At 74.1% G+C, this 57671-nt stretch carries 51 protein-coding genes and 1 riboswitch (2 of these 52 only partly in view); of the genes, 34 read left to right on the top strand and 17 right to left on the bottom strand.

The features are described from left to right. The 4 genes from QBL21_RS24570 to QBL21_RS24555 form a co-directional block, all read right to left on the bottom strand. Positions 1-34, bottom strand: partial view of a hypothetical protein gene (locus QBL21_RS24570; protein ID WP_407564387.1) — the beginning only. 983 nt of this gene lie to the left of the window's left edge; 34 of the gene's 1017 nt are visible here — the first part of the coding sequence; it begins with the start codon at positions 32-34; its stop codon lies beyond the left edge, outside the window. Continuing rightward, positions 27-680: an RNA polymerase sigma factor gene (locus QBL21_RS24565; protein ID WP_407564386.1), complete on the bottom strand. Its 654-nt coding sequence runs from the start codon at positions 678-680 to the stop codon at positions 27-29. Before QBL21_RS24565 ends, QBL21_RS24570 begins: the two co-directional genes overlap by 8 nt. A 112-nt stretch (positions 681-792) precedes the next feature. Next, positions 793-1506 carry a hypothetical protein gene (locus QBL21_RS24560; RefSeq protein WP_407564385.1) on the bottom strand — a complete coding sequence of 238 codons (714 nt, stop codon included), beginning with the start codon at positions 1504-1506 and terminating at the stop codon, positions 793-795. Next, positions 1493-2305 carry an alpha/beta hydrolase gene (locus QBL21_RS24555; protein ID WP_407564384.1) on the bottom strand — a complete coding sequence of 271 codons (813 nt, stop codon included), beginning with the start codon at positions 2303-2305 and terminating at the stop codon, positions 1493-1495. Before QBL21_RS24555 ends, QBL21_RS24560 begins: the two co-directional genes overlap by 14 nt. Before the next feature lie 211 nt (positions 2306-2516). On the opposite strand from QBL21_RS24555, the gene QBL21_RS24550 reads away from it, so the two are divergent. The 4 genes from QBL21_RS24550 (at position 2517) to QBL21_RS24535 (ending at position 7194) form a co-directional block, all read left to right on the top strand. Further along, positions 2517-3299, top strand: coding sequence for a lysophospholipid acyltransferase family protein (locus QBL21_RS24550; RefSeq protein WP_407564383.1), 783 nt, complete (start codon positions 2517-2519; stop codon positions 3297-3299). Between the two features lie 47 nt (positions 3300-3346). Continuing rightward, positions 3347-4540: a MacS family sensor histidine kinase gene (macS, locus tag QBL21_RS24545; protein WP_407564382.1), complete on the top strand. Its 1194-nt coding sequence runs from the start codon at positions 3347-3349 to the stop codon at positions 4538-4540. Positions 4541-5365: 825 nt separating this feature from the next. Continuing rightward, complete coding sequence (locus QBL21_RS24540; protein WP_407566548.1) at positions 5366-6019, top strand: response regulator; 654 nt, start codon at positions 5366-5368, stop codon at positions 6017-6019. Positions 6020-6165: 146 nt separating this feature from the next. Further along, a complete protein-coding gene (locus QBL21_RS24535; RefSeq protein WP_407564381.1) occupies positions 6166-7194 on the top strand; it encodes a 6-phosphofructokinase in 1029 nt (342 codons plus the stop codon). Positions 7195-7248: 54 nt separating this feature from the next. Here the strand turns inward: QBL21_RS24535 and QBL21_RS24530 are convergent, their stop codons facing one another. Continuing rightward, the gene (locus tag QBL21_RS24530) at positions 7249-9156 is read right to left on the bottom strand and encodes an anthranilate synthase family protein (protein ID WP_407566547.1); all 1908 of its coding nucleotides are present in this window, start codon (positions 9154-9156) and stop codon (positions 7249-7251) included. A gap of 450 nt (positions 9157-9606) precedes the next feature. On the opposite strand from QBL21_RS24530, the gene QBL21_RS24525 reads away from it, so the two are divergent. Together QBL21_RS24525 and QBL21_RS24520 are read left to right on the top strand one after the other, a co-directional pair. Further along, complete coding sequence (locus QBL21_RS24525) at positions 9607-10968, top strand: class II 3-deoxy-7-phosphoheptulonate synthase (protein WP_407564380.1); 1362 nt, start codon at positions 9607-9609, stop codon at positions 10966-10968. A 128-nt stretch (positions 10969-11096) separates the two neighbouring features. Then, the gene (locus QBL21_RS24520) at positions 11097-11411 is read left to right on the top strand and encodes a bacterioferritin-associated ferredoxin (RefSeq protein ID WP_407564379.1); all 315 of its coding nucleotides are present in this window, start codon (positions 11097-11099) and stop codon (positions 11409-11411) included. A gap of 1 nt (position 11412) precedes the next feature. On the opposite strand, the gene bfr is transcribed toward QBL21_RS24520, so the two are convergent. Continuing rightward, a complete protein-coding gene (gene bfr / locus QBL21_RS24515) occupies positions 11413-11895 on the bottom strand; it encodes a bacterioferritin (RefSeq protein ID WP_407564378.1) in 483 nt (160 codons plus the stop codon). 160 nt (positions 11896-12055) lie between these two features. On the opposite strand from bfr, the gene QBL21_RS24510 reads away from it, so the two are divergent. Then, positions 12056-12670 carry a sulfite oxidase-like oxidoreductase gene (locus QBL21_RS24510; RefSeq protein WP_407564377.1) on the top strand — a complete coding sequence of 205 codons (615 nt, stop codon included), beginning with the start codon at positions 12056-12058 and terminating at the stop codon, positions 12668-12670. Positions 12671-12694: 24 nt separating this feature from the next. On the opposite strand, the gene QBL21_RS24505 is transcribed toward QBL21_RS24510, so the two are convergent. From QBL21_RS24505 to thiO, 5 genes are all read right to left on the bottom strand, one after another. Further along, positions 12695-13630 carry a deoxyribonuclease IV gene (locus QBL21_RS24505; protein ID WP_407564376.1) on the bottom strand — a complete coding sequence of 312 codons (936 nt, stop codon included), beginning with the start codon at positions 13628-13630 and terminating at the stop codon, positions 12695-12697. A 1-nt stretch (position 13631) separates the two neighbouring features. Beyond that, positions 13632-15548, bottom strand: a complete 1917-nt coding sequence (pknB, locus tag QBL21_RS24500; RefSeq protein WP_407566546.1) for a Stk1 family PASTA domain-containing Ser/Thr kinase — start codon at positions 15546-15548, stop codon at positions 13632-13634. 168 nt (positions 15549-15716) lie between these two features. Next, the gene (locus tag QBL21_RS24495) at positions 15717-16583 is read right to left on the bottom strand and encodes a thiazole synthase (RefSeq protein WP_407564375.1); all 867 of its coding nucleotides are present in this window, start codon (positions 16581-16583) and stop codon (positions 15717-15719) included. Positions 16584-16589: 6 nt separating this feature from the next. Further along, a complete protein-coding gene (gene thiS / locus QBL21_RS24490) occupies positions 16590-16907 on the bottom strand; it encodes a sulfur carrier protein ThiS (protein ID WP_407564374.1) in 318 nt (105 codons plus the stop codon). After that, the gene (gene thiO / locus QBL21_RS24485) at positions 16904-18229 is read right to left on the bottom strand and encodes a glycine oxidase ThiO (protein WP_407564373.1); all 1326 of its coding nucleotides are present in this window, start codon (positions 18227-18229) and stop codon (positions 16904-16906) included. The genes thiS and thiO overlap by 4 nt, the downstream gene beginning before the upstream one ends. Beyond that, positions 18228-18338: riboswitch (TPP riboswitch) on the bottom strand. (Overlaps the previous gene by 2 nt.) An 88-nt stretch (positions 18339-18426) precedes the next feature. Here thiO and QBL21_RS24480 point away from each other — a divergent pair. The 5 genes from QBL21_RS24480 (at position 18427) to QBL21_RS24460 (ending at position 23184) form a co-directional block, all read left to right on the top strand. Beyond that, positions 18427-19737, top strand: coding sequence for an NAD(P)/FAD-dependent oxidoreductase (locus tag QBL21_RS24480; RefSeq protein ID WP_407564372.1), 1311 nt, complete (start codon positions 18427-18429; stop codon positions 19735-19737). A gap of 121 nt (positions 19738-19858) precedes the next feature. Next, positions 19859-20224 (top strand): Rv2175c family DNA-binding protein, encoded by a 366-nt coding sequence (locus QBL21_RS24475; RefSeq protein WP_407564371.1) that lies wholly within the window; start codon positions 19859-19861, stop codon positions 20222-20224. A 63-nt stretch (positions 20225-20287) separates the two neighbouring features. Then, on the top strand, positions 20288-20980 hold the full coding sequence (thiE, locus tag QBL21_RS24470; RefSeq protein ID WP_407564370.1) for a thiamine phosphate synthase: 693 nt from the start codon (positions 20288-20290) through the stop codon (positions 20978-20980). A 91-nt stretch (positions 20981-21071) separates the two neighbouring features. After that, positions 21072-21989 (top strand): methylenetetrahydrofolate reductase [NAD(P)H], encoded by a 918-nt coding sequence (gene metF, locus QBL21_RS24465; protein WP_407564369.1) that lies wholly within the window; start codon positions 21072-21074, stop codon positions 21987-21989. A 40-nt stretch (positions 21990-22029) separates the two neighbouring features. Further along, entirely contained in the window at positions 22030-23184 is a 1155-nt protein-coding gene (locus QBL21_RS24460; protein WP_407564368.1) for a hypothetical protein, read from the top strand. 51 nt (positions 23185-23235) lie between these two features. On the opposite strand, the gene QBL21_RS24455 is transcribed toward QBL21_RS24460, so the two are convergent. Next, positions 23236-24807 (bottom strand): phytoene desaturase family protein, encoded by a 1572-nt coding sequence (locus QBL21_RS24455; protein WP_407564367.1) that lies wholly within the window; start codon positions 24805-24807, stop codon positions 23236-23238. A 503-nt stretch (positions 24808-25310) separates the two neighbouring features. Here QBL21_RS24455 and QBL21_RS24450 point away from each other — a divergent pair. The 3 genes from QBL21_RS24450 to QBL21_RS24440 all read left to right on the top strand — a co-directional run bounded on the left by QBL21_RS24450 (position 25311) and on the right by QBL21_RS24440 (position 27349). Continuing rightward, positions 25311-25787 (top strand): SAV_6107 family HEPN domain-containing protein, encoded by a 477-nt coding sequence (locus QBL21_RS24450; protein ID WP_407564366.1) that lies wholly within the window; start codon positions 25311-25313, stop codon positions 25785-25787. A gap of 89 nt (positions 25788-25876) precedes the next feature. Further along, positions 25877-26707, top strand: coding sequence for a methyltransferase (locus QBL21_RS24445; protein ID WP_407564365.1), 831 nt, complete (start codon positions 25877-25879; stop codon positions 26705-26707). A 228-nt stretch (positions 26708-26935) separates the two neighbouring features. Beyond that, positions 26936-27349, top strand: coding sequence for a DUF3040 domain-containing protein (locus QBL21_RS24440; RefSeq protein ID WP_047015285.1), 414 nt, complete (start codon positions 26936-26938; stop codon positions 27347-27349). A 286-nt stretch (positions 27350-27635) separates the two neighbouring features. Here QBL21_RS24440 and QBL21_RS24435 read toward each other — a convergent pair whose 3' ends face one another. The 4 genes from QBL21_RS24435 to QBL21_RS24420 form a co-directional block, all read right to left on the bottom strand. Further along, positions 27636-30029, bottom strand: coding sequence for a DUF3488 and DUF4129 domain-containing transglutaminase family protein (locus QBL21_RS24435; RefSeq protein WP_407564364.1), 2394 nt, complete (start codon positions 30027-30029; stop codon positions 27636-27638). 1 nt (position 30030) lies between these two features. Further along, entirely contained in the window at positions 30031-31422 is a 1392-nt protein-coding gene (locus QBL21_RS24430) for a DUF58 domain-containing protein (protein ID WP_407564363.1), read from the bottom strand. Continuing rightward, complete coding sequence (locus tag QBL21_RS24425) at positions 31422-32459, bottom strand: AAA family ATPase (RefSeq protein WP_407564362.1); 1038 nt, start codon at positions 32457-32459, stop codon at positions 31422-31424. Before QBL21_RS24425 ends, QBL21_RS24430 begins: the two co-directional genes overlap by 1 nt. A 157-nt stretch (positions 32460-32616) precedes the next feature. Then, the gene (locus QBL21_RS24420) at positions 32617-33174 is read right to left on the bottom strand and encodes a beta-class carbonic anhydrase (protein ID WP_407564361.1); all 558 of its coding nucleotides are present in this window, start codon (positions 33172-33174) and stop codon (positions 32617-32619) included. A gap of 344 nt (positions 33175-33518) precedes the next feature. Here QBL21_RS24420 and rsmH point away from each other — a divergent pair, with 344 nt between their 5' ends. The 16 genes from rsmH to QBL21_RS24340 all read left to right on the top strand — a co-directional run bounded on the left by rsmH (position 33519) and on the right by QBL21_RS24340 (position 51813). Beyond that, on the top strand, positions 33519-34445 hold the full coding sequence (rsmH, locus tag QBL21_RS24415) for a 16S rRNA (cytosine(1402)-N(4))-methyltransferase RsmH (protein WP_407566545.1): 927 nt from the start codon (positions 33519-33521) through the stop codon (positions 34443-34445). 22 nt (positions 34446-34467) lie between these two features. Next, complete coding sequence (locus QBL21_RS24410; RefSeq protein ID WP_407564360.1) at positions 34468-35100, top strand: FtsB family cell division protein; 633 nt, start codon at positions 34468-34470, stop codon at positions 35098-35100. Then, entirely contained in the window at positions 35097-37130 is a 2034-nt protein-coding gene (locus QBL21_RS24405) for a peptidoglycan D,D-transpeptidase FtsI family protein (RefSeq protein ID WP_407564359.1), read from the top strand. The genes QBL21_RS24410 and QBL21_RS24405 overlap by 4 nt, the downstream gene beginning before the upstream one ends. 24 nt (positions 37131-37154) lie before the next feature. Beyond that, positions 37155-38912 (top strand): UDP-N-acetylmuramoyl-L-alanyl-D-glutamate--2,6-diaminopimelate ligase, encoded by a 1758-nt coding sequence (locus tag QBL21_RS24400; protein ID WP_407564358.1) that lies wholly within the window; start codon positions 37155-37157, stop codon positions 38910-38912. Then, positions 38909-40336: a UDP-N-acetylmuramoyl-tripeptide--D-alanyl-D-alanine ligase gene (murF, locus tag QBL21_RS24395; protein WP_407564357.1), complete on the top strand. Its 1428-nt coding sequence runs from the start codon at positions 38909-38911 to the stop codon at positions 40334-40336. Before QBL21_RS24400 ends, murF begins: the two co-directional genes overlap by 4 nt. After that, on the top strand, positions 40333-41403 hold the full coding sequence (gene mraY, locus QBL21_RS24390) for a phospho-N-acetylmuramoyl-pentapeptide-transferase (protein ID WP_407564356.1): 1071 nt from the start codon (positions 40333-40335) through the stop codon (positions 41401-41403). Before murF ends, mraY begins: the two co-directional genes overlap by 4 nt. A 28-nt stretch (positions 41404-41431) precedes the next feature. Then, on the top strand, positions 41432-42889 hold the full coding sequence (murD, locus tag QBL21_RS24385) for a UDP-N-acetylmuramoyl-L-alanine--D-glutamate ligase (protein ID WP_407564355.1): 1458 nt from the start codon (positions 41432-41434) through the stop codon (positions 42887-42889). Positions 42890-42983: 94 nt separating this feature from the next. Beyond that, a complete protein-coding gene (gene ftsW / locus QBL21_RS24380; protein WP_407564354.1) occupies positions 42984-44408 on the top strand; it encodes a putative lipid II flippase FtsW in 1425 nt (474 codons plus the stop codon). Positions 44409-44451: 43 nt separating this feature from the next. After that, positions 44452-45546 (top strand): undecaprenyldiphospho-muramoylpentapeptide beta-N-acetylglucosaminyltransferase, encoded by a 1095-nt coding sequence (gene murG / locus QBL21_RS24375; protein WP_407564353.1) that lies wholly within the window; start codon positions 44452-44454, stop codon positions 45544-45546. A 37-nt stretch (positions 45547-45583) separates the two neighbouring features. Continuing rightward, positions 45584-46408, top strand: coding sequence for a cell division protein FtsQ/DivIB (locus QBL21_RS24370; RefSeq protein WP_407564352.1), 825 nt, complete (start codon positions 45584-45586; stop codon positions 46406-46408). 241 nt (positions 46409-46649) lie between these two features. Further along, entirely contained in the window at positions 46650-47867 is a 1218-nt protein-coding gene (gene ftsZ / locus QBL21_RS24365) for a cell division protein FtsZ (protein WP_407564351.1), read from the top strand. A 30-nt stretch (positions 47868-47897) separates the two neighbouring features. Beyond that, positions 47898-48635: a peptidoglycan editing factor PgeF gene (gene pgeF / locus QBL21_RS24360; protein WP_407564350.1), complete on the top strand. Its 738-nt coding sequence runs from the start codon at positions 47898-47900 to the stop codon at positions 48633-48635. Next, positions 48635-49432 carry a YggS family pyridoxal phosphate-dependent enzyme gene (locus tag QBL21_RS24355; protein WP_407564349.1) on the top strand — a complete coding sequence of 266 codons (798 nt, stop codon included), beginning with the start codon at positions 48635-48637 and terminating at the stop codon, positions 49430-49432. Before pgeF ends, QBL21_RS24355 begins: the two co-directional genes overlap by 1 nt. 124 nt (positions 49433-49556) lie before the next feature. Continuing rightward, positions 49557-50192, top strand: coding sequence for a cell division protein SepF (locus QBL21_RS24350; protein ID WP_407564348.1), 636 nt, complete (start codon positions 49557-49559; stop codon positions 50190-50192). Between the two features lie 63 nt (positions 50193-50255). Then, positions 50256-50543, top strand: a complete 288-nt coding sequence (locus QBL21_RS24345; RefSeq protein WP_027753688.1) for a YggT family protein — start codon at positions 50256-50258, stop codon at positions 50541-50543. Between the two features lie 64 nt (positions 50544-50607). Beyond that, on the top strand, positions 50608-51813 hold the full coding sequence (locus QBL21_RS24340; RefSeq protein ID WP_407564347.1) for a DivIVA domain-containing protein: 1206 nt from the start codon (positions 50608-50610) through the stop codon (positions 51811-51813). A gap of 208 nt (positions 51814-52021) precedes the next feature. On the opposite strand, the gene ileS is transcribed toward QBL21_RS24340, so the two are convergent. Next, a complete protein-coding gene (gene ileS / locus QBL21_RS24335) occupies positions 52022-55192 on the bottom strand; it encodes an isoleucine--tRNA ligase (protein WP_407564346.1) in 3171 nt (1056 codons plus the stop codon). A gap of 519 nt (positions 55193-55711) precedes the next feature. On the opposite strand from ileS, the gene QBL21_RS24330 reads away from it, so the two are divergent. The 3 genes from QBL21_RS24330 to QBL21_RS24320 form a co-directional block, all read left to right on the top strand. Next, positions 55712-56653, top strand: a complete 942-nt coding sequence (locus tag QBL21_RS24330; protein WP_407564345.1) for a TraR/DksA C4-type zinc finger protein — start codon at positions 55712-55714, stop codon at positions 56651-56653. Between the two features lie 115 nt (positions 56654-56768). Then, positions 56769-57488, top strand: coding sequence for a signal peptidase II (gene lspA / locus QBL21_RS24325; RefSeq protein ID WP_407564344.1), 720 nt, complete (start codon positions 56769-56771; stop codon positions 57486-57488). 35 nt (positions 57489-57523) lie between these two features. Continuing rightward, on the top strand, positions 57524-57671 hold the 5' portion of the coding sequence (locus tag QBL21_RS24320) for an RluA family pseudouridine synthase (RefSeq protein ID WP_407564343.1). It continues 794 nt past the right edge of the window; 148 of the gene's 942 nt are visible here — the first part of the coding sequence; it begins with the start codon at positions 57524-57526; its stop codon lies beyond the right edge, outside the window.

The raw sequence follows: 57671 nt of genomic DNA, 5'->3' as shown, positions 1-57671 counted from the left end.
CGTCCCAGTCCCGCAGCACCTTCAGTTCATCCATGACGGCACTCCTTCCGCCCGTCGTCGTCCGCATGACCGGTCTCCGCGCCGGCGGTGAACACCCCGGCCCCCGCGCCCAGTTCCCTGCGCAGCCGGCCGCGGGCCCGGTGCAGCCGGGAGCGCACGGTGCCCACCGGCACGTCGAGCGCCTGGGCCACCTCCTCGTACGCCAGATCCGCCCACGCCACCAGCAGCAGCACGTCGCGCAGCGCCGGCGACAGCCGGGCCAGCGCGGTCGCCAGCTCGCGGCGCATGCCGTCGGCCGTCGCGCGGGCCGCGACGCGGTCGGCGAGCGGCTCGTCGGTCTCGGCCGGGGCCGGCAGCCGGGACAGGGCGCGGAAGCGGCGGGCCTCCGCGCGCCGGTGCCGGCTCACCAGGTGGGTCGCGATGCCGAAGAGCCACGGGCGTACGTCGCCGCGCCCCGGATCGAACCGTTCACGTAACCGGAAGGCGGTCGTGAACGTCTCCGCCATGACGTCGTCCGCCGCCTCGTCGCCGAGCCGCCGTGCCGCGTACCGGTGTACGGCGGTGGCGTGCCGGTCGAAGAGGGCCGCGAACGCCTCGGGCTCCGCGTGCGACCGGGCGACGATCGCCGCATCCGACGCGTCGCTCTCCGGCTCCGTGTACACGCCCGTACTGCCCCCCATCGAGCGCCTCCAGACCAAGGTGGACATCGCCCGTTCCCGGGCCTTGCACCACTACTTCGCCGGTGCGCCCGAACGGGTTCCGTACGGGAGCGGGGCCTGCCGGACCGCCGGGCTAGACCACCGCGCCGCCGCCCGGCGGCTCGTCGTCATCGCCGCCGCCCGGGCGCATCCGCGCGACGAGCGTGGCGAAGCCGCCGAGGAAGCCGCCGATGCCGAGCACCGAGGCCCACCAGGTCATGGGCTGCTGGAAGATGAGCATCATCAGCAGGAGCAGCGGGCCGCCCAGGACCGCGATCCAGGCGAACTTGGTCGTCGTGTCCGCCTTCGGCAGCGGCGGCGGCTCGGGCGGGACGAAGTGGCCCTCGTCACTCTCGTCGAGGTCGTCGTCCGATGCCTCGGACGCCTCCCAGTCGCGCGGGCCGGTACCCGCGGAGAAGACGATGAAGCTCGCGCCGCCGTCGGCGCCCGCGGGTCCGCCGCTTTCCGGACCGCCGCCCGCCGGGCCGCCCTTGGGGCCGCCGTCCTCGTCGGTGCCGGCCGGGCCCTCCGCGGTTGTCACGCCGCCGGCGCCCGCGCCGTCGCCGGAGTCCGCCGGGCCGTCCCCGGCGCCGTCCGCCGGGCCTTCGCCGCCGGCCGCCGTGCGCGCCGCCCGCTCGTGCGGGGGCTCCACGGAGTCCTCCTCGAACGCCGCGACGATCTCCGCCCACGCGGCTTCCTCGTCCAGCGGGGCGCCGCCCGACCCCGTCGGCTCCGCGCCCGCCGGCTCCGTCTCCGCGGGGCCGTCGCCCTGCTGCGGGTCCTCCCGGTCCGGGTTACGCTCCGCCACGCGCCCGGGCCCCCTTCCGCTGTTCGCTCTTCCGCTGCTCGCTGCCCTCGGCCGGCGGGGTGAGCCGGTCGATGAAGTCGTCGGTGGCCGTGCAGATCCGTTCCGCGTCGTGGTCGAGGGTGGCGACGTGGTAGCTGTCCTCCAGCACGGTTTCGGTGACATCCCGCGACGACACGCGGCTGAGGATGCGGGCCGAGTCGAGCGGCGAGACGACGTGGTCGACCCGGCTGTGCAGCACCAGCAGCGGCTGCGTCACCTGGGGCAGCTCGTCGTCGACGCGGGCGAGGAACCGCCGTAGCGAGTGCGCGGCGTGCAGGGGCACGCGGTCGTAGCCGGTCTCGGCCGCGCCCTTTTTGGCGATGTCGTTGACCACGCCGGGCGACGTACGCACCAGGAAGCGGGCCGCGGGCAGCGCCTTCGGCAGCAGCCCGTGCAGCTTGTTCAGCGGGTTGACGGCGACCACGCCGGCCACCGCGTCCCCGTGCCGGGCGGCCAGCCGCAGCACCAGCGCGCCGCCCATGGACAGCCCGCACAGGAAGACCCGCTCGCACTGGTCGGACAGCTCGCGCAGCTCCCGGTCCACCGTCGCGTACCAGTCCTGCCAGCGGGTCATCTGGAGGTCCTGCCAGCGCGTGCCGTGCCCGGGCAGCAGCGGCATGGAGACCGCCAGGCCGCGGGCGGCGAGATGCTCGGCCCAGGGCCGTACGGACTGGGGTGAGCCGGTGAAACCGTGGCAGACCAGCACCCCGGTCTCGCCACCCGGCTGGCGGAACGGCTCGGCTCCGGGAAGGACCGGCATGGCGGGACTCCGATCGTGTCAGGCGGGCGGCGGATACGTGCCTGGCGCTGCCCTTGAGCGTACTGCCCCGTACGGACGGACGGCCCCCCGCGGACCCCGCGGGCGCCCCGCGTCGCACGCGCGGGCGAGCGCGGGCGGGGCCCTCGCCCCCGGATACCGCTCTCCGACCAGGAGCGCTATGGTCACACGAGCGGATCGCAGGAGGCCCCGGTTGTTCTACAGCGCGATGAAGATGTCCCTCGGCAACAGTCTGAGGATCGTCTTCCGTCCCTGGGTGGAAGGCATGGAGAACGTGCCGGACACCGGTGCCGCGATCCTCGCGAGCAACCATCTGTCGTTCTCCGACTCGTTCTTCCTGCCCTCCATGCTGCACCGGAAGGTCACCTTCATCGCGAAGGCGGAGTACTTCACCACCCCCGGCGTCAAGGGCCGGCTGACCGCCGCGTTCTTCAAGGGCGTCGGCCAGTTGCCCGTCGACCGCTCCGGCAGCCGCGGCGCCGGCGAGGCGGCGATCAAGAGCGGCCTGGACGTACTGGAGCGCGGCGAGCTGTTCGGCATCTACCCCGAGGGCACGCGCTCGCCCGACGGCCGCCTCTACCGCGGCAAGCCCGGCGGCCTCGGCCGGCTGGCGCTGCTCAGCGGCGCGCCGGTGCTGCCGGTGGCGATGATCGACACCGAGAAGATCCAGCCGCCGGGGCAGGTGGTGCCGAAGGTCATGCGGCCCGGCATCCGCATCGGCAAGCCGCTGGACTTCACGCGCTACCAGGGCATGGAGCACGACAGGTTCATCCTGCGTTCGGTGACCGACGAGGTCATGTACGAGATCATGAAGCTCTCCGGCCAGGAGTACGTCGACGAGTACGCGACGGCGGCCAAGCGGCGGATGACCGACGAGGCCAAGCGCCGCAAGGCGGAGGAGAAGAAGGCGGAGGAGAAGGCCGCGAAGGCGGACGGCGACGGCCCGGGCGCCGGCGGGCGGCAGGACGCCGCCTAGCGCGTCCTGGCGCGCCGTGCGCGTCGCGGGAGGGAGAGTCGGGGGCGATGGCCGGGCAGAACAAGCGGCGGATGTCGGTGGAGCAGCCGCTGTGGCAGGCGCTGACGTACTTCCGGGTGCTGACCCTGGCGTACGCGGTGGCGCAGTTCGTACCCCGGCACGACGACGTCGCCCGCCCGGCGCTGGGCTGGGCGTACTTCGCCGTCCTGGCCCTGTGGACGCTGGTCACCTTCCGCCGGGTCTCGTCGGCGGAGCGCTGCACGTACCCGTTCCTCGCGGCGGACATCACGCTCACCCTGACCGGCATCCTGCTGACGATCCCGGTGGAGACGACGGCGCGCATCGACGACGGCGCGAGCACGCTGCCGTCGATCTTCGCGGCCGGCTCGGTGCTGGGCTTCGCGGTCAAGGGCGGCTGGCGCTGGGGCGCGGCGTCGTCGGCGGCGGTCGGGCTTTCGAACATCGTGCAGCGCGGCGAGGTGGTGCAGGACAACTTCCACAACATCGTGCTGCTGATGGTCGCCTCGACGGCGATCGGCTACATCGTGGAGGTGGCGCGGACCAGCGAACGGACGCTGGCCCGGGCGCTCCAGATCGAGGCGGCGACGCGGGAGCGGGAGCGGCTCGCGCGCGACATCCACGACAGCGTGCTCCAGGTGCTGGCGCTGGTCCAGCGCCGCGGGGCGGCGATCGGCGGCGAGGCGAAGGAGCTGGGCCGGCTCGCGGGCGAGCAGGAGGCGGCGCTGCGGGCGTTGGTGATGGGCGCGTCGCTGCCGGAGCAGCGGACGGCGGGGCCGGTGGAGGAACGTTCCGCCGAAGCGGAGGCCGACGGTCCGGCGGAGACGTCCCTGCGGCTGCTCCTGCTGTCGCTGAGCGGGCCGAACGTCTCGGTCGCGGAGCCCGGCACGCCGGTGGCCCTGGAGGCGCACGCGGCGCGGGAGCTGGCCGCCGCGGTGGCCGCGGCGCTGGACAACGTACGCGCGCACGTCGGCCCCGAGGCGCAGGCGTGGGTGCTGCTGGAGGAGGAGCCGGACGGCACGGTGGTGGTGACCGTGCGGGACGACGGCCCCGGCATCCCGCAGGGCCGCCTCGCGGCGGCCGAGGCGGAGGGCCGGCTCGGCGTCGCCCAGTCCATCCGCGGGCGCCTGCGGGACCTGGGCGGCACGGCGGAGTGGGTCTCGACCCCGGCCCAGGGCACAGAGGTGGAACTCCGCCTGCCCCCGACCGCCGCCCGCCGATGACCCCCGGCGCCCCGGGCCACGCGGCAACCGCCTCGCGGCGGAAGCGATGGGCCGCAGCGGTGGGTGGGCGTACGGCTGTCCGCCCCGGGCCGCGCACGTCGGCTCCGGGCAGGCCGCCTGCCGGCGAGGGGATGCGCCGCCGCGGGCGGTGCCCCGGAGCGGCTCCGAGGGGAGGCTCCCGGCCGTACGACCCGGGCCCCGCCCGTACGGGCCACGCGCTGCGGTCCCGCCGGAGGCGAGGCGTCGGACCTCCAGGCGCGCACTCGGCCCTCGCACTCCCGCACCGCGCCCATCCGCCGGCCACCCGGGCCCGCACCCACGCGCCCCGTGCGCGCCTCGTCCGGGCGCTCGCCCCCGCGACGGGCATCGCGCGCCGCCGACACCGTCCGGTCAGGCCGACCGCCGTGCCCCTCCGGGCCGGGACGGCTGTGCCCGTGCCGGCGCGCGCCGCCGTGGGCCGCGCTGCGCTCCCGCGCCGCCGCGGCGGCCGTGCAGCCCGCCGCCCGGGGCGCGCTCCCGTGGCCCGTGCGTGCCTTGTCGGGGTGCTCGCCTCCGCGACGGGCATCGTGCGCTGCCGGCACCGTCCGGTCCGGGCGGTCGCCGTGTGTGCTGTGTCCGTCCGGGCTCCGAGGGCTGTGTCCGTGCCGGCGCGCGCCGCCGTGGCCCGCGCTCCGTTCCCGCGCCGTCCCGGCTGTCGTGCACCCGTACGCCCCCGCGGGAGGCGATACGTGCCGGAACGGACGGCATGCGCCACCATGGTCCGCGGGCGGCATCCGCAGGGAAGGAGTCGAGGTGGTCGGGGAAGTCAGCGGTGAGGTCAGGGTGATGGTCGTCGACGACCACCCCATGTGGCGCGACGCCGTCGCACGGGATCTTCAGGCCGCCGGGTTCGACGTGGTGGCGACCGCCGGGGACGGGCCGCAGGCCGTGCGGCGGGCGCGGGCCGCCGTGCCGGACGTGCTCGTGCTGGACCTCAACCTGCCCGGTCTGCCCGGCGTGCAGGTCTGCAAGGAGGTCGTCGGCGCCCAGCCCGCCGTGCGGGTGCTGGTGCTCTCCGCCAGCGGCGAGCACGCCGACGTGCTCGAAGCCGTCAAGTCCGGCGCCACCGGCTACCTCGTGAAGTCCGCCAGCACCGAGGAGCTGATCGACGCCGTCCACCGGACCGCCCAGGGCGACCCGGTGTTCACGCCCGGCCTCGCCGGCCTCGTGCTCGGCGAGTACCGCCGGCTCGCGGGCGAGCCCGTCGCCGAGAGCGCCGGCGAGCCCGAGGTGCCCAAGCTCACCGACCGCGAGACCGAGGTGCTGCGCCTGGTCGCCAAGGGCCTGTCGTACAAGCAGATCGCCGAGCGCCTCGTGATCTCCCACCGCACGGTCCAGAACCACGTGCAGAACACCCTCGGCAAGCTCCAGCTTCACAATCGCGTCGAGCTGGTGCGCTACGCCATCGAGCGCGGCCTCGACGACGACCGGGCGCCGTAACCTACCCCCGTTTCCCTCTCCTGAGTGAACTCCGCCGCCGAACTGACAGGTTGGTGCGTGAATCCCGCCCGCTCCGTGTCGTGTGAGGTGGATCACCGTTAGCGTTGCTGCGAGCGGGGTCACGACCGTCAGAAGGGAAACCTGTGATGCGGGTAGGAGTACTGACCGGTGGCGGTGACTGCCCCGGGCTCAACGCGGTCATCCGGGCCGTCGTCCGCAAGGGCGTCCAGGAGTACGGGTACGAGTTCACCGGCTTCCGGGACGGCTGGCGCGGGCCGCTGGAGGCCGACACCGTCACCCTGGACATCCCCGCCGTCCGCGGCATCCTGCCGCGCGGCGGGACGATCCTCGGGTCGTCGCGTACCAACCCCCTCAAGGTCGAGGGCGGTATCAAGCGGATCAAGGAGAACATGGCGAAGCTGGAGGTGGACTCGCTCATCGCCATCGGCGGCGAGGACACCCTCGGCGTCGCCCAGCGGCTCGCCGACGAGTACGGCATCAAGGTCGTCGGCGTGCCGAAGACCATCGACAACGACCTCTCCGCCACCGACTACACCTTCGGCTTCGACACCGCGGTCAACATCGCGACCGAGGCCATCGACCGGCTGCACACCACGGCCGAGTCGCACATGCGTGTCCTCGTCGTCGAGGTGATGGGACGGCACGCCGGCTGGATCGCCCTGCACTCCGGGCTCGCCGGCGGCGCGAACGTGATCCTCATCCCCGAGCAGCGCTTCGACGTCGACAAGGTCTGCGGCTGGGTGACCTCCCGCTTCAAGGCCAGCTACGCGCCGATCGTGTGCGTGGCGGAGGGCGCGATGCCGAAGGACGGCGACATGGTGCTCAAGGACGAGTCCCTGGACGCCTTCGGGCACGTCCGGCTGTCGGGCGTGGGCGAGTGGCTGGCGAAGGAGATCGAGAGGCGCACGGGCAAGGAGGCCCGTACGACCGTCCTCGGGCACGTGCAGCGCGGCGGTACGCCCAGCGCGTACGACCGCTGGCTCGCCAGCCGCTTCGGGCTGCACGCGATCCAGGCGGTGCACGACGAGGACTGGGGCAAGATGGTCGCCCTCCAGGGCACGGACGTGGTGCGCGTGCCGCTGGCCGCCGCCACGGCGCGGATCAAGACCGTGGACCCGGCGCTGTACGAGGAGGTCGGCGTCTTCTTCGGCTGACCGGCAGCCGTGCGGCGGCCCCGTGGAGCGGGGCCGCCGCACGGCGCCGGGCGCTCAGCCCCGTACCAGCACCGCCGCGAGCAACTGCCGCACCAGCCGGTCGCCGTCCAGCGTCAGCACCGACTCCGGATGGAACTGCACCCCGGCGAACCCGGGCCCGCGCAGCGCGTGCACGTCGCCGCTTTGCGGGTCGCGGCTCAGCTCGACGCCGCGCGCCGCCGCCAGCGCCGCCGCGGCGCCGGCGTCGCAGCGGGCGGTGTACGTGCTGTAGAAGCCGACCGTCTCCGGCCGCCCGAAGAAGTCGATCTCCTCCTGCGCCCCCTGGTACGGGACGTCCTTGCGGACCAGGCGCAGCCCCAGCTCGGCGGCGAGGAGTTCGTGGCCCAGGCACACGCCGAGAAGCCCGTGGCGGTGGCCGTGCAGCAGCTCGCCGGCCAGCCCGCGCAGGAAGCCCATCTTGGGGTCCGCGGTGTCCGCCGGGTCGCCGGGGCCCGGGCCGAGCACGACCGGGCCCTCGTGCGCCAGCGCCGCCGCCCGTACGCCGGGGGCGTCGAAGCGGCGTACGTCCACCTCGGCGCCGGAGGCGCGCAGCACGTGGGCGAGCATCGCGGTGAACGTGTCCTCGCCGTCGACCACCAGCACCCGGCCGGGCAACTGCCCGCCCGCAGCCGGCCCCGGGGCCGGCACGTGCTGCATGCGCAGCCAGAAAGGCGACAGGTGCGTCCTGCGGGCCGCCAGCGCCGCCTGCACCTCCGGGTCGGCCGCGAACGCCGGCCGGGCTCCGCCCGCGGGGCGCGCGGGTGCGGGGCGTACGCCGAGCGCGGCGAGCACCCCGGCGGCCTTGGCATGGGTCTCGGCGACCTCGTCGGCGGGCCGGGAGCCGCGTACCAGCGTGGCGCCGACGGGGACCCGCAGCAGGCCGTCCGCGCCGATGTCGGCGGTGCGGATGAGGATGGGGGAGTCCAGGGTCTGCGCGCCGCCGGCGTCGCGGCCGAGGAGCGCGAGCGCGCCCGCGTAGTAGCCGCGGCCCCCGGCCTCGTAGCGCTCGATGACGCGGCAGGCGTTCTGCACCGGCGAGCCGGTCACCGTCGCGGCGAACATCGTCTCGCGCAGCACGTCGCGGGCGTCGAGCGCGGTGCGCCCGCGCAGCTCGTACTCGGTGTGCGCCAGGTGCGCCATCTCCTTCAGCCGCGGCCCGACGACCACCCCGCCCTCCCGCGCGACCGTGCACATCATCTTCAGCTCCTCGTCGACGACCATGGAGAGTTCCTCGATCTCCTTGGTGTCGTGCAGGAACGCCAGCAGCCCGGCCCGGTCGGGGCCGCCGGGCGGGTAGCGGTACGTGCCGCTGATGGGGTTCATCACGACGGTGCCGCCGGTCATCCGCACGTGCACCTCGGGGCTGGCGCCGACCAGGGTGCGCACGCCCGGGCGGTGCACGACGAAGGTCCAGTACGCGCCCTGCTCGCCGGCCAGCAGCCGGCGGAAGAGGGCGAGCGCGTCGGCGGCGCCGAAGCCGTCGATGCGGCCCTCGAAGGTGCGCCGGATGACGAAGTTGGCGCCCTCGCCGGTGCCGATCTCGTCGGCGAGGACGCGGCCCACGGTCCGGGCGTACTCCTCGTCCGGCACGTCGAAGGCGCCGCCGTAGACGCGGACGGGGTGCGCCGGCAGGGCGTCGAGCAGCGCGGCGGCGGGCACCTCGTGGACCTCGTCGGGGACCAGCACGGCCAGCGGGGTGCCGTCGTCGCGGACGTCGAAGCCGCGCTCGCGGATCTGCCGGTACGGCACGAGCGCGAGGGCGCCCGCCGGGCCGGGCGCGGGGGCGTCGGGGAGGTCCGCGAGCCGGTCCACCTCGTGGACGGCGCCGAGCAGGATCTCGACGGGGGCGTCGGGGCGGCCGGGGGTGCGCCGGCGGAGCACGGCGAAGGGCGGGGCGCCGTCGGCCAGCAGCCGGCGGACCAGGGCGGCGGCTGTCGGGGCGGCCTCCGTGAGGGCGTGCGAGGCGGCGTCCGGGGCTGCGTGCGGGGCGCCGGGTGCGGCGTGCGGGGCGGGCTCCGCCTCGGCGGCCGGTGGTCGCTCGGCCCCCTGCCCGGTCCCGTGTTCCGGGCGGTCCTGCGGCTGTGACCTGCGGTGATGATGCACGGGTCGTTCCTTCCTACGACGGAGGGACCGACCCGTTGACACGCCGAAGGCCGCCCCTCGGGCGGCCTTCGCGGAGTCTTCGTGGGTACGCGAGATCAGGTGGCCGCCGGTTGGACGGGCCACCACCAGGTGCGGGCATCGAGCGCGTACATGGCGGATACCCTAGCCGACCGCGGCCGACCGCGGCGCGTCCGACCGCTCACTGTCTGCTCCGTCTCATCTGTCGGTCACCGGCCGGAGCAGTGCGGGCGAACCCGTAATCTTGGCTTCGTGACTGTCAACGCCGAACCCGCCACGAGCGCCGCCGGAATCCCCCAGACCTGGCGCGACCTGCCCGCGGCGCAGCAGCCGGACTGGCCGGATCCTGCGGCTCTGCGCGACGTACTCGCCGAGCTCCAGTCGTATCCGCCGCTGGTCTTCGCCGGCGAGTGCGACCAACTGCGCGACCAACTGGGCGCGGTCGCCCGCGGCGAGGCTTTCCTGCTCCAGGGCGGTGACTGCGCCGAGGCGTTCGACGCGGTCTCGGCCGAGCACATCAGGAACAAGCTCAAGACGCTGCTCCAGATGAGCGCCGTCCTCACCTACGCCGCCTCCGTCCCGGTCGTGAAGGTCGGGCGGATCGCCGGGCAGTACTCCAAGCCCCGCTCCAAGCCGACCGAGACCCGCGACGGCATCACCCTGCCCGTCTACCGGGGCGACTCCGTCAACGGCTTCGAGTTCACCCCCGAGTCCCGCATGCCGGACCCGCAGCGGCTGAAGCGGATGTACCACGCCTCGGCGGCCACGCTGAACCTGGTGCGCGCCTTCACCACCGGCGGCTACGCCGACCTGCGCCAGGTGCACGCCTGGAACCAGGACTTCGTCCGCTCCTCGCCCTCCGGCCAGCGGTACGAGGCGCTGGCCCGCGAGATCGACCGGGCGATGAGCTTCATGCACGCCTGCGGCGTGGACCCGGAGCAGTTCAAGACCGTCGAGTTCTTCTCCTCGCACGAGGCGCTGATCCTCGACTACGAGTCGTCCATGACCCGCACCGACTCGCGTACCGGCAAGCTCTACGACGTCTCCGGGCACATGGTCTGGATCGGCGAGCGCACCCGGCAGCTCGACCACGCGCACATCGAGTTCGCCTCCCGGATCAGCAACCCCGTGGGGGTCAAGCTGGGCCCGTCGACCACCCCGGAAGAGGCGCTGGCGCTGATCGACCGCCTCGACCCGGACCGGATCCCCGGCCGGCTGACGTTCGTCAGCCGGATGGGCGCCGACAAGGTACGCGACCGGCTGCCCGACCTGGTGGAGAAGGTCACGGCCTCCGGCGCCCAGGTGGCGTGGGTGTCCGACCCGATGCACGGCAACACCTTCGAGGCCGCCTCCGGCCACAAGACGCGTCGCTTCGACGACGTGCTGGACGAGGTCAAGGGCTTCTTCGAGGTCCACAAGGCGCTCGGCACCCACCCCGGCGGCATCCACGTGGAGCTGACCGGCGACGACGTGACCGAGTGCGTGGGCGGCGGCGACGAGATCTTCGTCGACGACCTGCACCAGCGCTACGAGACGGCGTGCGACCCGCGGCTCAACCGCAGCCAGTCGCTCGACCTGGCGTTCCTGGTCGCCGAGATGTACCGGGACCAGTGAGCGGCGCCCGGCGACCGGCGAGCGCGCCGGCCGCAACGTAACGCAGGTCACGGCAGGGCGGCTCTTTCACGGCACCCCCGGGCCGGGTAAGGTTAGGATTACCTAATCGTCCCGACCCGGGGGTCCGCGTGTTCGTGTGCTCGTGCTTCGGCATCACCGAGGAGCAGGTGCGCCGGCACGCCTCGGCCGGGCACTGCACCCCCCGCCAGATCGCCTCGGAGTCCAAGGCGGGCACCGACTGCGGCTCCTGCGTCCGCCGGATCCAGGCGCTGCTCGGCCGCGGCGCGGGCTGCGCCCGCCGCGAGCTGCTGGAGCAGCGGCCGGCGGGCGAGACCGCCGCGCCGGCACCGCCGGCCGGCCCGGGCGCCGTAGCGGCCCCGGCAGCGGTGGCAGTGGTGGCCGCGACGGCCGCCGAGACCCCGGTGACCGCCGGGGCCGCCTGAGCTACGCGCCTTCCGGCTGCTCGATCTGCTGCGCGAGGTACAGCGCCTCGCCGAGCTTCTCGATCAGGTCGAGCTGGGTGTCGAGGTAGTCGATGTGGTGCTCCTCGTCCTCCAGGATCGCCTCGAAGATGTTCGCGGACGTGACGTCGCTCTTCGCGCGCATCAGCTCGATCCCGCGGCGCAGCCGGTCGATCGCCTCCACCTCGATCTGCCGGTCGGCCTGGAACATCTCGGTGACCGTCTGTCCGACCCGGACATGGAAGAGGCGCTGGTAGTTCGGCAGCCCCTCCAACAGCAGAATGCGGTCCGTCAGGATCTCCGCATGCTTCATCTCGTCGAACGACTCGGACCGGGTGTACTTCGCCAGCTTCGTCCAGCCGAAGTTCTCCTGCATCTTCGCGTGCAGGAAGTACTGGTTGATCGCCGTCAGCTCGGCAGTGAGCTGCTCGTTCAGGAATTCCAGCACCTCGGGGTCACCCTGCATAGCCGGGACTCCTCTCCACGTGGGTCGGGCAGGTCAGGGCGCATCCTCGCACTACAGTGCCCGGACGATCCAGTAAGTGCAGGCTTATCCGAGTTGCCCTCGGCCCCGGCCCCGCCGCCCCCGGTCATGACCATGCGCAAGCGTCTGCCACCATGGGGTCATGGGTCAGTCGGAGCGCCACGAGGGGGACCTGCCTCCTGGCCAGCGCCTCCAGCGCGGCTGGCCCGTGACGCACTACGGCCCGGTGCCGCGCTTCAAGCCCGACCGCTGGCAGCTCCAGGTCTTCGGGGCCACGGCGGACGGGGCGAAGCGCTCCCTCACGCACGACGAGTTCACGGCCCTGCCGTACGCGACCGTGGTCGGCGATCTGCACTGCGTGACGAAGTTCAGCATGCTCGGCGCCGAGTGGGGCGGGGTACGGGCCCGTACGCTCCTGGCGCTCGCGCCGCCCGCGCCCGAGGTCACGCACGTGATGGTGTGGGCGGAGTACGGCTTCAGCTCCAACCTGCGGCTGGCCGACTTCGCCGACGAGCGGACGATGTTCGCCACCCACAAGGACGGCGAGCCGCTGACCGCCGAGCACGGCTTCCCGGTACGGCTCGTCGTGCCGCACCTGTACGCCTGGAAGGGCCCGAAGTGGGTGCGGGGCGTGGAGTACATGAAGGCCGACCGCCGCGGCTTCTGGGAGGAGCGCGGCTACCACAACATCGGCGACCCGTGGCGCGAGCAGCGCTACTCGTACCAGGAGGAGCCCGGCGACGGCCCGGACCTCTAGGCCCCCCGCCCCACGGCCCCCGTGCTACGGCCCCGCGGGTTCGCGCAGCTCCTTGAGCAGCGCGATGTCCGCCGCCGCCGCGGGCCCCTGCGGCCCGCCGCCCGGGGTCTCGATGATCAGCGGTACGCCCTCCATCACCGGATGCCGGATCAGCTCGCGGAACGGCTCGGCCCCGATCCGCCCCCCGCCGATGTTCTCGTGCCGGTCCAGGCGCGAGCCGGCCGCCGCCTTGGAGTCGTTGGCGTGCACCAGCCGCAGCCGCCCCGGGCCCGCCACCTCCAGCAGCTCGTCCAGCATCTGCTTCGCGCCGCCGCTCGCCGCCAGGTCGTGGCCGGCGGCGAAGACGTGGCAGGTGTCGAGGCAGACGCCGAGCCGCGGGTGCCGGTCCAGCAGCTCCAGGTAGGCGCCCAGCTCCGGCAGCCGGGAGCAGAGCGAGAAGCCCTGCCCCGCGGTCGGCTCCAGCAGCAGGTCGGGCACTCCCGGCTCGTCGGCGGCGTCGCCCAGTTCGTCGAGGAGCGGCAGGGTCAGCTCCCGTACCTGCGCGAGCGCGGTCTCCCGGGGCCGCCCGCCGGTCGCGGAGCCGGTGTGCACCACGACGCCGCGGGCGCCGATCGCCCGGCCGCGGCGCAGCGAGTGCCGCAGCGAGGCGACGGAGTTCTCCGCGGTAGCCGGGGTGTGCGAGCCGAGGTTGATCAGGTACGGGGCGTGCACGTACACCGGGATGCCGTCCTCGGCGCAGCGCCGCCGGAACTCCTCGTCCTGCGCCGGGTCGCCCGGCGGCGTCGCCCAGCCGCGGGCGTTGGCGACGAAGACCTGCACGGCCTCCGCGCCGATCTGGCGCGCGTGCGCCAGGCCCTTCGCGGCCAGGCCGCCGGCGACGGGCACGTGGCTGCCCACGGGGTTGCGGTCGCGGGGGGCGGGGCGCGCGGAGCGTCGTCCGGGGGTCGTACGGGAGGACACGTCACCTCACCCAGAGGGTGATCTCGCTTCCGCGCGGGGCCTCGTCGCCGCCGTCCACGGACTGCCGCCAGACGGTGTCGCCGAAGAAGATCTGGTTCACGTTCACGGAGAATCCGGCGTCCTCCAGAGCCTGCTCGGCGTCGTCCACGCTCATGTCGACCACGTCCGGGACCTCCAGCATCTCCTGGCCCTTGGAGATCGTCAGCGTGACCTTGTCGCCCTCGCCCAGCTCCGCGCCCGGCTCCGGCGAGACCTCCGCGACCGTGCCGGCGTCCTCCTCCGAGTACACCGCCTCCTGGGCGACCTCGACCGCGAGGCCCTCCTCGCGCAGCTCCTCGGCGGCGTCGTCCTGGTCGTCGCCGATGACGTCCGGCACCTCGATGGGCGCCCCGCGGCTGACCGTCATCGCCACCGCCCGGCCGGCCCTGATCTTCTCGCCGTCCTCCGGGTCGGTGCTGATCACGCGGCCGGCGGGCAGCTCCTCGCTGAACGCCTCCTGCGTCACGCCCGGCTTCAGCCCGGCGTCGCGCAGCTTGTCCTTGGCCTCGTCGAGCGGGGTCGCGTACAGCTCGGGGATCTCGACCACCTCCGGGCCCTTGGAGAGCACCAGCGTCACCGAGTCGCCCTGGCGGATGCGGCTGCCGCCCTCGGGGTCCGTACGCAGCACGCGGCCGGCCTTCACCGTGTCGCTGAAGTCCTCCTCGACGTCCGCGTCCAGGTCCTCGCCGGAGAGCATGTCCCGGGCCTGGGACTCGGTCTTCCCCAGCACGAACGGGACCTTGGTGAACTGCCCGGAGTTTATGTACCAGACGCCCGCGCCGACGCCCAGCACGAGCACCGCCGCCAGCAGCGCCAGCAGCCCGAGCCGCGGCCTGGCGCGGCCCGGCTGCGGCGGGGCGCCGGGCGCGGGCGGGCCGGGCGGCGGGGCGGCGGTGGCGTCCGCGGGGGCGGCGGCGGACGTCTCCAGCACGCTCGTGACGTTCAGCCGCTCCTGCGCCGGCGAGCCCACCGGGCTCGGCACCACGGCCGTACGGTCCTCGGAGCCGATCCGCTCCTCGGCCACGGCCTGCGGCGGCACCGCGTCCAGCTCCTCGTCGGTGAGCCGCGCGCGGGCGCCCCGTACGGCGGACAGCAGCTCCACGGCGTCCGCGGGGCGCGTCTCGCGGCTGCGCGCTGCGGCGGCGGCGACCAGGGCGTCCAGCTCCGCGGACAGCCCGGGGACGGCGGCGGACGGCGGCTCGACGTCCTCGTGCAGGTGCTGGTAGAGCACGTGCGCGGCGTGCTCGCCGGCGTGCGGCTTGGCGCCGGTGAGCATCTCGTAGAGCATCACGCCGCAGGCGTACACGTCGACGCGGGGGTCGGCGGCGCCGCGCTCGATCTGCTCGGGCGCCAGGTACGACACGCTGCCCAGCACGGTGCCGGTGGAGGCGGTCGTGTTGGTGTTCACGGCGCGGACGAGCCCGAAGTCGGCGACCTTGACGCGGCCGTCGTCGCCGATGAGGACGTTCTCCGGCTTCATGTCGCGGTGGACGAAACCGGCCCGGTGCGCGGCGCCGAGCGCGGCGAGCACGGGCTCCAGGATGTCCAGCGCGGCCCGCGGCTGGAGCGCGCCGCGGTCGTTCAGCACGTCGCGCAGGGTGCAGCCGGGGACGTACTCCATGGCCAGGAAGACGTGCGGGCCGTCGGTGCCCTGGTCGTAGACGCCCACGACGTTCGGGTGGGCGAGCCCGGCGACCGACTTGGCCTCCAGGATGAACCGCTGGACGAAGGAGGCGTCGGCGGCGAGCGAGGGGTGCATGACCTTGACGGCGACCACCCGGTCGAGCCGGGTGTCCAGCGCCCGGTAGACCGTGGCCATGCCGCCGGCGGCGATGCGCGCGTCGACGCGGTAGCGCCCGTCGAGCATCTGCCCGACCATGGGGTCGCCCCACCCTCCCTGCGGATGGGGGGACGGGTCCAGAGTCGTGTCCACGAAGCGCAGTCTACGAGGTGAGGGACGCGTTCCCGTCACCGTTGTGCTTCAGTACGTTCCCGATGGCGTGCCGACGCGGGCGTCCCTTCGGGTGCCGGTACGGGGCCGGGGAGTTCACGCGAACGCGGGCCGCTCCGGGTCCGGCTCCGGGCCCAGCTCCGCGACGCCCGCCGCCGGGGACGACGCGCGCGCGAAGTGCCGGCGCGGGATGCGCCCGGCGCGCGCGGCGAGCCGGCCGGCGGCGATCGCGTACCGCATCGCCTCGGCCATCAGCACCGGCTCCTGCGCCCGCGTCACCGCGGACGCGAGCATCACCGCGTCGCAGCCCAGCTCCATCGCCTGGGCGGCGTCGGAGGCGGTGCCGGCGCCGGCGTCGAGGATGACGGGCACCCCGGCGGCCTCGGTGATGAGCTGGAAGTTGTGCGGGTTGCGGATGCCGAGCCCGGAGCCGATGGGCGAGCCCAGCGGCATCACGGCGGCGCAGCCGGCGTCCTCCAGCCTGCGTGCGAGCACGGGGTCGTCGTTGGTGTACGGGAGCACGGTGAAGCCGTCGTCGACGAGCGTCTCGGCGGCGGCCAGCAGCTCGACGGGGTCGGGCAGCAGGGTGCGCTCGTCGGCGATGACCTCCAGCTTCACCCAGTCCGTGCCGAGCGCCTCGCGGGCCAGCCGGGCGGTGAGGACCGCCTCGCCGGCGGTGTAGCAGCCGGCGGTGTTCGGCAGCACGCGGATGCCGTGGCGGCGCAGCACGTCGAGCACGGAGCCGTGCACGCCGGGGTCGATGCGGCGCATCGCGACGGTGGTCAGCTCGGTGCCGGAGGCGAGGAGCGCGCGCTCCATCATCTCCAGGCTGCTCGCGCCGCCGGTGCCCATGATCAGGCGGGAGGAGAAGCGCACGCCGGCGATGGTGAGGGGGTCGGCGGCGGTGACGGTTGTGGGAGCGGTGGGGTCGGTGGGGACGGGGGCGGGCGCGGTGCGGGTCACGGTGGGTCAGCCTCCCTGGACCGCGGTGAGGATCTCGACGCGGTCGCCGTTGCCGAGGGTGGTGGTGGGCCAACTGCCGCGCGGTACGACGTCCTCGTTGACGGCGGCGGCGACGCCGCGGTGCGCGGCGGTGAGGGTGGCGACGAGGGCGTCGAGGGTGAGGCCGGCGTCGATGCGGCGGGGGGTGCCGTTGACGGTCACGTCGACGGTGGCTGTCGCTGTGGAGGTGGTGGTGGTGGCGGTGGCGGTCGGGGAGTCGGTGCGGGTGTCCGTACGGGCCTGCGTCGAGGTCCGCGTACGGGCCCGGGTGGCGTCCTCGGTCATGCGTGCTGCCCTTCGTGCTGCTGCTGGGTACGGCCGAACCGGGTGGCCGCGAACGGGCGGGCCACGTCGGGGAGTTCGCCGCCGGTGAGCGCGGCGGCGAGCGCGTCGCCGGTGACGGGGGTCAGGAGCACCCCGTTGCGGTAGTGGCCGGTGGCCAGGTGCAGGCCCGCCAGGGCGGTGGGGCCCAGCAGCGGTGCGTTGTCGGGGGAGCCGGGGCGCAGCCCGGCGCCGGTCTCCACGAGCGGCAGCTCCGTCAGCCCGGGCAGCAGCTCGTGCGCGTCGCGCAGCAGCTCGTAGACGCCGCCGGCGGTGACGGTGGTGTCCCAGCCCAGCTCCTCGCTGGTGGCGCCGACGACCAGCTCGCCGCTCTCCCGCGGCACCAGGTACACGCTGCTGCCGCGGACCACGGCCCGTACCGTACGGGACAAAAACGGCGTCCCGGCGGCGGGCATCCGCAGCCGCAGCACCTGCCCCTTCACCGGCCGCACCGGCGGCCGTACCGCCTCCGGCACCCCCGCCAGCCGGCCGCTGTCGCTGCCGGCGGCCAGCACCGTCTGGCCGGCGGCGATCCGCGTGCCGTCCGCCAGCTCCGCGCCCGCCGCCCGCTCGGCCGCGCCCGCGCCGGTCACCCGCAGCCGGACCGCGAGGCTGCGGTGGAAGGCGACCCCGGCCCGCTCGCAGGCGGTGACCAGCGCCGCGGTCAGCAGCCGCGGGTCCGTCTGGTGGTCGCCGTCGACGCGCAGCCCGCCGCGCACGCCGGGCGCGAGCATCGGCTCCAGGCGGCGGCACTCGCTTCCGGTGAGCCACTCGGCCGACAGCCCCAGCCGCTGCTGGAAGCCGTGGAGTTCGCGCAGTTGGGCGCGGTCGTCGGCGTCGAGCGCGACGGACAGCGCGCCGCAGCGGCGGTAGCCGATGTCCCTGCCCGACGCCTCCGCCAGCTCGGCGGCGAAGGCCGGATAGCGCTCCGCGGCGGCCAGGTTGAGCGCCAGCAGCGCCTCCTCGCCGTAGTGCAGTTCGGTCACGGCGGCGAGCATCCCGGCCGCGACCTGCGCGGCGCCGCCGCCGGGGGCCGGGTCGGCGACGGCGGTGACCAGCCCGCGGCGGGCCGCCTGCCAGGCGGTGACCAGGCCGATGACGCCGCCGCCGACGACGAGGACGTCGTACGCGGCATCCGCCCGGCGCGGCGCGCCGGTTGGGCCCGCCGCGGGTTTCGCCGCTGGGCCCGTCGTTGGGCCCGTCGTTGGGCCCGCCGCTGGGTCCGTCGTTGGGTCCGCCGCGGGGTCCGTCGCGGGTGGTGTCGGGGGTGTGTCGCGTGGCTGCATGGGCGCGTTCGCCCCTCCCTTCGCCGGCATGACCCGGATCAGGTTCGTACGGTCGGGGGCCGCCAGCCCCCCTCTCAGCCCGGTGCGCCGGGCTCCCGCGAGTCTTCCCGGCCACCCTAACTCCGTACGCCCGGCCGCTGTAAGGGAGCCTCCCGAGCGGACCCGGCGCGAGCGGCGCTCGACGGGTGCGGCATAAAGTGATCGGTGTGACCGACGCCGAACCGGACCACGCCCCCGGCGAGCGCCCCGCCGACGGGGCCGCACGCCGCCCCAGCCGCGCCGCGGACGGCCCCGCGGGCACCGTCGTCGTCGGCGCCGGCATGGCCGGCGTGCAGACCGCCGTGGCGCTGCGCGAGCAGGGCTACGGGGGCGCCGTCACCCTCGTCGGCGCGGAGCCGCACCAGCCGTACGACCGGCCGCCGCTGTCCAAGGCGGTGCTGCTCGGCAAGGCGGAGGGCTCGGCGTTCGAGGTGGACTTCGCGGAGTACGGCATCGGGCTGCGACTGGGGCTGCACGTCGACCGCCTGGACACCGCGGGCCGGCTGCTGGAGACGGACGCCGGGCCCGTGCCGTACGACAGGCTGGTCCTCGCCACCGGCGCGCTGCCGATCCCGCTGCCCGGCGCCCCGGCCGGCGCCACGCCCGGCGTGTACCTGCTGCGCACCCTCGACGACGCGGCGCGGCTGCGCGCGGTGCTCGTGCGGCGCAGCCGGATCCTGGTGGTCGGCGCGGGCTGGATCGGCGCGGAGCTGACCACCGCCGCGCGCGAGCAGGGCTGCGAGGTGACGGTCGTGGAGGCGGCCGGGCACCCGCTGGCGGCGGCGCTGCCGGCCGAGGTCGCGGCGCCGATGGCCGGGTGGTACGAGGAGAGCGGGGCCCGGCTGCTGACCGGCCGCCGGGTCGAGCGCGTCGAGAGCCTCGGCGCGGACGGCCCGGTCGCGGTGGTCCTCGACGACGGTACGGAGCTGACCGCCGACGCCGTCGTCGTCGGCATCGGCGCCCGCCCCGCCACGGCCTGGCTCGCCGGCTCCGGCGTCGACCTCGGCGACGCCGGCGCGGTGCGGGCCGACGAGCGGCTGCGTACGAACGTGCCCGGCGTCTGGGCGGTCGGCGACTGCGCGTCGTTCCCGTCCGCGCGCTACGGCGAGCGGCTGCTGATCCACCACTGGGACAACGCCCTCCAGGGCCCGACGACGGTCGCGGCGGACATCGCGGGGGCGCCGGGCGCGGTGTACGACCCGGTGCCGTACTTCTGGTCGGAGCAGTTCGGCCGTTTCGTGCAGTACGTCGGCCACCACACGGCCGACGACGAGCTGCTGTGGCGCGGCGACCCGCACGGCTCGTCGTGGTCGGTGTGCTGGCTGCGCGCCGGGCGGCTCATCGCGCTGCTCGCCGTCGGCCGCCCGCGGGACCTCACCCAGGGGCGCAAGCTGATCCACGCCGCCGCCGCGCTGGACCGGGAGCGCGCCGCCGACGCGGCCGTACCGCTGAAATCAGCCGCGCTGTGACGCCTCCGGTGCGGCGTGCGCCGCGTCGGCGTCCGCGATTTCGGTCACACTCTGCGGTGATATGCCTCCCTTTGGCGCTGCCCTGTACCGACCGGCGCCCAGAGATGGCAGGCTGGGGGGTGTGACCGAGATTGATGCGAAGATCGATGCTCTCGTCCCCTCCTGGCTCACCCTCCCCGACGTCGCGGAGAAGCTCGACGTCGAGGTGACCCGTGTGCGGCAACTGGTCAGGGAAGGCCAGTTGATCGCGGTGCGGCGAGGTGAGAACAAGACGCTTCAGGTGCCCGCCGAGTTCATCGGCGAGGGAAAGGTCGTCAAGGGCCTCACCGGCACCCTGACGCTCCTCAAGGACGACGGCTTCAGCGACGAAGAGGCGCTGGAGTGGCTTTTCACCCCCGACCCCTCGCTCCCGGGGACTCCCGCGCAGGCGCTGCGCGAGAACCGCGGGACGGAGGTCAAGCGCAGGGCGCAGGCGCTGGCTGTGTAACCTCGCGGGGCCGGACGCGCGCACGCGGGTCCGGCCCCGCGACCGTACGAGGGGGAGCGCCGCATGACGGCCGGAACCGACACAGCGGCGCACGCCCGCGCGCGGCTCGGCGCCGCACAGCTCTACCTGTGCACCGACGCCCGCACCCGCCAGGGCGACCTGCCCGACTTCCTCGACGCGGTGCTGGCCGCCGGCGTGGACATCGTCCAACTGCGCGAGAAGGGCATGGAGGCGCGCGAGGAACTGGCGCACCTGGAGGTGTTCGCCGACGCCTGCCGCCGCCACGGCCGGCTGCTCGCGGTCAACGACCGCGCCGACGTGGCGCACGCCGCGGGCGCCGACGTGCTGCACCTGGGCCAGGGCGACCTGCCCGTGCCCGCCGCCCGCGCGATCCTCGGCGGCACGCCCGACGACGTGCTGGTCGGCCGCTCCACCCACGCCGAGGCGGAGACCCGCGCAGCGGCGCGGGAGCCCGGCGTCGACTACTTCTGCACCGGCCCCTGCTGGCCCACGCCCACCAAGGCCGGGCGGCCCGCGGCCGGCCTCGGCCTCGTCCGCTGCGCGGCCGGGCTGGGCGGCGACCGTCCATGGTTCGCCATCGGCGGAATCGACCTCGGGAACCTCGACGAGGTGCTCGCCGCGGGCGCCCGCCGCGTCGTCGTCGTCCGCGCCCTCACGGCCGCGGAGGACCCCGGAGCTGCGGCGGGGGAGTTCGTACGGCGCCTGCGCGCGGCCCGGAACGGTGACGTCCGGTAATCGCCGGAGGGGTCCCGGGCGCCGGATCCCGGCCCGGCAATCGAGCTGGCCGTCTTGGGTCCGGAGGTGACCGGCGGTTAACCTGCCGCGTATGGCCACCGGCATCGCTTCGACCAGGAATGATCGCGCAGTCACTGTTCGTGAACTGCTCGCGTCCGGCAAGCAGTCGTTTTCGTTCGAGTTCGCCGCCCCGAAAACCGACAAGGGCGAGCGGACCCTCTGGAACGCCGTACGGCGCATCGAGGCCGTACAACCGACCTTCGTCTCCGTGACCTACGGCGCCGGAGGCTCGTCCCGCGAGGGCACCGTCCGCGCCACCGAGCGCATCGCCACCGAGACCACGCTCACACCCGTGGCGCACCTCACCGCGGTCGACCACTCCATCGCCGAACTGCGCAACGTCATCGGCCAGTACGCGGACGCGGGCATCCGCAACATGCTCGCCGTCCGCGGCGACCCCCCGGGCGACCCGATGGGGGAGTGGGTTCCCCATCCGCAGGGGGTGGCGTACGCGGCGGACCTGGTCCGGCTGATCAAGGAGTCGGGCGACTTCTGCGTCGGCGTCGCCGCCTTCCCCGAGCGGCACCCGCGGTCCACGGACTGGGACACCGACATCCGGCACTTCGTCGACAAGTGCCGCGCGGGCGCGGACTACGCGATCACCCAGATGTTCTTCCACGTCGACGACTACCTGCGGCTGCGCGACCGGGTCGCCGCCGCCGGCTGCACGACGCCGATCATCCCGGAGATCATGCCGGTCACCAACGCCCGGCAGATCCAGCGGTTCGCCGAGCTGAGCGGGGCCACGTTCCCGCCGGAGCTGGCGGACCGCGTTCTCGCGGTCGAGGACGACCGCGCCGCGGTACGCTCCATTGGCATCGAGTACGCCACGGACATGTGCGAACGGCTGCTGTCCGAGGGGATCCCCGGACTGCACTTCATTACGCTGAACACCTCCACGGCAACGCTGGAGATCTACCAGAACCTCGGGCTGCACAGGCCGTCCTGAGGGCAGGCACCACCAAGCGGGGGCGGAAGAGAGGCACGTGATGGGCGACGTGATGTGGTTGGCCCTCTATGCCGCGTTCGGGCTGGTCGCGCTGTGGCTGCTCTGGGAAGTGCTGATGCAGTACAAGGCCCCGCTGCGCTGGCGCGCACTGGCCTTCGTCGGCTTCCTCTGCGTGGTGCTCGGCGTCCTCATGCCCTCGGTCGTCGTGATCGGGCTGGGCGTGGTGGTGTTCGCGACCGGCCAGTTCAAGGTCACGTTCTCCTACCGCAGCGGGTACTCCGAAGGCTGGGTGATGAGCAAGCGCGGGGACCGCGAGGACTACGGCGACGGGTACGAGGCGGCGCGGTACGAGGAGCCGGCGTACGACGGCCGCCAGGCGCCGCCGCCCCCGGAGCGCGCCGCCTACCCGGCGTACGAGCCGGAGGCGGCGCCGCTCCCGCCCGCGGCGCAGGAACAGACCGCCCAGTTCTCGCCCTTCGGCGCCGAGCAGGCGTACGCGGGCGCCGCCCCCGGGCAGCAGCAGACGTACGCGGGCGCCGGCGGCTACGACTCGTACGGCAACGGCAACGGCAACGGGGTCGGCTACGACTCCGGCAGCTACGCGACCACCTCCGCCTACGACTCCGGCAGCTACGCCACCACGTCGGCGTACGACACCGGCAGCCACGCCACGACCTCCGCCTACGACACCGGCAGCCACGCCACCACGTCCGCGTACGACACCGGCAGCCACGCCACCACCTCCGGCTACGAGGCCGGCGGGTACGCCACGAACGGCGCCGGGACGAACGGCTACGGGCAGGACCAGCAGATATATCCGGACGCCGGCGGCTACGGCACGGAGCACCAGTACGCCGGGTACGACACGGCCGCCCCCGCCCCCGGCGGATACGCGGACCCCTACGGCGGCACGGAGTACGCGGCACCCGCCCCGCCGCCGTACTACGACTCGCAGGACGGCGGGCAGTCGTACGACACGGGCGGCGGTTACCCGGGCTACGGCCAGCAGCAGTACGCGCAGTACGCCGAGGGCTACGACACCGGCCAGCAGCCCGCGTACGGCCAGGAGAACTACGGGACGTCCGGGGAGGGCGTCTGGATGCCCCAGCAGCGCGACGCGGACCCGCTGGGCGCCGAGGACCCGTACGCCCAGCAGCAGGGCTACCCGGGCTACGAGCAGCAGTACCGCTACTGACCGACCGCGGCGACCACGCCCGCCGCCGGACCGCCCGGCCCGGCGAGCCCTTCAGCGGGAGCCGCGGAAGTCCGCACCCTCCATGATCAGCCCGGCGACCAGGGCACCCGACATCCCCGCGTGCGCCGGTCCGCCGCCCGGGTGCGCCCAGCCGCCGACCGCGTAGAGCCCCGGCACGGCCGTGGCGTTCGGCGCCGGGAGGTACGCGCCGCCGGCGCCGGCCAGCGCCGGCCCCGGCACCGCGCCGCCCGGGGCGCCCGTCTCGGCGGCGGTGTCCGCGGGCGTACGCACCTCGCGCCACAGCACCCGCTCCGCCAGCCCCGGCACCGCGCGCCCCGCCGCCGCCACCATCCGGTCCGCGAACGCCTCCGCGGCCTTCTCTCCGGCCTCCCCGCTCTCAGCCGCCCACGCCCCTGCCGGCACGACGGCGGTCAGCGTGACGGCCTCGTGGTCCGCGTCCGGGCGCTGCGCGGGGTCGTCGGGGCGCAGCACGGTGACGGTGGGCGCCACGGCGGTATCCGGCCCTTCGCCGTCGAAGATCCAGGCCAGTTCGCGCGCCGCGTCCGGGGAGTGCACCACCGTGCGGTGCACGGCGTCCTCGTCCCGCCCGCCGCGCAGCGCCAGGCACACGGTCATCCGCGCCGGCACGGCCCGCGCGGCGCCGGGCGTCGCACCGTCCTCGTACGCCTCGGGGACACCGCCCGCGCGCAGCAGCTCCGCCAGCCGGGCCGGCGGCAGGCCCGCGAGCACCGTGTCGGCGTCCGCCCGCGCGCCGCCGGCCAGTTCGACGCCCGCCGCCCGGCCGTCCCCGCCCACCCGGACGGCGACCACTTCCGCGCCGAACGCGAACTCGACGCCGCGCTCCAGGCAGCGCTCGTACAGGGCGTCCGCCAGCGCCCGCATGCCCCCGCGCACGTACCACCCGCCGAACGTCTCCTGCACGTACGGCAGCATCGCCGCGCCCGCCGGCGCGTGGCGCGGGTCGAACCCGTACGCCAGGGCGTGCTGCGCGAGCATCGTCCCCAGCGCGGGGTACGCGCCCAGCTCGCCCGCGCCGATACCGGCGACGGTGGCGGGCGGCGCGGCCGGGCGCGGGCCGCGCAGCCGGCGCAGCAGTCCGCGCCCGGCCGGCGGCGGGACGGCGGGGTAGAGGTCCGCGGCCAGCGCGCCGGTGTCGGCGGGCTGCGGCTCCTCGACGAGCGGGCGGCGGGCGGCCTCCCAGACCCGGCGGCCCCGGTCGAGCAGGCCGGTCCACGCCTCGCCCGCGCCCGGCCCGGCGGCGGCGTCGAGGGCCCGTACGACGCCCGCGCGGGAGGCGCCCGGCAGGGTGGCGGCGGTGCCGTCGGGGAAGACGTGCCGCTCGGCCGGGTCCACCGGCACCAGGTCCACGCACTTCTCCAGCTTCCGCCGGCCGGTCTTGAGGAACAGGTCGCGGTAGACGGCCGGGAGGTACAGCACCCCGGGTCCGGTGTCGAAGCCGAAGCCGTCGCGCGCCAGCCGCCGGACGCCGCCGCCGTGGGTGCCGGTGCGCTCGTGGACCGTCACCCGGTGGCCCGCGAGGGCCAGCCGCGCGGAGGCGGCCATGGCGCCCATCCCCGCCCCGATTACCGCGATCTCTGCCATGGCCCGGACTTTATCCGGCGCCCCGGGCGGGTCCGCGGGCGGGAGCGGGGGGCCAGGGGACGCGTACTCAGCCCTGGGTACGCGTACTCAGCTTCCCGCTTGAGTACCCGAGCGGATGGGCCCCGACCTGCGTAAACGGCAGAGTGATGGGCGTGGGACGGACGCAGTGAAGGGGCCACGGACCGCCGACACGGGGTGGCGGAACGGGACCCCGGTGCCGGCCCACGAGGGGGGAACGGGGGAAATGGGGGGAGCTGTCCCGGTGGTGGAGCGACGGGGGATCGCTTCGCACCGGGGCAGCGCCCGTTTGCGCGGGTGGCGTTCGGCCGCCGGGGCGGGGCTCCGCCCCGGGGCGGCACTACCCGGCGCAATTGCCGCGGAGGGTGCGCTCGGGGGCATCGTCGCAGGTAGCGGGGCAGGTCAGGCCGATTGTCAGTGGTATGCGCCACGATGGGCACATACGAACGAACGACTGAAGGACTGACGCCGACAGGAGGCAAGCCATGGCGGCAGAGCCGGCTTACGCCCCACCGAGTGATGTCCACCCCGTCCTGCGCCCGGGCAGCGCGCCCAAGGCGGCGCTGGAGCTCCTTGCGCAGGCCCACGCCGGACTGGCGGAGGCCGCGGAGATGGAGACGGCGAACGAGCGCTACTCCCTGGCCCACCTCGCCGCGTTGCGCACCGCCGCGGCGGTGCTCGCGGTCCGCGGGCGCCCCGAGCCGTCCCCACGGCGCCGGCAGCGCATCCGCAGCGCGTGGGAGGTGCTGCCGGAGGTCGCGCCCGAACTCGCCGAGTGGAGCGCGATGTTCGCGGCCGGCGCCCGGCTGCGCGCCCGCGCGGAGGCGGGCATCAAAGACGCGGTCGACGAGCAGGAGGCGGCCGATCTCCTGCGCGCGGCGGGGATGTTCACACGCATCGTCGAGCGGATGCTCGTCGTCCAGCCTCTGATACGTCCCCAACCGGGCCCCGACACCCGCTGAGCCGGCGCGCGCCGGCCTGCCCGTCGGGGCACGGGGAGCGGATGCGCAGCCTCTAAGCTGGGCCACGCCCGATCTTCGAGGAGCGCTCCATGCCCCGTACGACACCGCACGACCACCTGCCGCGTGCCTCGCTGCGCGCCGCCGTCGTCTGGGAGGTGCTGGAGGACGCCCTGGCCGGGCACGGAGCCGCCGAAGAGGGCGGCGCCGCCGGGCGGACCGGCGCGGACGCCGCGGATGAGGGCTCTGCCGCCGCGGCCGCCGGGCCGGGGCTCGACGTGCTGGACACCGGCGGCGGCACCGGCGGCTTCGCCGTGCCCGCAGCCCTCCTCGGGCACCGGGTGACGGTCGTCGACCCCAGCCCGAACGCGCTCTTCGGGCTCCAGCGCCGCGCCGCCGAGGCCGGCGTCGCCGACCGGGTGCGCGGCGTGCAGGGCGACATCCACGCCCTCTTCGACGTCGCCGAGCCCGGCGCGTACGACGCCGTGCTCTGCCACGGCGTCCTGGAGTACGTCGACGACCCCGCCGCGGGCCTCGCCAACGCCGTCGCCGCGCTGCGGCCCGGCGGCCTCCTCAGCGTGCTGGCGGCGGGCCTCGGCGGCGCCGTGCTGGCCCGCGCGCTCGCCGGGCACTTCTCCTCCGCCCACCGGGCGCTCACGGGCCCGGACGGCCGCTGGGGCGAAGCGGACCCGGTGCCGCGCCGGTTCACCCCGGACGAGCTGACCCGGCTGGTCGCCGCCGCCGGGGTCGAAGTGCGCGCCGTCCAGGGCGTACGGACCTTCTCCGACCTGGTGCCGGACGGCCTGGCCGAGTCCGAGCCCGGCGCGCTCGAAGCGCTGCTGGAGCTGGAGCGGGCGGCGGCGGAGTCGCTGGCGTTCCAGCCGGTCGCGGCGCAGCTCCATGTTCTGGGCGGCCGGAAGTGATATTCGGTCCGCCCGCGGGCAAAGGTGCAGTAGGCCACAGGCCACCCGTTCGGCCCCGGCGCGCCGTATGATCTGAGTCAGGGCCTGCTACGGCGGGCAGGCCCAGATCCGCGCCGCGGATCGGCGGATTTGGCGCAGAGGGGCGGGTTTCACGGGGGCGCATACCTGCCTATCCTGGAGGTGCCGCGTCCCGGTCGCCCCCAAGCGACCGACGAGTAGGAGGACTCCGTGCCGCTCTCTGAGCACGAGCAGCGCATGCTCGAGCAGATGGAGCGAGCGCTGTACGCAGAAGATCCCAAGTTTGCGACAGCGCTTGAGGGAAGCAGGCTGCGCACGTACACCCGCCGTCGGGTGTACCAGGCGGTAGCCGGTTTCCTGGTGGGTATCGCGCTCCTGATGGCCGGTATGGTCGCGCAGCAGATCTGGGTCAGCGTGGTGGGCTTCCTCGTCATGCTGGGATGTGCGGTGCTTGCCGTCACCGGTTGGCGCAGGACAGCGAACCCGGGCGAACAGCAACAGCAGCAGCCGGGCGAAGCCGCGGCCCCCCAGGGCGGTCAGCAGCGTCGCAGGACCCGGCAGCGTCGCTCCATGATGAACCGGATCGAAGAGCGGTGGCAGCGCCGCCGCGACGAGGGGCGCTAGGCCACCCAGGCCCCTCACCGTGAAGAGCTCCCCGGGCCCGGCCCGCGGGAGCTCTCAGCACGCGGTACCACCTTCGGTGCCCCCGTGCGCCGGTGACCTCCGGTCCGGCCCGGGGCCAAGCGGCCCGTTTCCCCGCCCGTGCACGCTCGGCGCGCTACCCGGACGGCGCGTTACGGGACCGGGGGCGCGCCCAGCTCCGCCGCCCCGGCGTCCGCCACAAAGCCGCACCGCCGACCCCGCGCACCCGGGCGACGGACGGATGTCCGCCGCCCCCGGCGCAAGGTGTTCACGCCCGCCCCCGCGACGGCCGCAGCGCAGCGCCCGCGCGGCGTACCGCCCCGCCCCAGCGCCCCGTCACCGCCGCCCAGCGCGCCGACACCGCCCACAGCAGCCGCACCGACGAGCGCGGCGCCAGCGCCGCGCGCAGCCGCGCCCGCGCGCCCGCGCTGCGGCCCATCGCCGCGCGCACCTTCCGTACGTCCTCCGCCAGCCCGTCCGTCTGCCGCGGACGCGGCGCGTAGAGCGCCTGCTCCACCGCGCCCGCCACCCGCAGCGCCGACTGCGCCGCCGCACCGTCCAGGCTGCCGAACCGGATGAGCGCCGCCGCCGTCATCCGCGGCGTCTGCGACTCGTCGGGCGGCAGCCCGAAGTCCCAGGCGGAGTCGATCAGTTCACGCCATGCCGCCAGCGGCCCGGCTCCCGGGCGCAGTCGCCTGCCCCGTTCCCGTACGCGCCACATCGTGGGCAGCAGCGGCAGGAACACCAGCAGCAGCACCCCCGCGGCCCCCGCCGCGATCCCCGCGGCCGGCGGTCCGCCGTCGGTCGGGCCGGCGGCGCCGCCGCCCGCCTCCTCGTCGTCGGCGCAGCCGCCCTCCCGCCGCAGCGACGCCGGGCAGTCGTCGTCCGACGCCGACGGGGAGGGGGACGGCGCCGCGGAGTTGCCGCGGTCCGGCAGCTCGTCCACCGGGTTGCCGCCGCCGTTCTGGTTGTCGTCCATGGTGTAGTCGGGCAGCGTGCCGCGCGTCGGCGTCGGCTCGAAGCGCGTCCAGCCGGCGCCCTCGAAGTACAGCTCCGGCCAGGCGTGCGCGTCCTGGAGCCCCACCGACATCGACCCGTCGCTCTGCGCCGTGCCCGGCACGAAGCCGACCGCGACCCGCGCGGGGATGCCGAGGGTCCGCGCCATCGCCGCCATCGTGAACGAGAAGTGGACGCAGAAGCCCTGCTTGTTCTCAAGGAACTTCAGGATCGCCTCGGGGTCGGAGGCGTCGAGGTCGGTCTCCGTGTCGTAGACGAAGTTGGTGGTGAAGAAGTCCTGGAGCGCGAGCGCCCGCTCGTAGTCGTTCGCCGCGCCCCGGGTGATCTCCAGCGCCTGCTCCCGTACCTGGCCCGGCAGCGAGTCGGGCACCTGCGTGTACTCCTCGCTCAGCGCCGGGTCCGGCGCGGGCGCGTTGGCCAACTGCCGCGCGGTGGGCGCCATGAGCAGGCTCGTGACCTGGTACTCGGCGCCGCCGGTGGTGGTGCCGCCGTCGCCGACGACGGACCGGCCCTCCGGCTCGTAGCGCCAGTCGTCGCCGATGCGCACCTGGTACGCGGGGTACGGCATGGGCAGCCACTGCTGCTGGAAGTCGTCGTCCGCCCGCACGTTCAGCGTGATGGGCGCGGACCTGACCTGGCTGTTGGAGTAGCCCTGCGGGGTGGGCAGCGGGTCCGGGATGTCCTCGATGGCGCGCCGCGAGGGCTGCCAGGAGGTGCCGTCGAACCGGTCGAGGGCGACGAAGCGCATGTACAGCGCCTGGTTCTGCGCGCCGTCCTCGGCGCGGTAGCGGAACACCTCGCGGTTCTCCGGCTGGTTCAGGCTCTGCTGGAGCCGCACCACGGGGTTGATCGCGGTGACCGTACCGCCGCCGGGGCCCTGCCCGGGCCCGGTGGTCTTGCCGTCCAGCAGCCCGCCGTCCAGCGACGGCAGCGCCGCGGGTACGACGAGCGCGAAGCCCAGCGCCACGGCGCCGATCCGCCGGCCCGTACGCACCGGGGCCTGCGGCCGGCCGCCGCCGGGGTCGGCGCCGCCGGGCGCGCCCACGTTCCGGCCGCCGCCGAACATCCGGCCCCACTGCGCCAGCCGGTCCCGCCCCTCGGCGAGCAGCAGCAGCAGGTAGCCGGCGCCGGCGAGCAGGAACGTCAGCCAGCTCCCGCCCTGGTTGAGCCCGGCGGCGACGGAGTACAGCGCGAGCAGCGGCAGTCCGGCCGGGGCGGCGCTGCGGAACGTCACCGCCACCGCGTCCACCAGCAGCGCCACGCCGGCGATGCCGGAGAGAAGCATCAGCTCGATGCCGTCGGTGACCGGGGCCGGGATGGAGTAGCGGGAGACGTCGTCGCCGCCCTCCTGGAAGAGCTGGCGGAACTCCTCGATCGCCGCGGGGTTGGGGATGATCCCGCCCGTCGCCTGGTCGGCGGTGAAGAGCATCGTCAGCAGCAGCACCGTGACCGCGGTCTGCGCGAGCACCGTCAGCGGGCGCGCCAGCGGGATACGGCGGGCGATCATGCCGACGCCGCCGATCACGACGACGACGAAGACCGCCTTGAAGAACCAGGTCATCTTGTCGGTCAGCGGCAGCAGCGCGGTGGCGGCCAGCAGGGATGCCGCCGCGGCGCAGACCGTGAGCCGGGCCCGTCCGCTCATCTCAGCTCTCGCCTCCGCCCGCCGCCGCGGCGAGCTGGCCCGCCTGGTGGCCGGCCTCCCGCCACAGGTCGCCCATGGCCGTCCCGGGCCGTACGGACAGCACCGTCCAGCCCGCCTCGCGGAGCTGCCGCACCCGGTGCGCGCCCTCCGCGCCGCCCGCCGGGCCCGCGCCGTACGCGCCGCCGGCCGCGCCCGCGCGCGACTCCCAGGCCGCGCTGTCCGTCACGAACGCCACCCCCGCCGCCGTACGCTGCCGCATCCGCGCCGCGAGCGCCGCCTGTTCGTCGTCCAGATCGCCGAAGAACGCCACGAGCAGCCCCTCGTGCCCGCCGCGCAGCACGTCGTACGCGGCCGAGACCGTGTCCCGCTCGGAGTGGTCGATGACGGCGAGGGTGTCCAGGAGGAAGCCCGCCGCGTCGGCGGACTCGCCGCCGCGGTAGTTCAGCGCCCCGTCCACGCCGGTGCCCAGCTCGCCGCCGTCGGTCAGCAGCCGCACCGTGTAGCCGCGCTCCAGCATGTGCAGCGCGACGGAGGCGGCGCCGGAGACGGCCCACTCGAAGGGCGAGTCGGGGCCGGAGCCGGTGTAGGCGTCGCGCCGGGTGTCCAGCAGCACCGTGCAGCCCGCGCGCTGCGGCTGCTCCTCGCGGCGGACCATCAGCTCGCCGTACTTCGCGGTGGAGCGCCAGTGCACCCGCCGCAGGTCGTCGCCGTGCCGGTAGCCGCGGGGGATGACGTCGTCCTCGCCGGCCAGGGCGAGGGTGCGGTGCCGGCCGTCGCCGTAGCCGGTGGCCTCGCCGGCCAGCCGGACGGGGGCCAGGGCCTCGGTGCGCGGCACCACGGTCAGGGTGTCGTACGCGCTGAAGGAGCGGGTCATCTCGCACATGCCGAACGGGTCGGAGAGCCGCAGTTGCAGCGGCCCGAGCGGGTAGCGGCCGCGCAGGTCGGAGCGGACCCGGTAGGTCACCTCGCGCTTGCCGCCCGGCTCCACCCGGTCCAGGACGAAGCGGGGCCGGGGGCCCAGCACGTACGGCAGCCGGTCCTGGAGCATCAGCAGCCCGGTCGGCAGCCGGGAGACGTTCTCCAGCCGCAGGTGCACCCGGGCCTCGGCGCCCGCGGGTACCCGGGCGGGCGACAGCCGGCGGCTGCCGCCGACCCGGTAGCGGGTGCGGTGCAGCACGGCCGCGCACACCAGCGGCAGCGCGGCCAGCAGCAGCCCGACCCGCAGCAGGTCGGGCTGGCCCAGTATGTAGCTGCACGCGCCGGCCGCGAGCCCGGCGGCGAGGAACGAGCGACCGCGCGTGGTGGTGCCGGCCAGGGCCGTACGCAGCCCGCCCGCCTGCGCGTCCGGGCCCGCGGGCGGCGCGGCGGGGGCGGGCGGGAGGTGGCCGGCCATCAGTACCGCCGGCCGTCCGGGCTGTGCGCGCCGCCGCCGTAGGCGGGCGGCATCGGCGGTGGCCGCTGCATGTCGGCCGCGGGCACCGGCACCTGCTGGAGGATCTCGGCGACGATCTGCTCGGCCGTACGCCGGTTGAGCTGGGCCTGCGCCGTGGGCAGCAGCCGGTGCGCGAGCACGTGCACGGCCAGCGCCTGCACGTCGTCCGGCAGCGTGAACTCCCGCCCCGCCAGCGCCGCGGCGGCCTTCGCCGCCCGCAGCAGGTGCAGCGTGGCCCGCGGCGAGGCGCCGAGCCGCAGCTCCGGGTGCTGCCGGGTGGAGGTCACCAGGTCCACCGCGTAGCGCCGGACGGAGTCCGCGACGTGCACCGTACGCACCGCGTCGATCAGCTTGACGATGTCGTGGGCGTGCGCGACCGGCTGGAGGTCGCCCAGCGGGGAGATCCCGCCGTGCACGTCCAGCATCTCCAGCTCCGCCTCCGCGCTGGGGTAGCCGATGGACAGCCGGGCCATGAAGCGGTCGCGCTGGGCCTCGGGCAGCGGGTACGTGCCCTCCATCTCGATGGGGTTCTGGGTGGCGACCACCATGAACGGGCTGGGCAGCTCGTAGGTCTGGGTGTCGATGGTGACCTGCCGCTCCTCCATCGACTCCAGCAGCGCCGACTGCGTCTTGGGGGAGGCCCGGTTGATCTCGTCGCCGATGACGATCTGGGCGAAGATTGCGCCGGGCTTGAACTCGAAGTCGCGGCGCTGCTGGTCGTAGACGCTCACGCCGGTGATGTCGGAGGGCAGCAGGTCCGGCGTGAACTGGATGCGCCGCACGGAGCAGTCGATCGACTTCGCCAGGGCCTTGGCCAGCATGGTCTTCCCGACGCCCGGCACGTCCTCGATCAGCAGGTGGCCCTCGGCGAGCAGGACGGTCAGCGACAACCGGACCGCCTCGGGCTTGCCCTCGATCACGCTCTCCACCGACCGCCGGACATCGTCCGCGGTACTGGTCAGATCGCTGAGGCTCGCTCGCTCGTCATACGTCGTCACCGGCCCTCCTCGGCCCGTCGCACGGGCCGTGCGCCGCGGTCGCGGTCCGGCCCTCCCCGATACCGTGGTGCCGCGTACGCGCCGCCGCTGCGGTTGTCGCAGGACGGTGCCATCGAGGCCCCCACCCCCGCATTCTTGCTGCCGAATGCCGGTTTCGTCAGTCGCCCGCCGTGATTTGCTCCGCGGACACCTCGCGGAGCAGCCCCGTGCGCACGTCGAACACGAAGCCTCGCACGTCGTCGGTGTGCAGGAGGAACGGGGAGGTCTCCACCCGGCGGATGGACTGGCGCACGTCCTGGTCCAGGTCGCGGAACGACTCCACCGACCACGCCGGCCGCTGGCCGACCTCGGCCTCCAGCTCGAAGCGGAACTCCTCGGTGATGCTGAGCAGGCCGCAGTCGGTGTGGTGGATCAGCACCACGCTGCGGGTGCCCAGGGCGCGCTGGCTGATGGTCAGCGAGCGGATGGTGTCGTCGGTGACCACACCGCCGGCGTTGCGGATCGTGTGGCAGTCGCCCAGCTCCAGGCCGAGTGCGGCGTGCAGGTCCAGCCGCGCGTCCATGCAGGCGACCACGGCCACCCGCAGTACGGGGCGGGCGTCCATACCGGGGTCGTCGAAGCCGCCCGCGTAGCCGCGGTTGGCGGCCACCAGCCGGTCGGTGACGGTCGGGGCGAGGGCGTCCGTGCCGGACGACGTGCTCTCAGCGGGCGTCATGCCTATGACCGTATCCGGGCCGCGGCGCCGCTGCCCGGTCCGGGTGAGGTAGCCCACAGGGAGCAATTCGCGCCGTCCGCGCCCGCCACCGGGACGGGGGCGCGCCTTCGGTGCTTGACCGACCGCGGGGTGCAGTGGGCTAAAGTGACGCGAAGTGGGAGCCGTGGCGCCCCCTTTCATGCGGTTCTTTCATGCGGTTCGCCCGTCGCCCGCGCGGCCGGCGGCCCGCTCCGGGCCCGGCCGGCGCCGCCGCAGGGCGGCAGCGGCCGCTCCCCTTTCGGCGTACGGGCGGGACAGGAGGCGGCACCGTGAACGACGCACGCGCCGCTGTCCACGTCCCCGTCATGCTCCACCGCACCACCGAGCTGCTGGCGCCGGCGCTGTCCGCGCCGGGCGCGGTGGCCGTCGACTGCACGCTGGGCCTCGGCGGCCACAGCGAGGCGCTGCTCGCCGCCCACCCCGGGCTGCGGCTGGTCGGGCTGGACCGCGACCCCGCCGCCCTGGAGCTGGCCGGCCGCCGGCTCGCCCCGTACACCGGGCGGGTGACGCTGGTGCACGCGGTCTACGACGAGCTGCCCGCCGTGCTCGACAAGCTGGAGACCGGGCCCGTCCAGGGCGTGCTGTTCGACCTGGGCGTGTCCTCGATGCAACTGGACGAGGCCGAGCGCGGCTTCGCGTACGCGCAGGACGCGCCGCTGGACATGCGGATGGACCAGACCCGGGGCGTGAGCGCCGCCGAGGTGCTGAACACGTACCGGCCCGGCGAGCTGGTGCGCATCCTGCGCGCGTACGGCGAGGAGAAGCAGGCCCGGCGCATCGTCGAGGCCGTGGTCCGGGAGCGGCAGAAGGAGCCGTTCGCGCGCAGCGCACGGCTGGTCGAGGTGATCCGCGCGGCGCTGCCGCAGGCCGCCAAGCGCACCGGCGGCAATCCGGCCAAGCGCACGTTCCAGGCGCTGCGCATCGAGGTCAACGGCGAGCTGGCCGTTCTCGAACGGGCCGTGCCCGCGGCCGTCGCGGCGCTGGCCGTCGGCGGGCGGATCGCCGTGCTGGCGTACCAGTCGCTGGAGGATCGGCTCGTCAAGCGGGTGCTCGCGGCCGGCGCCGCGAACACCGCGCCGCCCGGGCTGCCGGTGGTGCCGGAGCACCACCAGCCGCGGCTGCGGCTGCTCACCCGCGGCGCGGAGCTGCCGGCGGAGGAGGAGATCGCGGAGAACCGCAGGGCCGCCCCCGCGCGGCTGCGGGCGGCGGAGCGGATCCGGGAGGACGTGTGAGCCGGAGCGGAGCGGGTGCGCCGTGAGGCGGCCGAGGATCGCGTTCCCGCGCGAGGGCGGCGCCCGGCTGCTGGGCGGCAGCTCGGCGGCGCGCACGCCGTTCGTCCTGCTCGTGGTGCTGCTGCTCGGCGCGGGCCTGCTGGCGCTGCTGCTGCTCAACGCGGCGGTCAACCAGGGCTCCTTCCGGGTCGGCAACCTCAAGAAGGAGACGACGCGGCTCACGGACGAGGAGCAGCGGCTGCGCGAGGAGGTGGAGGAGCGGTCGGCGCCGGACGCGCTGGAGCAGCGGGCCCGGGAGCTGGGCATGGTGCCGGGCGGGCCGCCGGTCTTCCTCACGCCGGAGGGCGACGTCAGGGGCGAGCCGTGGACGGCGACCGGGCCCCCGCCGCCGGCGCCGAGCCCGGCGGAGGCCGCGGAGCCGAAGCCGAATCTGCCTTCGAATCCGAAGGCGGATTCGAAGGCAGAGAAGGAAAAGGAAGAAGCGGAGAAGGCGAACAGGGCAGATAAGGCGGATACGGCAGACGAGGCGGACCGGGCGGACCTGGCGGACCAGGCGGCGGAAGCCGCGGCGGCCGGGACGCCCGCGCCCCCCGTACCCGGGGCCTCCCCCTCCGCCGCGCCGCCCGTCGCACCGCCCGCCGAGGAGGCACCGTGACGACCCGCGGCTCCGGCAGCACCTCCGGCGACGGCGACGGCCCCGGCGGCCCTCCGCGCCGCCGCGTACCCCGCCCCGCGCGCGGCGCCGGGGGCGCCCGGCCCCGTACCCGGGCGGCCACCCGCGCCGCCCCCCGTACGGCAGTCCCCCGCCGCCCCGCCGGCGGTGGCCCGCGGATCCGGCTCGCCTCGCCCCGCCCCCGGCTGCGCCTCGTCAGCGTCGGCCTGACCCTCCTGCTGCTGGTCTTCACCGCCAGGCTGCTCCAGGTCCAGGCTGTCGATGCCGGTGAGTACTCGGAGAAGGCCCAGGTCAACCGGTACGTGCCGATGACCCTCAGCGCCGAGCGCGGCGTCATCACCGACCGCAACGGCGTCGAGCTGGCCACCACGGTCGACGCGTACGACATCACCGCCGACCCGTACCTCTTCACGCGCAAGCAGGCCGACGTCAAGGACGCCCCGCGGCGGGCCGCCGAAGTGCTGGCGCCCGTGCTGGAGGCGGACCCGGAGGAGCTGGCGGACAAGCTCGCCACGCCCGGCTCGCGCTACGTGAAGCTCGCCTCGATGCGCACCCCGCAGGTCTGGGACGAGATCAAGAAGCTGAAGTCCGAGTCGGCCGAGCGCGAGGCGGCGGGCGGGCGGCCGGACGTCCTCGGCGGGGTGTTCGCCGAGGAGCGGAGCAAGCGCGTCTATCCGAACGGCGACCTGGCCGCCGGAATACTGGGCTTCGTCAACGCCGAGGGCGACGGCGGCGGGGGCGTCGAGCGGCAGCACGACAAGCTCCTCGCCGGCAAGGACGGCAAGCTCGTCTACGCCCAGTCCGCCGGCCGCCGCATCCCCACCGCGGACGCCGAGGAGAACCCCGCAGAACCCGGCTCCGACGTCGAGCTGACCATCGACCGCGACATCCAGTGGGCGGCCCAGACCGCCATCGAGAAGCAGGTCGACGCCTCCGAGGCGGACCGCGGCTACGTCATCGTGCAGGACACCCGCACCGGCGAGATCCTCGCCATGGCCAACGCCCCCGGCTTCGACCCCAACGACCTCTCCGCCGCCACGCCCGGCACCCTGGGCAACCCGGCCCTGGAGGACGCGTACGAGCCCGGCAGCGTCAACAAGGTCATCTCCATGGCCGCCGTGCTCGAAGAGGGCGCCGCCACCCCCGACACCCGCGTCACCGTGCCCGGCGTGCTGCCCCGCGGCGGCCACGCCTTCCACGACGACGTCGAGCACCCGACCTGGTACCTCACGCTCAACGGCGTGCTCGCCAAGTCCAGCAACATCGGCACGATCCTCGCCGTCGAGCAGCTCGGGAAGAACCAGCGGCAGGCCAACAAGGTCCTCCACTCCTACCTCAGCGACTTCGGCCTCGGCCGGCGCAGCGGCCTCGGCGTCGCCGGCGAGACCCCGGGCCTGCTGAAGCCCGCGGCCGAGTGGGACGCGGCGCAGCAGTACACGATCCCGTTCGGCCAGGGCCTGTCCGTGAACGCCATGCAGGCCGCCTCCGTGTACTCCACCGTCGCCAACGGCGGCGTACGGATCGAGCCCACCCTCGTGCGCGGCAGCCGCGGCCCCGACGGCCGCTTCGACCCCGCGCCCGAGCCGGACAAAAACCGCGTCGTCGGCAAGAAGACGGCCAGGACCCTGTCCCGGATGCTGGAGTCCGTCGTGGACGACGAGCAGGGCACCGGCGTGAAGGCCCGTATCCCCGGCTACCGCGCGGCAGGCAAGACCGGCACCTCCAACAGGGTGGATCCGCAGACCGGCCGCTACAGCGGCTACACCGCCTCGTTCGCGGGCTTCGCCCCCGCCGACGCGCCGCGCGTGACCGTGTACTGCGCGATCCAGAACCCCACCGAGGGCAGCTACTTCGGCGGCCAGATCTGCGGCCCCGTCTACAAGAAGGTCATGGAGTTCGCGCTCAAGACGCTCCAGGTGCCGCCCACGGGCATCGAGGCACCGCCGATGCCGGTCACGTTCGGCGCCGGCACCGACGGTACGGGGGCCGGCGAAGCGGCCGATGGCCGATAAGAACTGAAAGATCGGACCTGCGCAGTGAGCACAATCACGGACGATCCGGGGAACCGCGAACCGCGGCCCCCCTGGCTTGGCGGTGCGGCAGGCGGGCCCGGTACGCTGCCCGCCGTGCCCCACCCCGATCAGTCCTCCCAGGAAGCATCGGGCCCCCCGGCGAAACATCCGGGGGCGCCCCGCCCCGCCGAGGTCCGCCCCGTACCGCTCACGGATCTGGCCGACCGGCTGGGCACCGGTGTCAGCGGGGAGGCCAAGGGCGTCACCGTCACCGGCATCACCCACGACTCCCGCGCCGTCCGCCCCGGCGACGTCTACGCGGCGCTGCCCGGCGCCCGGCTGCACGGCGCCGACTTCGCCGCCCAGGCCGCCGACCGCGGCGCCGCCGCGGTGCTCACCGACCCGGCGGGGATGGAGCGGGCCGCCGGCACCGGGCTGCCGGTGCTGGTCTCCGGCGACCCGCGGGGCCGGATGGGGGAGCTGGCCGCGGCGGTCTACGGGCAGCCCGGCCGGGACCTGCTCCAGATCGGGGTCACCGGCACGTCGGGCAAGACCACGACCGCGTACCTCGTCGAGGGCGGGCTGCGGGCCGCGGCCGAGAAGGCCGGCGACGGGCTCACCGGCCTCATCGGCACCGTCGAGACGCGCATCGGCGACGAGCGGCTGAAGTCGGAGCGGACCACGCCGGAGGCGACGGACCTCCAGGCGCTCTTCGCCGTCATGCGGCAGCGCGGCGTGGCGTCGGTGGCGATGGAGGTCTCCAGCCACGCGCTGGTGCTCGGCCGGGTCGACGGCGTCGTCTTCGACGTCGCCGTCTTCACCAACCTCAGCCCGGAGCACCTGGACTTCCACACCGACATGGAGGACTACTTCCGGGCGAAGTCGCAGCTCTTCACGCCGGCCCGGTCGCGGGCGGGCGTCGTCAACATCGACGACGAGTACGGGGCGCGCCTGGCCGAGGAGGCCGCGGCCCCCTACGGCGGCGGCAGCTACCCCGTCACCACGTACTCCGCCGAGGGCCACCCGGACGCCGACTGGCGCGCCGAGGACGTGGAGATCGGCGTGCTCGGCTCCGCGTTCACCGCGATCGGCCCGGGCGGCATCGCGGTCCCCGCCGAGGCGCCGCTGCCCGGCACGTTCAACGTCTCCAACACCCTGGCCGCCATCGCCGCGCTCGTCACCGCGGGCGTCGACCCGGCCACCGCCGCGGGCGGCGTGGCCGCCGTGCCGGGCGTGCCGGGGCGGCTGGAGCGGGTCGACGCGGGGCAGGGCTACCTCGCCGTCGTCGACTACGCCCACAAGCCCGACGCGCTGGAGTCCGTGCTGCGCGCGCTGCGCAAGGTCACCGAGAACCGGCTGCACGTCGTCGTCGGCTGCGGCGGCGACCGCGACCCGCACAAGCGCGGCCCCATGGGCGCCGCCGCCGCCCGGCTCGCCGACACCGCGGTGCTCACCTCCGACAACCCCCGCTCCGAGGACCCCCTCGCGATCCTCGCCGCGATGCTCGCCGGCGCCGCCGAGGTGCCGGTCTACGAGCGCGGCGACGTGCTGGTCGAGTCCGACCGGGCGGGCGCCATCGCCATCGCGGTGGGCCGCGCCGGCGCCGGCGACACGGTCCTCGTCGCGGGCAAGGGCCACGAGCAGGGCCAGGACACCGCCGGTGTCGTACGCCCCTTCGACGACCGCGACGAGCTGCGCAAGGCGCTCCGCCGGGGCCCGGCCGCAGGCACCGCGGGCCAGGAGCACGCGGACTCCGCCGACCCCGCCGGAGGCGTACGGTGATTCCGCTCAGCCTCGCCGAGGTCGCCGACCTGACCGGTGGCGAGCTGCACGGCGCGGCGGACCCGCAGGCGCTGGTCACCCGCCCGGTGGTGATCGACTCGCGGCAGGCGGAACCGGGCAGCCTGTTCGCCGCCTTCACCGGCGAGCACGTCGACGGGCACGACTACGCCGCCCGCGCGGTGGCGGCCGGCGCCACCGGCGTCCTGGGCACCCGCCCCGTCGAGGGCGTGCCGACCGTCGTGGTCGACTCCGTGCCCCCGGCGCTCAGCGCCCTGGCGAAGCACGTCGTCGCCCGCCTCGGCGGCTCGCTCACCGCGCTCATCGCGCTCACCGGCTCCTCGGGCAAGACGTCCACCAAGGACCTGCTCGCCCAACTGCTCCAGCGCCTCGGCCCGACGGTCTACACCCACGGGTCGTTCAACAACGAGATCGGCCATCCCGTCACGGCCCTCCAGGCCGCCGCCGACACCCGGTACCTGCTGCTGGAGATGGGCGCGCGCGGCCTCGGCCACATCCGCGAGCTGGCCGAGGTGACGCCGCCGCGGATCGGGCTCGTCCTGAACGTCGGCACCGCGCACATCGGCGAGTTCGGCGGCCGGGAGCAGATCGCGCAGGCCAAGGGCGAGCTGGTCGAGGCGCTGCCGCCGGGGGCCGAGGGCGGGGTCGCGGTGCTCAACGCCGACGACCCCCTCGTCCGCGCGATGGCGTCCCGCACCCGGGCCCGTACCGTCTCCTACGGCGAGGCGCCCGAGGCGGACGTACGGGCCGCGGACGTCGTCCTCACCGAGGACGGACGGCCGGAATTCACCCTGCACACGCCCGCCGGCAGCGCCGGTGTGATCATGCGCCTGTACGGTGAGCACCACGTGTCGAACGCGCTTGCCGCCGCCGCCGTCGCGCACGAGCTGGGCATGCCCCCGGCGGAGATCGCCGAGGCGCTCTCCGCCGCCGAGGCGCTGTCGGGCCGGCGCATGGAGGTCAGGCGGCGGCCGGACGGCGTGACGGTCGTCAACGACGCGTACAACGCCAACCCCGAGTCCACGCGGGCCGCGCTGCGCGCGCTCGCCGCCATGGGACGGGGCAGCACGGCGCCGGGGGGCCGGACGTTCGCCGTGCTGGGCGCGATGGCCGAGCTGGGAGACCACGCCATGGTCGAGCACGACGGCGTGGGCCGGCTGGCCGTCCGCCTGGGCATCAGCAAGCTCGTGGCAGTGGGCCGGCAGGAGGCCGCCTGGCTGGACATGGGCGCGAAGAACGAGGGTTCGTGGGGTGAGGAGTCGGTGCACGTGTCCGACGTCGACGCGGCTGTCGACCTGATGCGCGGCGAGCTGCGGCCGGGAGATGTCGTGCTCGTCAAGGCGTCCAGATCAGAGGCACTGTGGCGCGTGGCGGAAGCGCTGCTCGAGGAGGGCGCCGCCCGATGAGGCAGATCCTCTTCTCCGGGGCCCTCGGGCTCCTCCTCTCCCTCCTCGGCACCCCGCTGCTGATCAAGCTCCTCGCCCGGCGGGGCTACGGCCAGTACATCCGGGACGACGGGCCGCAGGCCCACCACAGCAAGCGCGGCACGCCCAGCATGGGCGGCATCGCGTTCATCCTGGCCACGATCGTCGCGTACGCGATCACCAAGGTCGTCACCAGCAGTTCGCCGACGTACTCCGGGCTGCTGGTGCTCTTCCTGATGGCCGGCCTGGGCCTGGTCGGCTTCCTCGACGACTACATCAAGATCATCAAGCAGCGCAGCCTGGGCCTGCGGGCCAAGGCGAAGATGCTCGGACAGTTCACCGTCGGCATCGCCTTCGCGGTGCTCTCGCTGAACTTCGAGGACCACCGCGAGCTGACGCCCGCGTCCACGAAGCTGTCCTTCACCCAGGACTTCGGCTGGTCGATCGGGCCGGTGCTCTTCGTCATCTGGGCGCTGTTCATGATCCTGGCGATGTCGAACGGCGTGAACCTCACCGACGGCCTGGACGGCCTGGCCACCGGCGCCTCGGTGATGGTCTTCGGCGCGTACGTCTTCATCGGCGTGTGGCAGTACCAGGAGTCCTGCATCAACGCCGACACCCTGACGAACCCGGCCGCCTGCTACGACGTACGAGATCCGCTCGACCTCGCCGTCGTGGCCTCCGCGCTGATGGGCGCCTGCTTCGGCTTCCTGTGGTGGAACACCTCGCCCGCGAAGATCTTCATGGGCGACACCGGCTCGCTGGCCCTGGGCGGCGCGCTCGCGGGCCTGGCCATCGCCTCCCGCACCGAACTGCTCCTGGCCATCCTCGGTGGCCTGTTCGTCCTCATCACCCTGTCCGTGGTGATCCAGGTCGGGTCGTTCCGGATGACCGGGAAACGGGTCTTCAGAATGGCTCCACTCCAGCATCACTTCGAACTGAAGGGCTGGAGCGAAGTGCTCGTGGTGGTCAGATTCTGGATCATCCAGGGCATGTGCGTGATCGTCGGCCTCGGCCTCTTCTACGCCGGCTGGGCGGCCAGACGGTGAGCGGCCCGGGCGGCTGCGGGGAGCCGGGATGAACGAGTTCGACGGCCGGCGCGTGACCGTCGCCGGGCTCGGGGTCAGCGGCGGGCCCGCCGCCCGCGCGCTGCACCGGCTCGGTGCGGAGGTCACCGTCGTCGACGGCGCCGACCACGCGCGGGCCCGGGCGCAGGCCGCGGAGCTGGCGCCGCTGGGCGTGACCGTGCGCCTCGGCGACGGCGACACACTGCCCGAGGGTACGGAGCTGGTCGTCACCACGCCCGGGTGGAAGCCCACCGCCCCGCTGTTCGCCGCCGCGGCGGCGGCCGGCGTGCCGGTGTGGGGCGACGTCGAGCTGGCCTGGCGGCTGCGCGGCACCTCGCCGACCGGCCGCCCGCCAGCCGACTGGCTCGCGATCACCGGCACCAACGGCAAGACCACCGCCGTGAAGATGCTCGCCGCCATGCTCACCGCGGCCGGGCTGCGCACCGCCGCCGTCGGCAACATCGGCGTCCCGCTGGTCGACGTCGTCACCGGCCACGGCCCGTACGCGGACCTCGACGTGCTCGCCGTCGAGCTGTCCAGCTACCAGCTCCACTGGGCGCCGTCCGTACGCGCCCACTCCGCCGCCGTCCTCAACCTCGCACCCGACCACCTCGACTGGCACGGCTCCATGGAGGCGTACGCCGCCGACAAGGGCCGCGTCTACGAGGGCAACCGCGTGGCGTGCGTCTACAACGCCGCCGACCCGGCCACCGAGGAACTGGTGCGCAAGGCCGACGTCGAGGAGGGCTGCCGGGCGGTCGGGTTCACCCTCGGCGCCCCGGCCCCCGGGCAGCTCGGCGTGGTCGACGGGCTGCTGGTGGACCGGGCGTTCGTGCCCGACCCGCAGCGCACGGCGCAGGAGCTGGCAGGCGTCACCGACGTCCAGCCGCCCGCCCCGCACAACGTCGCCAACGCCCTCGCCGCCGCCGCCCTCGCGCGCGCGTACGGCGTCGAACCCGCGGCCGTACGCGAGGGGCTGCGCGCCTTCCGCCCCGAGCCGCACCGCATCGAACGGGTCGCCGAAGTCGGCGGCGTGACGTACGTGGACGACTCCAAGGCCACCAACACCCACGCCACCGAAGCCTCGCTGGCGGCGTACGACGGCATCGTGTGGATCGCCGGCGGGCTGGCCAAGGGTGCCACCTTCGACGACCTCGTCGCGGGCGCGGCGAAGCGGCTGCGCGGCGCCGTGCTGATCGGCCGGGACCGGGCGCTGATCGCCGCCGCCCTGGCGCGGCACGCGCCCGGGGTGCCCGTGGTGGACCTGGACCGGACGGACGACGGGGCGATGGCGGCGGCCGTCGCCGAGGCGGCGCGGCTGGCCCGGGAGGGCGACACCGTGCTGCTGGCGCCGGCCTGCGCGTCGATGGACATGTTCACGAACTACAACGTCCGCGGCGAGGTCTTCGCCGCCGCGGTGCGCGAACTCGCCTCCGGCCCGGTGCCGGACCCCGCCGACCCGATGTGACCGGCGTACCGTCGCGTCGTGCCCCCCGGCGGGGCGTCGGCGTGGCAACCTCGTTGCCCATGGGCGGAGTGCGGTGCCAGCGAGGAGACGGCCGATGAGCAGAGCGGACCAGGAGCGGCGCGCGCGGCGGCCCGCCGCCGCGGGCGGCGCGGCGTCGAAGAGCCCGCCGCGGCCCGCACGCAAGGGCCGCGGCACGTCCGGCGCCGTCCCCGCGGCCCGTTCCGGCCGCCGCCCGGGCGCGGGGCCCGACGGGCTGCGCCGGCTCGCGCGCCGGGTGCGCCGGGCCTGGGACCGGCCGCTGACCGCGTACTACCTGCTGCTCGGCGGCAGTCTGCTGATCACCGTGCTGGGCCTGGTGATGGTCTTCTCCGCCTCCCAGATCGAGGCGCTCAACAGCGGCCTGGCGTCCACGTACTACTTCCGCAAGCAGCTCGTCGCCGCCGCCCTCGGCACCGTGCTGCTGCTCGCCGCCTCCCGGATGCCGATCCGGCTGCACCGCGCGCTGGCGTACCCGATGCTGGCGATGTCGCTCTTCCTGATGGCCCTGGTGCAGGTGCCGGGGATAGGGCAGTCGGTCAACGGCAACACCAACTGGCTGAACTTCGGCGGCCCGTTCCAGTTGCAGCCCAGCGAGTTCGGCAAGCTGGCGCTGGTGATGTGGGGCGCCGACCTGCTGGCGCGTAAACAGGACAAGAAGCTGCTCACCCAGTGGAAGCACATGCTGGTGCCGCTGGTGCCCGTGGCGCTGCTGCTGCTCGGTCTCATCATGCTCGGCGGCGACATGGGTACCGCGATGATCCTGGGCGCCATCCTGCTGGGCCTGCTGTGGGTGGCAGGCGCCCCGACCCGGCTGTTCGCCACCGTCATCGCGGTCGGCGCGACGCTGACCGTGGTGCTGTTCACCTCCAGCCCGCACCGCATGGACCGGCTGCGCTGCATCGGCGCCACGGAACCGGGCCCCGGCGACATCTGCTGGCAGGGCCTGCACGGCATCTACGCGCTCGCCTCCGGCGGCTGGTTCGGCTCGGGCCTCGGCGCGAGTATGGAAAAATGGGGCGAACTCCCGGAACCGCACACCGACTTCATCTTCGCCGTGACCGGGGAGGAACTCGGCCTGGCGGGGACGCTGTCGGTGCTGGCACTCTTTGCGGCTCTAGGCTATGCGGGTATCCGCGTGGCCGGACGTACGGAGGACGCCTTCGTAAGGTATGCCGCGGGGGGCGTGACCGCCTGGATCATGGCGCAGGTCGTGATCAACGTCGGGGCGGTCCTGGGACTGCTGCCCATCGCCGGCGTCCCGCTCCCGCTGTTCTCCTACGGAGGCTCCGCCCTGCTGCCGGCGATGTTCGCCGTGGGGTTGCTGATCGCGTTCGCGCGCGAGGAACCGGCGGCCCGGGCGGCGCTGGCCATGCGGCCCGCGGGGGTGCTTCAGTCTGCTAGAAGGGTGCTCGCCGGAAAAAGACCGGAGAGCACGGCAAACAGAGCCAGGACAGCCAGGACAGCCAGGAAAACAAGGTGACGGACCGCCGGCGGGCGGCCGTCGCGGAGAGCGGTGAAATTCGGTGCATGTCGTACTCGCCGGCGGGGGGACCGCCGGCCACATCGAGCCCGCGCTCGCCCTCGCCGACGCCCTGCGCAGGCAGGACCCGACGGTGGGCATCACGGCGCTCGGTACCGAGCGCGGCCTCGAGACCAGGCTGGTCCCGGAGCGCGGCTACGAACTGGCGCTGATCCCCGCGGTCCCCCTGCCACGCAAGCCCACACCCGAGCTGATCACCGTCCCAGGACGGCTGCGCGGGACCATCAGGGCGGCCGAGGAGGTGCTGGAGCGTACGAAGGCGGACTGCGTCGTCGGCTTCGGCGGCTACGTGGCCCTCCCGGGCTATCTGGCGGCCAAGCGCCGCGGCGTGCCGATCGTGGTGCACGAGGCCAACGCCCGCCCCGGGCTTGCCAACAAGATCGGCTCGCGCTACACGAAGCTCGTCGCCGTCTCCACGCCCGACAGCAAGCTGCGGCACGCGAACTACATCGGCATCCCGCTGCGCCGCTCCATCGCCACCCTGGACCGCGGCGCGGTGCACCCCGAGGCGTGCGCCGCGTTCGGGCTCAACCCCAACCTGCCGACGCTGCTGGTCTCCGGCGGCTCGCAGGGCGCGCGGCGGCTGAACGAGGTCGTCGAGTCGGTGGCGCCGTACCTCCAGCGCTCCGGCGTGCAGATCCTGCACGTCGTCGGGCCGAAGAACGAGCTGCCGCAGGTCGACAATATGCCCGGCATGCCGCCGTACGTTCCGGTGCCCTACGTGGACCGGATGGATCTCGCCTACGCCGCCGCCGACATGATGCTCTGCCGCGCCGGCGCGATGACGGTCGCCGAACTCTCCGCGGTCGGGCTCCCGGCCGCGTACGTCCCGCTGCCCATCGGCAACGGCGAGCAGCGGCTCAACGCCCAGCCGGTCGTCAAGGCCGGCGGCGGGCTGCTCGTCGACGACGCGGAGCTGACGGCGGATTGGGTGCGCCGGCAGGTGCTGCCCGTGCTCACCAACCGCCAGCGGCTGCACGAGATGTCCTGGGCCGCCGCGGAGTTCGGCCGGAGGGATGCCGACGAACTCCTCGTCGGCATGGTGTACCAGGCTGTGGACGGCCGGCGGGGATCATAGGTCTCCGATCTCACCACACCAGGCAGGGGGTACGGGGATGGCCGGAGCGGTCCGCGAGAAGGCGGCGGCCGGCCGCGAGGAGCGCGGCGCGGGCGCCGGGCCCGGCCGTCCGCCCGCCGCCGGGCGGCCGGCCGGGCGCCGGACCCGGAAGCTGCGGCTGCCGAGCCGCCGGGTGCTGCTCGCCGCGCTGCTCGCGGCGGTCGTGCTCGGCGGGTTCTCCGGCTGGGCCCTGTACGGCTCGAACTGGCTGCGGGTGGAACAGGTGACGGTCTCCGGCACGGACGTGCTGAGCACCGGCGAGGTGCTGGACGCCGCCGGGGTCTTTGAGGGGGCGCCGATGGCCACCGTCGACACCGCCGCGGTCGAGGCGCGGCTGGCGGCGGAGTTGCGGCGTATCGACACCGTCGACGTCGACCGGGTCTGGCCGCACCGGATCACGGTGAAGGTCACCGAGCGGAAGCCCGCGGTGCTGTTGCGCAAGGGGGAGACATTCGTGGAAGTCGACGACGGGGGTGTGCGGTTCGCCACGGTGCGTACGGCACCCGAGAACGTGCCGATGGCGGAGATGCGGGTCGCGGACTCGCCGAGCCTGGACCGCTTCGGCCGGCAGCGGCTGCGCGAGAGTGCGGTACGGGTCGCGGGTGCGCTCTCCGAGAGCGTGCGCCGTGACACCCGTACCATCCTTGTCCGTTCATATGACTCCGTCACGTTGGAGCTGACCGGCGGACGGACGGTGCTGTGGGGCAGCGCGGAGCGCGGTGGCGCGAAGTCGAAGGCGCTTGCTGCGGTCATGAAAGCGGAGCGCGATGCGCGGTACTTCGACGTCAGTGTTCCCAGCGCCCCGGCGGCGTCGGCGAGTTGACGTACATATGCGCAGTTCAGACCCCCCGTGAGGGGTCGCAACGCCTGATCACATAGGGTGAAAAGAAAAACGGGAGGTTCGGCGTGTTCATTGAACGCGGAAGCCTTGTCGACTTAGTGTCTCGTTCCAAGAGTCCAGGTACGGGACGCTGTGGTAACCCTAAACTTCACGCTTAGGGTTCGACCGGCGTTCGGGGACCCCCACAAACGGCAGACGTAACTCGAGGCGAGAGGCCTTCGACGTGGCAGCACCACAGAACTACCTCGCGGTCATCAAGGTCGTCGGTATCGGCGGCGGTGGCGTCAACGCCATCAACAGGATGATCGAGGTCGGTCTCAAGGGCGTCGAGTTCATCGCGATCAACACCGACGCGCAGGCACTGCTGATGAGCGACGCGGACGTCAAGCTCGACGTCGGTCGCGAGCTGACCCGCGGACTCGGCGCGGGAGCGAACCCGGATGTCGGCCGCAAGGCCGCCGAGGACCACCGGGAGGAGATCGAGGAGGTGCTCAAGGGTGCCGACATGGTCTTCGTCACCGCCGGCGAGGGGGGCGGCACCGGCACGGGAGGCGCACCCGTCGTGGCGAACATCGCCCGCTCCCTGGGCGCGCTCACCATCGGCGTCGTGACCCGCCCGTTCACCTTCGAGGGCCGGCGCCGCGCCAACCAGGCCGAGGACGGCATCGCCGCGCTGCGCGACGAGGTCGACACCCTCATCGTCATCCCCAACGACCGGCTGCTGTCGATCTCCGACCGCCAGGTCAGCGTTCTCGACGCCTTCCGCTCCGCGGACCAGGTGCTGCTCTCCGGCGTCCAGGGCATCACCGACCTGATCACCACGCCGGGCCTGATCAACCTGGACTTCGCGGACGTCAAGTCCGTGATGTCGGAGGCGGGTTCGGCGCTGATGGGCATCGGCTCGGCGCGCGGCGACGACCGCGCCGTGGCCGCGGCCGAGATGGCGATCTCCTCGCCGCTGCTGGAGGCGTCCATCGACGGCGCCCGCGGCGTGCTGCTGTCCATCTCCGGCGGCTCGGACCTCGGCCTCTTCGAGATCAACGAGGCGGCCCAACTGGTCAGCGAGGCGGCCCACCCGGAGGCGAACATCATCTTCGGCGCGGTGATCGACGACGCCCTCGGCGACGAGGTGCGGGTCACGGTCATCGCCGCCGGGTTCGACGGCGGCCAACTGCCCTCGAAGAACCGGGACAAGGTCCTCGGCTCGTACAGCGGGCGCGACGACGCCCCGGCCGAGTCGGTCGCCGACGCCGGGTCCGCCGTCCGGTCCACGGAGCCTGAGCGCCCCGCGTTCAGCGGCCTGGGCTCCCTGTCCGGCGACAGCGGCGAGGACGGCACCCCGGCGCCCCCGCCGCCGGCCGCCACGCCGCAGGTGCCCGCGGCCCGGCCGTACCAGGACAGCGAGGCCGAGGAGCTGGACGTGCCGGACTTCCTGAAGTGACCGGCGGGTTGATCACGTAACGTACGACCCGTGATAGGGCAGACATACACGACAGGCGGCGCTCACTTCGCCTTCACCGACAGGTGGGGCGGCGTGAGCGCCGCTCCGTACGCGGAGCTGAACCTCGGCGGGGCCGTGGGCGCCGACGACCCGACGGCGGTAGCGGCCAACCGCGAACGCGCCGCCCGCTCGCTCGGGGTGGAGCCCGCGCGGGTCGTGTGGATGCACCAGGTCCACGGCCGCGACGTCGCCGTCGTCGACGGGCCCTGGGGCGACGCGCCCCCGCCCGCCGTGGACGCCGTCGTCACCCGGGCCCGCGGCGTCCCGCTCGCCGCCCGCGGCGCCGACTGCGTACCGCTGCTCCTCGCCGACCCCGCCGCCGGGGTGGCGGGCGCCGCGCACGCCGGGCGGCCCGGCATGGTCGCCGGGGTGGCCGGGGCGGCGGTCGAGGCGATGACCGGGCTCGGTGCCGAGCCCGCGCGGATCGTCGCGCACCTCGGGCCGGCCGTCTGCGGGCGCTGCTACGAGGTCCCCGGGGCGCTGCGCGAGGAGGCCGCCGGGCAGGTGCCGGCGGCGCGGGCGACGACGAGTTGGGGGACGCCGGCACTGGACATCCGTGCGGGTGTGGTGGCGCAGTTGGAAGCGCTGGGTGTGGGAATGATCACAACGTCGGACGTGTGCACGCTGGAGTCCGGGGACCACTTCTCGTACCGGCGCGAAGGTGCCACGGGACGGCACGCCGGGTACGTCTGGCTGGACGGGGAATGATGGACGGGGTCACGGGGGACAACGGGGTGCCGGAGACGGGGGAGCGGGAGCGCCGGGACGAGTTGGCGGCGAACCTGGCGCGCGTGGAGGAACGTATCGCCGGTGCGTGCGCCGCGGCGGGCCGCAAGCGCGAGGAGGTCACGCTCGTCGTCGTGACCAAGACCTATCCGGCGAGCGACGTGCTGCTGCTCGCGGACCTGGGCGTGCGGCACGTGGCCGAGAACCGCGACCAGGAGGCCGCGGGCAAGGCCGCGTTGTGCACGGAGGTACGCCCGGACGCGCCCCTCACGTGGCACTTCGTCGGCCAGTTGCAGACCAACAAGGCGCGCTCCGTGGCCCGCTACGCGGACTACGTGCACTCCGTCGACCGGCCCCGGCTGGTCGCCGCGCTCGCCGCGGCGGCCGGGCGCGAGGGCCGCGAGCTGGGCTGCCTTCTCCAGGTGGCGCTCGACAAGGACGCGGAGTCCGGCGAGGATTCCGGCAGCGGTGCGACGGCGGACCGCGGCGGCGTCGCACCCGCCGACGTACCGGCGCTCGCGGACGCGGTGGCGGCGGCCCAAGGGCTGCGGCTGTGCGGCCTGATGACGGTCGCGCCGCTGGCCGGGGCGTACGCGGGACGGCAACGGGCGGCGTTCGAGCGCCTGATGGAAATCTCATCCGGCCTGCGCGCCGCGCATCCGGCTGCGACCATGGTCTCGGCAGGGATGAGCGGTGACCTTGAGGAGGCAATTTCCGCAGGAGCGACACACGTACGCGTCGGCACCGCGGTACTCGGAGTCCGGCCTCAGCTCCGGTAACGTCGCCAAGCGAGTCGGACGACAGTAGAAAATAAGCTTCATTCCCGGTCAATTCAGGCAGGGCAGCGTGGATCACGTCACTGGCGACGAAAGCCGATCCACCGCAGAGCGGAGGGCGTAGAGCATGGCCGGCGCAATGCGCAAGATGGCGGTCTACCTCGGCCTCGTGGAGGACGATGGGTACGACGGCCCGGGGTACGACCCCGACGACGAGTTCGAGCCGGAGCCCGAGCCCGAGCGTCGCCACCGCCACCAGGCCCCGCAGCCGCCGCAGCAGGAGGAGCCGCCTCGCGCGATCGCTCATCCGCCGGCGCAGCGGGACCGGCCCACGGACCGGGAGCCCGCGGGGCGTTCACCCGGACTGCTGCCCGAATCGGGGCGTTCGGGGCGAATCGCTCCCGTGTCTTCCATCACACCTGACCGTCCCAGCCTGGAGAAGAGTGCGCCGGTGATCATGCCCAAGGTCGTGTCCGAGCGGGAGCCTTATCGGATCACGACGCTTCACCCGCGCACGTACAACGAGGCACGTACCATCGGGGAACACTTCCGCGAGGGCACGCCTGTGATCATGAACTTGACCGAGATGGACGATACGGACGCCAAGCGACTTGTCGACTTTGCGGCTGGACTCGTCTTCGGCCTGCACGGCAGCATCGAGCGCGTGACCCAGAAGGTGTTCCTGTTGTCGCCTGCTAACGTCGACGTAACAGCGGAGGACAAGGCCCGCATCGCAGAGGGCGGGTTCTTCAACCAAAGCTGAGCCAAGCAACACTGTGCGAGCGGCCGTGGGGCCGGAACGCGAAGGGGAGAGGACCACAGCGAGATGGACGTCGCGCTTCAAGTGATCTACATCGCGCTGTTCGTTTTCCTGATCGTGCTGATCTTCCGGTTGATCATGGACTACGTGTTCATGTTCGCCCGCTCCTGGGAGCCGGGCAAGCCCATGGTGGTGTTGCTTGAGGGCGCCTACACGGTCACGGATCCACCACTCAAGCTCCTGCGGCGGTTCATTCCGCCACTGCGTCTAGGGGGCGTGGCGCTGGACCTGTCCTTCTTCGTCCTGATGATCATCGTCTACATCCTGCTCACCGTGGTGGGCTCGGCGAGGTGATGATGGAGCGGGCCGGAGACTGTCGATATGCCGATGTCGCCGATGACTACGTTGAGGTGAAGAAATGCCGCTGACCCCCGAGGACGTGCGGAACAAGCAGTTCACGACCGTCCGACTCCGAGAGGGCTACGACGAGGACGAAGTCGACGCGTTCCTCGACGAGGTCGAGGCCGAGCTGACCCGGCTGCTCCGCGAGAACGAGGACCTGCGGGCCAAGCTGGCCGCGGCGACCCGGGCCGCGGCGCAGAACCAGGGGATGCGCAAGGGCCCCGAGCCGCAGGACCGCCCCGGTCCCCCCGGACACGGCGGGCCGGTGCCCGCCGCCATATCGGGCCCGCAGCCGGTGCCGCCGCAGCAGATGGGCCCGCCGCAGGGCGGCCCGCCTCAGCTTCCTTCCGGCGCACCCCAGCTGCCCGCAGGTCCCGGTGGCATGGGCCCCGGCGGCCCCGGTGGTCCTCCCGGTCACGGCCCGCACGGCCCCGGCCCGATGGGTCACGGCGGCCCGGGCGGCCCCGTGCACGCCCCGCACGGCGGCCCGCCGCAGCAGCACGTCGGCGGCCCTCCGCAGCAGCAGCAGCACGTCGGCCCGCCCCAGCAGCACGGCGGCCCCGGGCCGCAGCAGGGCGGCCCCGTCGGCGGCGACAGCGCCGCCCGGGTGCTCTCGCTGGCGCAGCAGACCGCCGACCAGGCGATCGCCGAGGCCCGCGCCGAGGCCAACAAGATCGTCGGCGAGGCCCGCAGCCGCGCCGAGGGTCTGGAGCGCGACGCGCGCGCCAAGGCCGACGCCCTGGAGCGGGACGCACAGGAGAAGCACCGCGTGGCGATGGGCTCCCTGGAGTCGGCGCGCGCCACGCTGGAGCGCAAGGTCGAGGACCTGCGCGGCTTCGAGCGCGAGTACCGCACGCGGCTGAAGTCCTACCTGGAGTCCCAGCTCCGCCAGTTGGAGAACCAGGCGGACGACTCGCTCGCCCCGCCCCGTACTCCGGCTGCCGCCTCGCTGCCCGCAGCGGCGGCTCCCGCGCCGGCGCCCTCGATGGCCCCGGCCGGTGCCGGCGCCATGAGCGGCCCCCCGAGCATGGGCGGCGGCACGATGGGCGGCCAGCAGGGCATGCCGACCCGGCAGCCCCCGGGCGGCCCGTCCTACGGCAGCCAGCAGCAGATGTCCCCGGCCATGACGCAGCCCATGGCGCCGGTGCGCCCGCAGGGCGGTCCGATGCAGCAGCCGCCGTCGCCGATGCGCGGCTTCCTCATCGACGAGGACGACAACTGAGCACGGCCTGACGGCCATCGGCATATCGCAAAGGGCCGGGTCCCGCGGAACGCTCGCCGCGGGGCCCGGCCCTTTTTGCGTGCCCGCCTCCGGAAGCCGTGGCCCTCGCGCCGGAGGCGGGGTCGGGGGAGCGGATCGGGTACGGGCCGGGCGGCTCCCCGCCCCCGTGGCCTCCACGGGGGCGGGGGAGGGCCGCTGTGCGCCGGGGTCAGGCCCGTACGAGCCGGAAGGTCAGCGACAGCGGCTCGTCCGTGAACGGCTCGCCGTAGCCCGCGGCCTCGTCCGCCCCGCCCGCGGCGAAGTCCGTCGCGAGGACCTCCTCCGCGATCAGCCCGGCGTGGTCGGTCAGCGCCTGCCGGACCTCGGGGTCGGTCGTCGACCAGCGCAGCCGGATCCGGTCCGCGACGTCCAGGCCGGAGTTCTTCCGCGCCTCCTGGACCAGCCGGATCACGTCCCGGGCCAGGCCCGCGCGGCGCAGCTCCGGCGTGATCTCCAGGTCCAGCGCCACGGTCGCGCCCGAGTCGGAGGCCACCGACCAGCCCTCCCGCGGGGTCTCCGTGATGATGACCTCCTCCGCGGACAGCGCCACCGTCTCGCCGTCGACCTCCACGGCCGCGCTGCCGCCCTCGCGCAGCGCGGCCGACAGCGCCGCGGCGTCCGCCGCCGCGACGGCCCGCGCCACGTCCTGGACCCGCTTGCCGAACCGCTTGCCCAGCGCGCGGAAGTTGGCCTTCGCGGTGGTGTCGACCAGCGAGCCGCCGGCCGCGCCGCCGGTGGCCTCGGACAGCGTCGCGAGCGCGGTGACGTTCAGCTCCTCGGTGATCTGCGCGCGCAGCTCGTCCGGCAGCGCCGCGAAGCCCGTGGCGGCCACCAGGGCCCGCGAGAGCGGCTGGCGGGTCTTCACCCCGGACTCCGCCCGCGAGGCCCGCCCCAGCTCCACCAGGCGCCGTACGAGCTGCATCTGCCGCGACAGCTCCGGGTCGAAGGCCACGTCGTCCGGGCCGGCCGGCTCCGGCCACGCCGCCAGGTGCACCGAGGCCGGGGCGTCCGGCACGACGGGTACCACCAGGTCCTGCCAGACCCGCTCGGTGATGAACGGCACCACCGGGGCCAGCAGCCGCGTCACCGTCTCCAGTACGTCGTGCAGCGTGCGCAGCGCCGCCGCGTCGCCCTGCCAGAAGCGGCGCCGGGAGCGGCGGACGTACCAGTTCGACAGGTCGTCGACGAAGGCGGACAGCAGCTTGCCGGTGCGCTGGGTGTCGTAGCCGTCGAGGGCGTCGGTCACCCGGGCCGTCAGCGCGTCCAGCTCGCCGAGCAGCCAGCGGTCCAGCAGCGGCCGGTCCGCGGGCGCCGGGTCGGCCGCGGAGGGCGCCCAGCCGGCGGTGCGGGCGTACAGCGCCTGGAAGGAGACGGTGTTCCAGTAGGTCAGCAGGGTCTTGCGCACGACCTCCTGGATCGTGCCGTGGCCGACCCGCCGGGACGCCCAGGGCGAGCCGCCGGCGGCCATGAACCACCGCACGGCGTCCGCCCCGTGCCGGTCCATCAGCGGGATGGGCTCCAGGATGTTGCCCAGGTGCTTGGACATCTTGCGGCCGTCCTCGGCGAGGATGTGGCCGAGGCAGACCACGTTCTCGTACGAGGACCTGTCGAAGACGAGCGTGCCGACGGCCATCAGCGTGTAGAACCAGCCGCGGGTCTGGTCGATGGCCTCGCAGATGAACTGCGCGGGGTAGCGGGTCTCGAACAGCTCCCTGTTCCTGTACGGGTAGCCCCACTGCGCGAAGGGCATCGAGCCCGAGTCGTACCAGGCGTCGATGACCTCCGGCACCCGCTCCGCGCGCCGCGTGCAGCCGTCGGCGGGGCAGGGGAAGGCGACCTCGTCGATGTACGGGCGGTGGGGGTCCAGGCCCGACTGGTCGGTGCCGCTCAGCTCGCTCAGCTCGGCCAGCGAGCCGACGCAGGTGAGGTGGTCCTCGGCGCAGCGCCAGATGGGCAGCGGGGTGCCCCAGTAACGGTTGCGGGACAGGGCCCAGTCGACGTTGTTGTTCAGCCAGTCGCCGTAGCGGCCGTGCTTGACGGAGTCCGGGTGCCAGTCGGTGCCCTCGTTCTCGCGCAGGAGGGCGTCCTTGACGCGGGTGGTGCGGATGTACCAGGACGGCTGCGGGTAGTAGATCAGCGGCGTGTGGCAGCGCCAGCAGTGCGGGTAGCTGTGCTCGTACGGCTCGTGGCGGAAGAGCAGGCCGCGCGCGTCGAGGTCGGCGACGAGCGTCTCGTCGGCCTTCTTGAAGAACTGGCCGCCGACGAGCGGCAGTTCCTCGCCGAAGGTGCCGTCCGCGCGTACGGGGACGACGACCTCGATGCCGTACTCGCGGGAGACCTTGAAGTCGTCCTCGCCGAACGGGGCCTGGTGGACCAGGCCCGTGCCGTCCTCGGTGGTGACGTAGTCGGCGTTGACCACATAGTGCGCGTCCCGGAGGTCGACCAGGTCGAAGGGCGGCCGGTACGTCCAGCGCTCCATCTCCGCGCCGGTGAACGACTGCCCGGTGGTCTCCCAGCCCTCGCCCAGCGCCGCGCCGACCAGTTGCTCGGCGACGACGACCTTCTCCCTGCCGTCGGTGGCGACGACGTAGGTGACGTCCGGGTGGGCGGCGACGGCGAAGTTGGCGGTGAGCGAGAACGGCGTGGTGGTCCAGATGACCAGGGCCGCCTCGCCGGCCAGCGGGCCGGAGGTGAGGGGGAAGCGGACGTAGACCGAGGGGTCGACGACGGTCTCGTACCCCTGCGCCAGCTCGTGGTCGGACAGGCCGGTGCCGCAGCGCGGACACCAGGGGGAGACGCGGTAGTCCTGGACGAGCAGGCCCTTCGCGTAGATCTGCTTCAGCGACCACCAGACGGACTCCACGTACTCGGAGTTCATCGTCCAGTACGCGTCGTCCAGGTCGACCCAGTAGCCCATCCGCTCGGTCAGCTCGGCGAAGGCGTCCGTGTGCCGCTGGACCGAGGCGCGGCACTTGTCGTTGAACTCGGCGATGCCGTACGCCTCGATGTCCTGCTTGCCGTTGAAGCCCAGCTCCTTCTCCACGGCCAGCTCCACCGGCAGCCCGTGGCAGTCCCAGCCGGCCTTGCGGGCCACGTGGTAGCCGCGCATGGTGCGAAAGCGCGGGAAGACGTCCTTGAAGACGCGGGCCTCGATGTGGTGGGCGCCCGGCATGCCGTTCGCGGTGGGCGGGCCCTCGTAGAAGACCCACTCGGGACGGCCCTCGGACTGCTCCAGGGAGCGGGCGAAGACCTTCTGCTCGCGCCAGAAGTCGAGCACGGCGTGTTCGAGGGCGGGCAGGTCTACCTGGGCGGGTACCGGGCGGTACAGGGGCGTGGTCATCGGGGACTCTTCCTCCGGCTGGCGTGCTGACGGCCGAACCGGAGGGACGAGAGCCGGGGCTCCCGCGGTACCACCCTCCTTGACGGCGGAGCGCGCGCCGCGCCCACCGCCCCCTCGTTGGGGCAGCGCTGCCGGTTCTACTCGCCCGGGGGCTTTCCTCCGGCGGCTCCGGGGTGATCTTCGCTCCGCGCTCGCCTCCCGGGCTCGCACCGTCCCCGGGTCGCTCCTCGGCTGCGTACGGAGGTACTCCTCCCCATCCACGCCTCTCGCTGCCCACAGTGTACGGCCACGGGGTACGCGGCGCCGACCGGGTTTCCGCGGCGGGGCACTGGGCCGTTCGGCCCAGTGCCCGCGAACCGGCCGGAGCGGGCGCAACCCCGGGATTACCCGGCCCGCGGCTGGGCACAACGTTTTGAGACCGGTCAGCCATGGCGTGCCCTGTTGCCGCGGACCCAGTGTCGATTTATCGTTCCGGCACCGTTCGCGAACAAGATCACAATATGTGAAGGGGTCCCGGCCATGGTTGCGAAGAAGACCGCGCCGGCGGCGAAGAAGTCCACAGCGAAGAAGTCCACAGCGAGGGCCACGGCCAAGAAGACCACGTCGAAGAAGGCGGCGAAGAAGGCGCCGGCGAAGAAGGCACCGGCCGGGCAGCGGCCCGCGAAGAAGGCCGCTTCGGGCCGGGCCGCGGCCACGGGGGAGCGGGCGGCGAAGAAGCAGACCCCGCGGAAGCAGGCCGTGAAGAAGCAGGCCGTGAAGAAGCAGGCCGTGAAGAAGCAGGCTGCGAAGAAGCAGGCCGTGAAGAAGCAGGGCGCGAGGAAGTCGCCGCCCGCGAAGAAGGCCGCGGCCGGGAAGGCGCCGGCCGAGAGGACCGAGCCCGCGAGGAAAACCGCGGCACGGGCCGCCGCCCCGGCGCGCAAGCCGGCGAAGAAGGCGGCGGCCAAGAAGACGTCCGCCAGGACGTCTCCGGGGAAGAAGACGGGAGCCAAGACGGTGGTCGCAAAGAAGACTCAGGTTGTGGAGGCCCCGGTCGCCGAGGCCGCGGGCGGGACCGCCCCGGCCGAGCCGGGGGAGCTGGCCGTGCGTCCGGGGGAGGACCCCTGGACTCCCGGGGAGATCGAGGAGGCCCGCCAGGGCCTGCTGGACGAGGTCGCGAGCCTGCGCTCCGAGATCCGCGCATCCGAGGAGGCGGTCAGCGGGCTGATGCGCGACTCCGGCGGCGGCGCCGGGGACGACCAGGCCGACACGGGGACGAAGAACATCTCGCGCGAGCACGAGATGGCGCTCGCCGCCGGTGCCCGGGAGCGGCTGGTGCAGACCGAGCGCGCGCTGGTGCGGCTGGACGACGGCACCTACGGGCGCTGCGAGTCCTGCGGCAAGCCGATCGGGAAGGCGCGGATGCAGGCGTTCCCGCGGGCCACCCTGTGCGTGGAGTGCAAGCAGCGGCAGGAGCGCCGCTGAAGGGCCGCCGGAGGCGCTGACGGGGCCGGTCGGCGGCGGTTACGGGCTGTGGTGCGACGGCTCGTACGGGTGTGTCGTACGCTCGACCCCAGTCAGCGCACCGGAGGGCACACACGTGACAGAGGCGGAGCGGATCAGCGGGGACGCCACCGAGCCCCGCGGGGACGACGCGGGGGCCTTTGCGGCGGACGAGAAGGACACGGCCGTCACGCCGGACGCCACCGGCACCGCCGATACCGATGCGGATACCGAAACCGATACCGAAACCACAACCGGCACCGGCGCCGCCGGCGCGCCGGACGCGGACGGCGAGGCGGAGGACGGCGCGCAGGAGGCGGCGGCCCGCGGCCCCCGGCGCATCGGCGTGCTCCTCGGCGTGGCCGCCCTCGTCTACGCCCTCGACCTGGTCACGAAGCTGATCGTGGTGGCCGAACTGGAGCCGGACAACCGCTCTGTCGAGGTCGTCGGCGACCTGCTGCGCTTCCAGGTCGTCCGCAACGCCGGCGCGGCGTTCGGCATCGGTGAGTCGATGACCGTCATCTTCACGCTGATCGCGGTCATCGTCATCGGGGTGATCGCCCGGCTGGCCCGCAAGCTCCACAGCCTGCCCTGGGCCATCGCGCTCGGGCTGCTGCTCGGCGGCCCGCTCGGCAACCTCACCGACCGCCTCTTCCGCTCCCCGGGCTTCTTCGAGGGCCACGTCGTGGACTTCATCGCCCCCGAGCACTTCGCGGTGTTCAACCTCGCGGACTCCGCGATCGTCTGCGGCGGCATCCTCATCGTGATCCTGTCCTTCCGCGGCCTCGACCCCGACGGCACCGTCCACCGCGGCTGACCGGGACGGCCGTACGCGCCTGCGATACTTCCCGGGTGAGTACCGTGCCCGAGATCCGCACCCTGCCCGTACCCGACGGCCTCGAAGGCGAGCGGCTCGACGCCGCGCTCGCCCGGATGTTCGGGTTCTCCAGGACCAAGGCCGCCGAACTGGCAGGCGCCGGCAAGGTCCTCGTCGACGGGC

Source organism: Streptomyces sp. 184 (assembly GCF_045781775.1).
GTDB lineage: Bacteria > Actinomycetota > Actinomycetes > Streptomycetales > Streptomycetaceae > Streptomyces.
This window is presented reverse-complemented; position numbering and strand designations above follow the sequence as displayed.

Bases quoted from the DNA above. Each gene is read 5' to 3' on its own strand.
- metF (WP_407564369.1), top strand. From the start codon at position 21,072: ATGGCCACCGGCATCGCTTCGACCAGGAATGATCGCGCAGTCACTGTT.
- QBL21_RS24555 (WP_407564384.1), bottom strand. From the start codon at position 2,305: ATGCCGGTCCTTCCCGGAGCCGAGCCGTTCCGCCAGCCGGGTGGCGAG.
- thiS (WP_407564374.1), bottom strand. From the start codon at position 16,907: ATGACCGAGGACGCCACCCGGGCCCGTACGCGGACCTCGACGCAGGCC.
- mraY (WP_407564356.1), top strand. From the start codon at position 40,333: ATGAGGCAGATCCTCTTCTCCGGGGCCCTCGGGCTCCTCCTCTCCCTC.
- QBL21_RS24330 (WP_407564345.1), top strand. From the start codon at position 55,712: ATGGTTGCGAAGAAGACCGCGCCGGCGGCGAAGAAGTCCACAGCGAAG.
- QBL21_RS24340 (WP_407564347.1), top strand. From the start codon at position 50,608: ATGCCGCTGACCCCCGAGGACGTGCGGAACAAGCAGTTCACGACCGTC.
- QBL21_RS24455 (WP_407564367.1), bottom strand. From the start codon at position 24,807: ATGGCAGAGATCGCGGTAATCGGGGCGGGGATGGGCGCCATGGCCGCC.
- QBL21_RS24355 (WP_407564349.1), top strand. From the start codon at position 48,635: ATGGACGGGGTCACGGGGGACAACGGGGTGCCGGAGACGGGGGAGCGG.
- QBL21_RS24510 (WP_407564377.1), top strand. From the start codon at position 12,056: ATGGGTCAGTCGGAGCGCCACGAGGGGGACCTGCCTCCTGGCCAGCGC.
- bfr (WP_407564378.1), bottom strand. From the start codon at position 11,895: ATGCAGGGTGACCCCGAGGTGCTGGAATTCCTGAACGAGCAGCTCACT.
- macS (WP_407564382.1), top strand. From the start codon at position 3,347: ATGGCCGGGCAGAACAAGCGGCGGATGTCGGTGGAGCAGCCGCTGTGG.
- QBL21_RS24460 (WP_407564368.1), top strand. From the start codon at position 22,030: ATGGGCGACGTGATGTGGTTGGCCCTCTATGCCGCGTTCGGGCTGGTC.
- QBL21_RS24540 (WP_407566548.1), top strand. From the start codon at position 5,366: ATGGTCGTCGACGACCACCCCATGTGGCGCGACGCCGTCGCACGGGAT.
- QBL21_RS24430 (WP_407564363.1), bottom strand. From the start codon at position 31,422: ATGGCCGGCCACCTCCCGCCCGCCCCCGCCGCGCCGCCCGCGGGCCCG.
- QBL21_RS24435 (WP_407564364.1), bottom strand. From the start codon at position 30,029: ATGAGCGGACGGGCCCGGCTCACGGTCTGCGCCGCGGCGGCATCCCTG.
- QBL21_RS24350 (WP_407564348.1), top strand. From the start codon at position 49,557: ATGGCCGGCGCAATGCGCAAGATGGCGGTCTACCTCGGCCTCGTGGAG.
- QBL21_RS24370 (WP_407564352.1), top strand. From the start codon at position 45,584: ATGGCCGGAGCGGTCCGCGAGAAGGCGGCGGCCGGCCGCGAGGAGCGC.
- QBL21_RS24450 (WP_407564366.1), top strand. From the start codon at position 25,311: ATGGCGGCAGAGCCGGCTTACGCCCCACCGAGTGATGTCCACCCCGTC.
- murD (WP_407564355.1), top strand. From the start codon at position 41,432: ATGAACGAGTTCGACGGCCGGCGCGTGACCGTCGCCGGGCTCGGGGTC.
- QBL21_RS24565 (WP_407564386.1), bottom strand. From the start codon at position 680: ATGGGGGGCAGTACGGGCGTGTACACGGAGCCGGAGAGCGACGCGTCG.
- QBL21_RS24345 (WP_027753688.1), top strand. From the start codon at position 50,256: ATGGACGTCGCGCTTCAAGTGATCTACATCGCGCTGTTCGTTTTCCTG.
- ileS (WP_407564346.1), bottom strand. From the start codon at position 55,192: ATGACCACGCCCCTGTACCGCCCGGTACCCGCCCAGGTAGACCTGCCC.
- thiE (WP_407564370.1), top strand. From the start codon at position 20,288: ATGACGGCCGGAACCGACACAGCGGCGCACGCCCGCGCGCGGCTCGGC.
- QBL21_RS24535 (WP_407564381.1), top strand. From the start codon at position 6,166: ATGCGGGTAGGAGTACTGACCGGTGGCGGTGACTGCCCCGGGCTCAAC.
- ftsW (WP_407564354.1), top strand. From the start codon at position 42,984: ATGAGCAGAGCGGACCAGGAGCGGCGCGCGCGGCGGCCCGCCGCCGCG.
- QBL21_RS24445 (WP_407564365.1), top strand. From the start codon at position 25,877: ATGCCCCGTACGACACCGCACGACCACCTGCCGCGTGCCTCGCTGCGC.
- QBL21_RS24420 (WP_407564361.1), bottom strand. From the start codon at position 33,174: ATGACGCCCGCTGAGAGCACGTCGTCCGGCACGGACGCCCTCGCCCCG.
- pknB (WP_407566546.1), bottom strand. From the start codon at position 15,548: ATGGTCGGGCAGATGCTCGACGGGCGCTACCGCGTCGACGCGCGCATC.
- thiO (WP_407564373.1), bottom strand. From the start codon at position 18,229: ATGCAGCCACGCGACACACCCCCGACACCACCCGCGACGGACCCCGCG.
- rsmH (WP_407566545.1), top strand. From the start codon at position 33,519: ATGCTCCACCGCACCACCGAGCTGCTGGCGCCGGCGCTGTCCGCGCCG.